This is a genomic window from Kitasatospora sp. NPDC043949, assembly GCF_056435365.1.
Window position 1 is genome coordinate 211682 of sequence record NZ_JBWKEQ010000003.1, and the last position, 56637, is coordinate 268318.

A 56637-nucleotide genomic window follows, 5' to 3' on the forward strand; every position below is an offset into this window, starting at 1 on the left:
CGCCCCCCCCCCCCCCCCCCCCCCCCCCCCCCCCCCCCCGCCCCCCCCCCCCCCCCCTCCCCCCCCCCCCCCCCCCCCCCCCCCCCCCCCCAACCCACCCCCCCCCCCCCCCCCCCCCCCCCCCCCCCCCCCCCCTCTGCGGGGCTCTCGGGGTTGCTCCGGGCTACCCCGTACTGCTCGGTGCTACTCCGCGCGGAGCATCGCGTCGACCACCCGGGCGGAGGCCTTGCCGTCGTCCAGGTCGCAGTACGCCGTGCGGAACGCGGCGGCCTTGTCGGCGTACTCGGCCGCGACCTCGCCGACCCGGCCGAGCGCGTCGACCAGTTCCTCGGAGGTGGCCAGCAGCGGGCCGGGCGCCTCAGCCTCGAAGTTCAGGCTGAAGCCGCGCAGGTTGTCGCGGTAGTGCTCCAGGTCGTAGGTGAAGAACAGGATCGGCTTGCCGGTCGCGGCGAAGTCGAACACGCTGGCGGAGTAGTCGGTGATCAGCACGTCGGCGATCAGCAGCAGCTCCGCCATGTCGGGGTAGCTGCCGACGTCCCAGATGTAGCCGTTGCCGGCGCCCGGGATCTGACCGCACATCATGCTGTGCCGGCGCACCAGCAGTACCTGGTCGTCGCCGAGCGCGGCCTTGGCCGCCGCCAGGTCGAGCCGCAGGTCCAGCTGGTACCCGCCGTTCGGCCGGCGCCGGTCCTCGCGCCAGGTCGGCGCGTAGAGCACGACCTTCTTGCCCTCGGGCAGGCCGAGCCTTTCGCGCACCTGTTCGGCGGTCTTCTCCCGGTCGGCCGCGAAGAGCAGGTCATTCTTGGGCGAACCGCTTTCGAGAATCTCGCCCTTGTAATCGAACGCGCGTCGCAGGATCGGGGCCGACCAGCTGTTGCCGGCCGCCAGCAGACTCCAGCTCGGCACCTCCCGGGCGAGGCCCTTCAGGTAGTTCGCATCCGTGAACCAGACCTTCTCGAAATCGAGGCCGATCTGCTTCAGCGGGCTGCCGTGCCAGGTCTGCAGGACCACCTGTCCGGGGCGGCGGACGAAGAAGTCGGGCAGGTGGGTGCTGGTGACGATGTACTTGGCGGTCGCCAGCGCCTCGAACCACTCCGGGCTCCACAGCCGGATCGCGCTCGCCGACTGCGGCAGATCGGCCTGGAGGTCGTCACTGCCCCACAGGTGCTCCAGCGGCAGGCCGCGGCGGACCAGCTCCTCGTGGACCGCCCGCGGCGAGTCGGCGTACAGGCCGCCGAGGCCGACGTTGTACAGCACGGTGTCGCGCACCGGGTGCCGGCGGGCGTTCGGGTAGTCGACGAACCGCAGCTGGCGCAGCCGGTAGCCGCTGCGCTCCTCCGGCAGCAGCGCCGAGTGCGACTCCAGGGAGAGGCCGTCGTGGTGGCGGCGCTCCAGCACGATGCGCTTGCCCCGGGACTCCACCTCCAGCGGCATCGCGCCGAAGCAGTCCGGCGAGATCAGCGCGTACGAGCTCGGAAGCTCCTCGGCCGGGGCACCGACCGGGCGGAAGAAGACGTTCCAGGTGCCCTGGGCGAGCGGCACCCGGCCGGCGAAGGAAGCCGTCGGCACGGCGGGCAGCGCGGTCCGGAACCGTCCGTCCGCGATCTCCACCGGGTAGACGTGCTCCTCCTCGCGCCAGTCGTGGCGGACCACCAGCTCCCAGCGGTGCGCGCCGGACAGCGGGAACGAACCGCTGAGCAGGAAGCCGTCCGCGCCGCGGGTGGAGACCTCGTCCACCACCGGCTGGAGCAGCTGGTCGGAGAACTGCAGGTACCCGCTGGGGGAGGGCTTGGAGTAGAGCGCCCGGCGCTGGTCGGCCGGGGCGTCCGGGTTGAGCGGCAGGTGCAGCTGCGCCGGGGCGTTGCGGTCGTCCCAGGTCACCGGGACGGTGCTGCCGTCGGCCAGCAGCAGCGCGGTGTCCCAGCGGTCACGGCCTCGCTCGGCGGCCACCGGGTCCAGCTCGGCCCAGGCCTCGCGGACGGCGGTCAGCTCGGCCGCCGGGAAGGACACGCTGAACGGCTGCAGGCTGCCGACCGGCGCGCCCAGCTCCAGCGGGAAGGCCAGCTCGCGGTCGGACTCGACGTGGGTGAGCCGCAGCCGGGCCCCGGCGAAGCTGGAGCCGGAGCGGGCCGCGCCCGACACCTCGACCCGGCCGCCGTGCGAAGCCAGGCCGGTCACCCGGGCCTTGACCGTCTCCACCCGCAGGTAGACGGAGCCGTCCCGGACCCACGGCACGATCCGCACGTCCGGCTCGACCCAGTGCGCCGGGATGTAGTGCGCGGTGTCGCTCCAGCCGGCCCAGACCCGGCCCTTGTAGACGCCGCCCTTGCCCGCGCCGGCCACCAGGACGCGCCAGTTGCCGTCCTTCCACTGGCCGCGGTGCTTGAGCTTCTTCGGGTCGACGCCGACGGTGAAGCCGGCCCAGTCGCAGCTGTACAGGTCGTGGTGGCAGCTGGCGGTGGCCTCGGGGCTGTACTGGGTCTTCATCGGCACCGCGATCACCCGGCGGCCCTTGGCCTCGCGCAGCACCAGGGTGCGGACCATGTCGTGCTTGCCGGCCGCGCCCAGCTGCTCCGGGTACGCGTGCCCGGTCAGCTGCAGCCGCCCGCCGACCCAGGCCGTCTCGTACAGCCGGCTGCGCATGACCAGTGAGTTGTCCAGCTTGAGCACGCCGGACGGCACGCTCTTGCGCCCGCCGCGCAGGAACGGGTAGTCGGCGTACGGGCGCAGCAGACCGCGGGCCTGGACGCCGCCGTTGCTCTCGCCCTCGTACTTGATCTGCTCGACGAACTCGTCGATCCGGCCCTGGAGGGTCAGGTGGTACTTGAGCCGCAGCGGCGCCCGCAGCTTGCGGACCTGCTCGGGGCCGATCGCCCGCAGCAGCCGGCTGACGTTCTTGACGTAGGCGTCCCGGTACTCCTTGTCGCCGTCCACGACGGACCAGAAGAACATCGGGATCTCCTCGACGAGGGTGTTCTCGTCGTAGGAGCGCAGGTACTGGGCGAAGCGCGGATCGGTCTGCTTGCGCAGCCAGCCGCGGACCAGCTCGACCGAGGTGACGCGGTCGATCAGGCCCTTGGGGTTGGTGCGCATCTGGGTGATCGACATCTCGCCGACCTCGCGCTCGCGCCAGTGGTAGATCGGCTCGCAGAGCACGTCCACGCTCTTGGCGAGGTAGTGGTGCGGCACGCTGACCGGCGCGTCCTCGTACAGGATGCCCTCGGGGTAGAGGATGCCGGCCGCGTCGAAGAAGGAGCGGCGGTACACCTTGTTCCACGCGGTGCGGTCGGTGACCAGCGCCGGGATCTCGGTGATGTGCGTCTTGAGCTTGGTCTCCCTGAACGGCTTCGAGTGCCCGCCGGACTGGTAGTAGCCCACCGCGCGGAACCGCAGCACGTTGCCGGTGGCGAAGTCCGAGCCGGTCTCGTCCAGGGTGTTGATCATCAGCTCGTACGCGCTCGGCGGCATCGAGTCGTCACTGTCGACGAAGCACAGGAACTCGGCGTCCGGGTCGATGTGCCGGATGCCGGTGTTGCGGGCCGCGCCGAGGCCCTTGTTCACCTGGCGGACCAGCCGGAACCGCGAGTCCTTGGCCGCGTACGCCTCGGCGAGGGCCGCGCTGTCGTCCTTCGAACCGTCGTCGACCATGACGCACTCGAAGTCCGTGAAGGTCTGGGCGGCGATCGAGTCGAGGCATTCGACCAGGTAACGCTCGACGTTGTAGATCGGAACGACGATGGAGAGGCGGGGAGCCATCGGCTACGCAGGCCTTTCTCGGGAAGGAGCGTGGCAGCCCGGTGAGGGCCTGACCGCACTTTGGATCGGTGCGTACGTGCGCACCGATCCTACCTCCGGGCCATGGGGCCCTTCGGGGCCACTACGCTGGGCCCGTGCCCCGCTTCAGCGTGATCGTCCCCGTGTACCAGGTTGAGGACTACCTCGCCGAGTGTCTCGACTCGGTGCTCGGCCAGGGCGGCCCCGACCTCGAACTGATCGCGGTGGACGACCGCTCCCCGGACGGCTGCGGCCCGATGCTCGACGAGGCCGCCGCCGCCGACCCGCGGATCCGGGTGCTGCACCTGCCCGAGAACGTCGGCCTCGGCCGGGCCCGCAACGCCGGCCTGGAGGTCGCCACCGGGGACTACGTGATCTTCCTCGACAGCGACGACACGCTCACCCCCCAACTGCTCAAGAGCGTCGACGACCGGCTCGCCGCCACCGGCGACCCGGACGTCCTGGTCTACGACTACGCCCGCACCTACGCCGACGGCCGGATCACCCGGGCCGCCTCCGCCCACGTGTTCGGCGCCGCCTCCCCGGACGTCTTCGACCTCGCCGCCCGTCCCGACCTGCTCGACCTGCTCCAGGTGGTCTGGAACAAGGCCTACCGCCGCGACTTCGTCACCGCCCAGCAGCTGGTCTTCCCGGCCGGCTACTACGAGGACACCCCCTGGACGTACCCGGTGCTGCTCGCCGCGGCCCGGATCACCCTGCTCGACGAGGTCGGCGTGCACTACCGCCAGCGCCAGGAGGGCGGCAACATCCTGGCCACTGCCAGCCGCAAGCACTTCGACGTCTTCGCCCAGTACGACCTGGTCTTCGCCTTCCTGGACCACCGCCCCGACCTCGACCACTGGCGCCCGGTCGTCTACGGCCGGATGCTGCACCACCTGAACACCGTCGTCTCCAAGCCCGGCCGGATCCCGCCCGGCGACCGCCGCGAGTACTTCCGCCGCGCCGCCGCCCACTGCGCCCGGCTCCGGCCGGCCGGCTACCGCCCGCCGCCCGGCGTGGACGGCGTGCGCACCGAACTGCTCAGCCACGGCCGCTACGGCGCCTACCAGGCCGTCCGCGCCCTCGCCCGGGCCCGCCGCCTGGTGAAACGCTAGAATCTGCGCCGAGCCTGACGGCCATTCGGAGGACGGGCCGGTATAACCGGTCGGGTGGACTTCCTGACCCGCCTCCCGGTCATCGGCCCGCTCGTCACGTGGGTGCTGCGCAGCCGCCCGTACCGGGTGTACGAGCACTTCTCCGCGGCCCGGGGCAACCGGCTGGCCGGTGCGGTCACCTTCTTCGGCTTCCTCGCCCTGTTCCCGCTGCTCACGGTGGGCCTGGCGATCGCCGTCTCGACGCTCAGCAGCAGCCAGGTCGCGGACCTGCAGAAGCACATCTCCGACCAGCTGCCGGGCATCTCGGAGGCGCTCAACCTGCCGTCCCTGGTGGCCAACGCGGGCGCCGTCGGACTGGTCAGCGGGGCGCTGCTGCTGGTCTCCGGCCTCGGCTGGGTGGACACCATGCGCACCTCGATCCGGGACGTCTGGCAGCTGCCCGACGACGACACCAACGTGGTGCTGCGCAAGGGCTGGGACTGCGCGGTGCTGGGCGGCCTCGGCGTGGTGTCGCTGATCTCGGTGGGCGTCTCCACCGCCGGGACGACGCTGGCCGGGCGGATCGCCGACTGGACCGGCCTGCCCAGCGGCTACCTGCTGACCGGGGTCGGCGTGCTCGTCGCCATAGCGTGCGACACGCTGCTCTTCGCCTACCTGCTGGCGCCGTTCCCCGGGATCGGCGGCCAGCGCCGGCGCGACGTGCTGCAGGGCGCGCTGATCGGCGCGGTCGGCTTCGAGCTGCTGAAGGTCCTGCTCGCCTCCTACCTCGGCTCCGTCGCCGGGAAGAGCCTGTACGGGGCCTTCGGCGTGCCGGTGGCGCTGCTGCTGTGGATCAACTTCGTCTCACGGCTGCTGATGTACTGCGTGGCCTGGACGGCGATGGCCGATCCGGTGGCCGCCCGGGAGCGCACCCGGGAGCACGCCCGGGCGCTGCTGGCGGCGGCCGACGAGGCGGAGGCGGCCGCGGACACGACGGCGGCCCGGCCCCGGGAGGAACCCTGAGGCCGGGCCGTCCGTCCGGCCGTCACCAGCCGGAGGCCCCGCGGCGGCCGCGCCGCAGGACCAGCACCCCGTAGCCGGCCGCGGCCGTCACCAGCACGACGGCCAGCCAGCCGCCGAGGCCGAGCCCGTCGTCCTCGGCGGCGGCCGGGGCGGCAGTGGGGGCGGTGCCGGGCCGGGTGGCGGGGGTGGAGTGCGGCGGGGGCGCGCCGGCGGTGCCGCCGGCCTGGCCGGAGGGCTCGCCGTCCGGCGGGAGCTCGTCGACCAGCTTGCCGACCGGCTGCACCTTGCCGGCCGCCGCGAAGCCCCAGTCCAGCAGGGCCGCGGTCTCGTCGTAGACCTTCTGGTAGCTGTCCGGGTGCATCACGGTCACCAGCAGGGTGCGGCCGTTGCGTTCGGCGGCGCCGACGAAGGTCGAGCCGGCGTTGGTGGTGAAACCGTTCTTCACCCCGATCAGGCCGGGGTACTTGCCCAGCAGGCGGTCCGTGTTGGCGATCCCGAAACTGCCGCGCTGGCCGGTGTTCTTGTCCACCGCGCCCGGGAACATCGCCTGCCGGGTGGCGCAGTACATCCGGAAGTCGGGGTTGCGCAGGCCGGCCCGGGCGAACAGCGACAGGTCGTAGGCCGAGGAGAGCTGCCCGTCCATGTCGTAGCCGTCCGGGGAGATCACCCGGGTGTCCCGGGCCTGGAGGGCGTCGGCGCGGGACTGCATCTCGGTGACGGTCTGCTCCACGCCGCCGTTCATGTGCGCCAGGACGTGCACGGCGTCGTTGCCCGAGCTCAGGAACACCCCGCGCCACAGGTCCTCGACCCGGTAGTCCAGGTTCTCCTTGATGCCGACCAGGCTGCTGCCCTCACCGATCCCGAGGATCTCCTCGTCGGCGACCTTGTGCACCGTGTTGCGGTCGAACTTGGGCAGCACGGTGTCGGCGAAGAGGATCTTCAGGGTGCTGGCCGGGGCGAGCCGCAGATGCGGGTTGCTGGCCGCCAGCACGTCGCCCGACGTGGCGTCGGAGACTATCCAGGACTGGCCGGTGAGGTCCCTCGGCAGGGCCGGGGCTCCGGCCAGCGGCGAGACCTGGACCCCGGAGCGCCCGAGCCGCTCGCCGCCGACCGCGGAAGCGGCCGGGGGCGGCTCCTGCGGGGCAGCGACCGCCCCCGGGGCGGCGAGCAGGGCCGGGAGGACCGCGGCGGTCGTGACGAACAGATGCGCGAATTTCTGACGACGTGTGGACACGCGCAGACCGTACCCACTCCGGGGCATCCGCTGTGCGCCACACCGGGCCGGTCCTCCGTACGAGGGGCCCGCCCTACGCCGATCGGCGGTCCGCGCATACTGGGGGACGCACCCCGCCCCCACACCCCCGACGAGGACCCCCATGAAGCTCAGCCGCCGCACCTCCTGGTTCCTGACCGCCTTCGGCGTCTGGTCGATCATCATCTGGACCACCTTCGTCAAGAACCTCTGGAAGGACTCCGGCGGCCAGGCCTTCACCAACGGCGACCACTCCCAGCCCACCGCCTTCTTCTGGATCCACCTCCTCCTCGCCGTCACCTCCTTCCTCCTCGGCATCGCCGTCGGCGCCATCGGCCTGCGCGGCCTCCGCGCCACCCGCCGCACCCCGGCCACCGACTGAATCTCCGTTGCCGCTGTCGGTCCCCACTGGAAAGATCCTCACCGCTCGTACACGTAACGAGATCTCTCGATCAAAGGGGTGGGGTACTTCCATGACACTTCGGCATGCCCGCAGACTCGGCGGGGTCACCGCAGCGGCGCTCGCGGCCGGTCTGCTGGTTGCACCGGGGGCGGCTGCGGTACCGGGAACGGCAGTCACTGACCCGAAGGCACTGCCCGCACCGGGCTTCGCCGCCACGGGCCTGCACACCGACGCCTGTGACGACACCACCGCCCCCGGCTGGCTGGGGGTCGCGAACCCTGCGCTGACCGTCACCGCCACCTCCGCACAGGTGCGCTTCGCGGTTTGGGACGACTCGACCCCGGGCCACGACCAGATCGTCGACACCACCACCGACACCAGCGCCGGCACGGCCAAGCTCCCCACCAGCGGCCTGGCGGACGGCCACAGCTACTCGTGGAAGGCCTGGTCCGCGGACTCCTCGGGTACCGGAGAGCCGACCGCGACCTGCCACTTCCGGGTCGACCTCACCCGTCCGGGCCTGTCCGTCTCCTCCACCGACTTCCCGGAGAGCGGCTCGGGCACCGCGCCCGGCAAGTACGCGGGCGAGAACGGCATCTTCACCCTCAAGGGCACCGACGCCGCGCCGGCCGGCGGCGCGGCCTCCGGGGTGGCCTGCTACCAGTACGTGCTGAACGGCACCCTGGGCGTCGGCTGGGACTGCGCCTCCGCGCACACCGTGAAGGCGGGCGCCGACGGCAGTGCCGCGCTCACCCTCAAGCCCAAGGACTGGGGCACCAACGTCCTCACCGTCCAGGCGATGGACAACGCCGGAAACGTCGGCCAGCCGACCACCTACACCTTCTACGCTCCTTGGGACTCGCGCCCCAAGCCGGCCGCCCCGGGTGACGTCAACGGCGACGGTGTGCCCGACATCCTGCTCCCGGACGCCCAGGGCAACCTGCAGATCATCAGCGCCGGTGCGACGGACGCCACTCCGAGCTCCACCATCCCGGGCGCGCTCGCTCCGCTGCGGGCCGGCTGGCAGGACGACCTGGTGCTGCACCGGGGCTGGGCCAACACCCACGGCCCCGGTGATGACCTGCTGGTGCGTCCCAAGGGCAACCCGCAGTTCCTGTACGTCTACGCCAACGGGCACCAGGGCGACTTCAGCGGCCAGAACCCCACCCTGGCGGGGAAGCCGTCCCAGTGCATCGACTCGGCCGGGGAGTCGATCACCTGCCCCGGCGACTACGCCGCGGACTGGTCGGGCGCCGACCAGCTCGTCCCGGTCGGCGGTCGCTTCGGTGCCGCCCGGCCGTCCCTGCCGGTTCTCGTCTCGGTCGAGCACGGCAAGCTCTACGCCTATGTCGACAGCTCCCGCAGCTACGTCGCCGCCCAGCCCATCGCCACCACCGGCGACTGGAGCGGCTACGACCTGATCGCCCCCGGCGCGGACGCAGCCGGCAACCTCATCCTGTGGGCGCGCGACCGGGCCACCGGCGACCTGCATGCCTACCCGGTCTCGAAGAAGTCGAACGGACTGCTCGACTTCTCCGCGCTCGCGGACCCGAAGGCGAACGTGGTCGCCACCGGCTTCACCACCGCCGCCTATCCGACCCTCGGCAGCTCGGGCGACGGTGACGGGGACGGCACGCCGGACCTGTGGGCTGTGACCGCCGACCGGCACCTGGTGACCTTCAGCGGCTGGTCCGCCCCGAAGGACCTCGGCGCGCTGCGCTGAGCCCACGGCGAAGGCCCCCGTCCGATCATCCGATCGGACGGGGGCCTTCGCCGTGTCAGGTGGGGATCAGAAGCGGCGGGTGACCAGCGCCCGCTTCACTTCCTGGATCGCCTTGGTGACCTCGATGCCGCGCGGGCAGGCCTCGGAGCAGTTGAAGGTGGTGCGGCAGCGCCACACGCCCTCACGGTCGTTGAGGATCTCCAGGCGCTGCTCGGCGCCCTCGTCGCGCGAGTCGAAGATGAAGCGGTGCGCGTTCACGATCGCGGCCGGGCCGAAGTACTGGCCGTCGTTCCAGAACACCGGGCAGGACGACGTGCACGCGGCGCACAGGATGCACTTGGTGGTGTCGTCGAAGCGCTCGCGCTCCTCGGCGGACTGCAGGCGCTCGCGGGTCGGGTCGTTCCCCTCGGTGATGAGGAACGGCATGACGTCCTTGTACGCCTGGAAGAACGGGTCCATGTCCACGACCAGGTCCTTGAGGACCGTGAGGCCCTTGATGGCCTCGATCGTGATCGGCTTCTCCGGGTTGACGTCCTTGATCAGGGTCTTGCACGCCAGCCGGTTGCGGCCGTTGATCCGCATGGCGTCGGAGCCGCAGATGCCGTGCGCGCAGGAACGGCGGTAGGTGAGGGTGCCGTCCTGCTCCCACTTGATCTTGTTGAGCGCGTCCAGAACGCGCTCCTTCGGGTCCAGCGTCAGCTGGTAGTCGACCCACACCGGGTCCGGGTGCTCCTCCGGGTTGAACCGGCGGATCCGGAAGGTGACGGTGATCAGCTCGACGCCGCCCGCCTCGACCGCGTCCAGAGCGGCCGAGTGCTTCTCCACGGTAGGAGTGCTCATCAGTACTTACGCTCCATCGGCTGGTAGCGGGTCGTGACGACCGGCTTGTAGTCGAGGCGGATGGAGGTGCTGCCGTCGGCGGCCACCTCCTGGTACGCCATGGTGTGCTGCATGAACTTCACGTCGTCACGGGTCGGGAAGTCCTCGCGGTAGTGGCCGCCGCGCGACTCCTCGCGGGCCAGCGCGGAGACGGCCAGCACCTCGGCCAGGTCGAGCAGGTTGCCCAGCTCGACGGCCTCCAGGAGGTCCGTGTTGTACCGGAAGCCCTTGTCCTGGATCGAGACGTTCTTGTAGCGCTCCTTCAGCGCGGCGATGTCCTCGACCGCCTGCTTCAGGGTGGCGCCGGTGCGGTACACCATCGCGTTGGCGTCCATGGTCTCCTGCAGCTCCTTGCGGATCTGCGCCACGGACTCGGTGCCGGCGGCCTCGCGCAGGCCGTCGACCAGGGCCTGGACCTTCTCGGCCGGGTTCTCGGGCAGCTCGACGAACTCGTGCACGTTGGCGTAGTCGGCGGCGGCGATGCCCGCGCGACGGCCGAACACGTTGATGTCCAGCAGCGAGTTGGTGCCCAGGCGGTTGGCGCCGTGCACGGACACGCAGGCGACCTCGCCGGCCGCGTACAGGCCCGGGACGACGTCGGTGTTGTTGCGCAGCACCTCACCCTCGACGTTGGTCGGGATGCCGCCCATGGCGTAGTGCGCGGTGGGCTGGATCGGGATCGGGTCCGTGTAGGGCTCGATGCCGAGGTAGGTGCGGGCGAACTCGGTGATGTCCGGGAGCTTGGCGTCCAGCTGCTCCGGCGGCAGGTGGGTCAGGTCCAGGTAGACGTGGTCGCCGTCCGGACCGCAGCCGCGGCCTTCGCGGATCTCGGTGTAGATCGCGCGGGAGCAGACGTCACGGGACGCGAGGTCCTTCATGACGGGGGCGTAGCGCTCCATGAAGCGCTCGCCGTCCTTGTTGCGCAGGATGCCGCCCTCGCCGCGGGCGCCCTCGGTGAGCAGGATGCCCATGCGCCAGATGCCCGTCGGGTGGAACTGGAAGAACTCCATGTCCTCCAGCGGCAGGCCGCGGCGGTACACCAGGGCCTGGCCGTCACCGGTGAGGGTGTGGGCGTTGGAGGAGACCTTGAAGAACTTGCCGGTGCCGCCGGAGGCGAACACGACGGACTTGGCCTGGAAGACGTGGATCTCGCCGGTGGCCAGCTCGTAGGCGACGACGCCGGCCGTCTTGCCCTCGTTGATCAGCAGGTCGAGGACGTAGAACTCGTTGAAGAACTCGACGCCGTGCTTGACGCAGTTCTGGAACAGCGTCTGGAGGATCATGTGACCGGTGCGGTCGGCCGCGTAGCAGGAGCGGCGGACGGGGGCCTCACCGTGGTTGCGGGAGTGCCCGCCGAAGCGGCGCTGGTCGATCCGGCCCTGCTCGGTGCGGGAGAAGGGCAGGCCCATCTTCTCCAGGTCGAGGACGGCGTCGATGGCCTCCTTGCACATGATCTCGGCGGCGTCCTGGTCGACCAGGTAGTCACCACCCTTGACCGTGTCGAAGGTGTGCCACTCCCAGTTGTCCTCCTCGACGTTGGCGAGGGCGGCGCACATGCCGCCCTGGGCCGCGCCGGTGTGGGACCGGGTGGGGTAGAGCTTGGTCAGGACGGCGGTGCGGGTGCGCTGCGTCGACTCGATGGCCGCGCGCATGCCGGCGCCGCCGGCGCCGACGATGACGGTGTCGTACTGGTGAATCTGCATGGGGGTTCTAACTCGCCTCTGGCCTCTGCCGATTGCCGATTAGATGCTTTGTCGTCAGATGTTGGGGTCGAAGGTGAAGATCACCAGGGTGCCGAGCAGCACGGTGAAGACCGTGGCGGTACCCATGAGCCCCTTCAGCCAGAGCCGGGTCGAGTCCTTCTCGGCGTAGTCGTTGATGACCTGCCGCATGCCGTTGGCGCCGTGGAGCATGGCGAGCCAGAGCATCGTGAGGTCCCAGACCTGCCAGAACGGCGAGGCCCAGCGGCCGGCCACGAAGGCGAAGCCGATCTTGGAGACGCCGCCGTCGAGCACCAGCATGATCAGCAGGTGGCCGAGGATCAGGACCACGAGGACGATGCCGGACAGGCGCATGAAGAGCCAGGCCAGCATCTCGAAGTTGGTGCGGGTGCGGCGCGGGGTCTTCGGGGTCCGCTTGCGCGGCGGCTCGATGACGAACGCGTCGGCCGGGTTGCCGGTGCCGAGGCCCTTGCCGGTGTGCGCCTGCGCGGAGGGGACGACCAGCGCGTCGGAGTATTCCGTGGACATGTGTCAGCTCACTTCCCGAACCAGGAGATCAGCGTGTGCTGCAGGATCCCGTAGAAGGAACCGGCCATCAGCACGACCCAGACCGCCACGACGGTCCAGAGCATCTGCTTCTGGTACTTCGGGCCCTTGGACCAGAAGTCCACGGCGACGACCCGCAGGCCGTTGAGGGCGTGGAACAGGATGGCGGCCACCAGGCCGTACTCCATCAGGTTCACGAGAGGAGTCTTGTACGTCTGAATGACGGTGTCGTACGCCTCGGGCGACACTCGCACCAGAGCGGTGTCCAGGACATGGGCGAACAGGAAGAAAAAGATGAGGACGCCGGTGACTCGATGAGCCACCCAGCTCCACATGCCTTCCCGGCCGCGGTACAGCGTTCCAGCCGGCACGGAAAAACCCTCCGGAAGCGATTGGGGGCTCGGCCGGCTTCGGTGTCGGTCAGCCCGGCCAGGTACGGTCCACCGGCCGCCAGCATCCTATCGACGCCGCGTCGCGAACCGCCTCCGGGGGTCTCAGGTGTGATCAATCAGGCACGACTGGCCTAGCCGGACGGGAACCGGCGGCGCTTTGGTCGCTCTGGGTGACTGCTCGGCTGCGTTACGGTGGCGGCCCGCTCCGCCGCCGACACCCTGCCGAGGCCCCCGTGCCGCTTCGCCCCGTCCGACCGCCCGCCGCCGCCCTCGCGGCCCTGCTGATGCTCGCCACGGGCTGCACCGCGGTCGGCGGCTCCTCCGCGGACCGGGCCGGGCCCGGCCGCGAGCTGTCCGCGGCCGAGCTGCGGGCGGCCGCGGTGGCCGACTCCGACCTCGGGGCGGGCTACACGGTGACGGTGATGACGCCCGGCCACGGCGACACCGGGGCGGGCGCGGGGCGGGAGGTCGCGGACGTCCCGGCCTGCCAGCCGCTGCTGGACGCGGTGACCCCGGCCACCCCGGCCGCCTCTGCCTCGCCAGCCGCCCAGGCCCCGGGCTACCCGTACGCGGAGACGGACCTGAGCGTGGCCCGGGCCGCCGACCCCAGGGGCGGCGTGTACGGCGGGCTGCTCGGCTACCGGACGGGGCGGGCGGCCGTGCTCCAGGCGGAGCTGGAGAAGCTGTTCGGCCCGTGTGCCGCGTTCACCTCGATGGCCCCGGCGCCGCCGGCCGAGAAGCCGGGGAAGAAGGCGCCGATCCGGACCAGGCACCGGCTGAACCGTGAGGACACGCCCACCCCCGGGGGAGCGGACGCCGCGCTCGGATTCACCCTGACGAATGAATCGGGGAGCGCGGTGCTCTCGCAGCGTGCGGTGCTGGCCCGGATCGGGCCGGCGCTCGCGGTGTTCACCACCTTCGGGGTCGCCGCCGAGCCGGCCACCGCGCCGGACGAGGTGATCGTCCGGCAGCAGGTGGCCAAGCTGCGGGCCGCGCAGGCGAAGAAGAAGTAGCGGGCGGAGAGGGAGTGGGCGGGATGGGGGAGGAGTCGGCGGCTCAGCGCGCCCCGGCCTCCGAATGGGTGGCGACCAGGTGCTCCAGCCGGGTGAGGGAGATCCGGCGGAGCTCGTCCGCCGAGATCAGCCGCTCCTCGTCGGGGTCGTTGGCCAGCCGGGTGCGGATCGAGGAGAGCACGGTGTCGAGCATCTCCTCCGGGGCCACGCCCTCCAGGCAGACCACGAAGACGTGGCCGAACCTGGCCTCGTACGCGGCGTGGGCGGCCCGCAGCGCGGTGTGCGCGGCCTGGCTGCCCGGTGCCCGCATGCCGAGCAGCGGTTGCGGCATCCAGCTCTCGTCGGCGAGCGCCTCGGCCAGGTCGGCCGGGCGGAGGTCGTAGGAGGCCTCGCTGGCGGCGGCCAGCAGGGACTCTATGTCGGGGTAGGGCCGGTGCGCGGTGAGCCGCAGGGCCCAGCGGTGGCTGCCGCAGCAGGCCAGGAGGGCCTCCTCGGCGGCGCCGGCATCGGCTTCGTTGAAGCGGTGCAGCCCGAGGAGGGTCGGCTCGGAGCTTGGATCGAGCCGCTGTGGTGGGACGTCGCTGGCCAGCGGGTCCTCCTCGTGAGGGCGGGAAGGTGCCGGTGAAGTGGGGTGGGGTGAAGCAGCTGAAGTATGGGGGCTGCGGGCGGCGTCGCGGCGCCGGTCGGGCAGCTCCTCAAAGGTAGTTGAGCGGTCATCAGTTGGGGAGGGCGCGCGCGGAATTCATCCGGACGAGCTATCAAGTTGTGACGTTGACATCTTTGTGTCAGCGCCCTCCCCACATTCATCCGTTAATCCGGCATCTGTTGACCCGGCACCCCCGCCTCAGGAGGGTGGCTCTGGCGAGGCTCGCCAGAGGCGTACGGGGTGGCCGGGTCGCCGGTGGATCCGACCGCCGTCAGCCGCGGTGGACCTTGTGGTTGGCGGCCTGGGCGCGGGGGCGGACGACCAGGAGGTCGATGTTGACGTGCGGGGGGCGGGTGACCGCCCAGGCCACGGTGTCGGCGATGTCCTCCGAGGTCAGCGGCTCGGCCACGCCGGCGTACACGGCCGCGGCCTTCTCCTCGTCGCCGCGGAAGCGGGTGACCGCGAAGCCCTCGGACTTCACCATGCCGGGGGCGATCTCGATCACCCGGATCGGCTCCCCGCACAGCTCCAGGCGCAGCGTCGCCGCGATGGTGTGCGCGGCGTGCTTGGCCGCGACGTACCCGCCGCCGCCCTCGTACGCGGCCAGCGCGGCGGTCGAGGAGAGCACCAGCACGGTGCCGTCGCCGGTGGCCCGCAGGGCCGGCAGCAGCGCCTGCGTCACGTGCAGCACGCCGAGCACGTTCACCTCGTACATGGCCCGCCAGTCGGCCGGGTCGCCGTGCTCGACCGTCTCGGCGCCGATCGCCCCGCCGGCGTTGTTCACCAGCACGTCGACCCGGCCCACCTCGGCCGCGAAGGCGTCCACGGCGGCCCGGTCGGTGACGTCGAGCGTGACCGCCCTGGCCGAACCGCCCCCGTCGCCGATCTCCTTGGCCAGCGCCTCGATCCGCTCGGTCCGCCGGGCGGTCAGCACCACGTCGAAGCCCTCGGCCGCCAGCCGGCGGGCGGTCGCCGCGCCGATTCCGCTGCTGGCACCGGTGACCACGGCCACCTTCTGCTCGGTCATTGCCACTCCCTGGGGCTCATCCGGTCGTTCACCCGATCATCTCAACCGCGTCCGCGCCCGCGCCGACCGGTCCCGCTCCGGGTCCTGTCCTACATTGCGAGGACCGACCGATGCCCCCGCCGATCCCGTGGAGGGACCTCATGGCAGCCGAGCCGCGCCGCGCCGAGTCAGGCTTCCCGATCGAGCCGCTGTACGGCCCGGAGGCGCTGGCCGACTGGGATCCGGCGAGCAGACTCGGCCGGCCGGGGGAGTACCCGTACACCCGGGGCGTCTACCCGACGATGTACGCCGGGCGGCCGTGGACGATGCGCCAGTACGCGGGCTTCGGCACCGCCGCCGAGTCCAACGCCCGCTACCGGCAGCTGATCGCGGGCGGCGGCACCGGCCTGTCGGTGGCCTTCGACCTGCCCACCCAGATGGGCTACGACTCGGACGCGCCGCTCGCCGCCGGGGAGGTGGGCAAGGTGGGCGTGGCCGTTGACAGCGTCGAGGACCTGGCCGTCCTGTTCGACGGCATCCCGCTGGGCGGGGTGTCCACCTCCATGACCATCAACGCGCCCGCCGCCCTGCTCCTGCTGCTCTACCAACTGGTCGGCGAGGCCCAGGGGGTGGCGCCGGCCCGGCTGACCGGCACGGTCCAGAACGACGTGCTGAAGGAGTACATCGCCCGGGGCACGTACATCTTCCCGCCGCAGCCCTCGCTGCGGCTGGTCGCGGACGTCTTCCGGTACTGCCGGGCGGAGATCCCGCGCTGGAACACCATCTCCATCTCCGGCTACCACATGGCCGAGGCCGGGGCGGATCCGGCGCAGGAGATCGCCTTCACGCTGGCCAACGGCATCGCCTACGTCCGTACCGCGATCGCCGCCGGGATGGCGGTGGACGACTTCGCCCCCCGGCTCTCGTTCTTCTTCGTGGCCCGGGTCACGCTGCTGGAGGAGGTGGCCAAGTTCCGTGCCGCCCGCCGGATCTGGGCCAGGGTGATGCGGGAGGAGTTCGGCGCGAAGGACCCGCGCTCGTGGATGCTGCGCTTCCACACCCAGACCGCCGGGGTGCAGCTCACCGCCCAGCAGCCCGAGCTGAACCTGGTCCGGGTCTCGGTGCAGGCGCTCGCCGCGGTGTTCGGCGGCACCCAGTCGCTGCACACCAACGGCTTCGACGAGGCGATCGCGCTGCCCACCGAGAAGGCCGCCCGGCTCGCCCTGCGTACCCAGCAGGTGCTCGCCCACGAGACCGACGTGACCGCCACCGCCGACCCGTTCGCCGGCTCGTACGCGGTCGAGTCGCTGACCGACGAGGTGGAGGCCGCCGTGCTGGCGCTGATGGCCCGGGTCGAGGAGCTGGGCGGCGCGGTGGCCGCGATCGAGCGGGGCTTCCAGAAGGCCGCGATCGAGCGCACCGCCTACCGGCTCCAGCAGGAGACCGACTCCGGCGAGCGGACGGTGGTCGGCGTCAACCGCTTCCGGCTGGACGCCGAGGAGCCGTACCGGCCGCTGCGGGTGGATCCGGCGGTCGAGCGGCAGCAGGTCGAGCGGCTGTCCCGGCTGCGCGCCGGGCGGGACCGCGTGGCCGTCGCCCGGGCGCTGGACGGGCTGCGCCGCACCGCGGAGGGGACGGGGAACGTGCTGTACCCGATGAAGGAGGCGCTGGCCGCGCGGGCCACCGTCGGCGAGGTCTGCGACGCCCTGCGGGAGGTGTGGGGCGTGTACGCCCCGGTGGAGCGCTTCTGACGTCATGTCAAGATTGGGGCGGCCGTGACCGCCGCTCCGGGTGATCGTTGCACAGGGCAAGCAACCGGGGAAGGCGGCTGAAACGAGATGTCATACCCACCTGTTCGGCCGGTATGCGCCCATCCGGGGACTAGTTTTCCAGAAGTCGGGCCAAATCCCCCCAACAGGCCTACCCTTGTTGAGATGAACCGTCCTGAGCCCGCTCAGCCGGGCGCCACTCTGGCCACCGCCCGCCCCGCCGCCGAACTGCGCGCCCGGGTCCGGGGGCTGGAGTCCGAGCTGATCGCCTTCCGCCGTGACCTGCACCGGCACCCGGAGCTCGGCCGCCAGGAGTTCCGCACCACCGGCCTGCTCCGCGACCGGCTGGTGGCGGCCGGCCTGAGCCCCCGGGTGCTGCCCGGCGGCACCGGCCTGATCGTCGACGTCGTCCCGGCCGGCACCGCCCCCGGCACCGAGTTCCTGGCCTTCCGCGCCGACATCGACGCGCTGCCGATCGACGACGCCAAGACCGACGTGCCGTACCGCTCGACCGTCCCCGGCCGGGCCCACGCCTGCGGCCACGACGTGCACACCGCGGTGGTGCTCGGCACCGCCCTGGTGCTGGCCGAGGCCGTCCGCACCGGCGAACTGCGCCGCCCCGTCCGGCTGGTGTTCCAGCCGGCCGAGGAGGTCTTGCCGGGCGGTGCGCTGGACGTGATCAAGGCCGGGGGGATGGACGGCGTCGGCCGGATCTTCGCGGTGCACTGCGACCCCAAGGTGGAGGTGGGCCGGATCGCCCTGCGCACCGGGGCGATCACCTCGGCCTGCGACCGCCTGGTGCTGCACCTGGACGGCCCCGGCGGGCACACCGCCCGCCCGCACCTGACCACCGATCTGGTGACCGCGGTCGCCCGGATGGCCGCCGACCTGCCGGGCGCGCTGGCCCGTCGGATGGACCCGCGCTGGGGCGTGAGCCTGGTCTGGGGCCGGATCGCCTCCGGCTCCGCGTCCAACGTCATCCCGCAGCACGCCGAACTGGAGGGCACCGTCCGCTGCCTGGAGCTGGACGGCTGGCGCGAGGCGCCCGACCTGCTGCACGAGCTGATCGCCAAGCTGGCCGAGACCTACCGGGCGAAGTGGACGCTGGACTACCACCGGGGGGTGCCGCCGGTGGTCAACGAGGCGGTCTCGGTCGCCCTGCTGGACGCGGCGATGACCGACCGGTTCGGCCGGGAGGGCGCGCAGGTGGTGGAGAGCACCGAGCAGAGCCTGGGCGGCGAGGACTTCTCCTGGTACCTGGAGCACGCCCCGGGCGCGCTGGCCCGGCTCGGCGTCCGCGCCCCCGGTGACACCACCGTCCGCGACCTGCACCAGGGCCGCTTCGACGCCGACGAGCGCGCGATCGGGATCGGCGTGGAGCTGTTCGCGGCGCTCGCCCTGGACGAGCCGCGGGACTGAGCCGCGGGACTGAGCTGCGGAAACCGAACGGCAGGACCCCGCCGCAGGACCGAGCCGCGGAAACCGAACAGCAGGACTGGGCCGCGGGATTGAGCGGCGCACGCCGTCCCCGGACATCTCCTCGGGCACCGTGTGAACGCCCCCTCGGGCGACCCCCCGGACGACCGGTCGGCACCCCATCGGGGTGACCGGCCGGTTTACCGCCATCCGAGCTAATCGAACGGTTCCGTAGACTGAGCCGCAAAACCAGCTTTGGATCACCGTCGCGCACGGGAAATAGGGCCTCGGGAAGACCGTGAGACCACGGTTTGATAACAACCCGAATGCTCCGGCACCCCGTAACCCAACCGTGTTCTACGCGCGTTACGGTGGCGTCCGACCACGCTAATCAGGTGCGTGTGAGAAGGAGATACTCCCTTGCGCCGTTCAATGAAGCTCGCTGCGGTTGTGCTCTCGGGTTCCCTGGGCATGGCCTCGCTCGCCGCTTGCGGCGCAAAGAGCACTGACAGCAACACCTCCTCCGGTTCGGGCGACGGCTCGATCAAGGTCGGTATGGCCTACGACATCGGCGGCCGTGGCGACCAGTCGTTCAACGACTCCGCCGCCCGCGGTCTCGACAAGGCCAAGGCCGAGCTCGGCGTCGCGGTCACCGAGGCCGACGCCAAGACCGGTGAGGCCGAGGCTGACAAGGAGACCCGCCTCAAGAACCTGATCGACGGCGGTTACAAGACGATCATCGCGGTCGGCTTCGTCTACCAGCAGGCGGTCGACAAGGTCGCCAAGGACAACCCGAACGTCAAGTTCGCGATCATCGACTCGAACGACAAGGACCAGCCGTCCAACGTCACTTCGCTGGTCTTCGCCGAGCAGGAGGGTTCGTACCTCGCCGGCGTCGCCGCCGCGAACAAGTCGAAGTCCAAGCACGTCGGCTTCATCGGCGGTGTGCAGACCGAGCTGATCAAGAAGTTCGAGGCCGGTTACAAGGCGGGTGTGAAGTCCGTCGACGCGAACATCCAGGTCGAGACCACCTACCTGACCACGCCTCCGGACTTCACCGGCTTCAACTCGCCCGACAAGGGCAAGGAGGCCGCGCAGGGCCAGCTCGACAAGGGCGCGGACGTCATCTACGCCGCCGCCGGCTCCTCCGGCAACGGCGCCATCGAGGCCGTCGCCAACAAGCCGGGCGCCTACGCCATCGGCGTCGACTCCGACCAGGCCGCCCAGCCGGCCCTGGCGAAGTACAAGAACAGCATCCTCACCTCGATGGTGAAGAACGTCGACAACGCCGTCTTCTCCTACATCGAGTCGATCAAGAAGGGCCAGCCGTTCACCGGCATCAAGCTCTTCGACCTGAAGGCCGAGGGCGTCTCGCTCGCCACCACCGGCGGCAAGCTCGACGACATCCAGGACAAGCTGAAGGCCGCCGCCACGGCGATCACCTCCGGCGCCACCACCGTCCCGACCGCGCCGGCCCAGTAAGGCCCGCGCGTCCCGGACGCACCAGCGACTGCCGCCTGCCCGGCAGCGCGATGAACGGCAAAGCATCACGGGAGGGGCCCGGCAGGGTGCGCTCAACGCGTACCCCCGGGCCCCGTCCCGTCCCCCCGTCTTCCCCTTGGCCCTCCCAGCGCAACGACGCGCCTCCAGACCACCAGGAGATCGCCATCACCGCATCCGACCCCGTCCCCCCGCGCGAGGACGGTACCCCCAGCGCGGGGACGGCGACATCGGCCGTCGAACTGCGCGGCATCACCAAGCGCTTCCCCGGTGTCGTGGCCAACCACGACATCAACCTCACCGTCCGCAGCGGTACCGTGCACGCCCTGATGGGTGAGAACGGCGCCGGCAAGTCGACGCTGATGAAGATCCTCTACGGCATGCAGAAGCCGGACGAGGGCACCATCGCGATCAACGGCGAGCCGTGCGAGTTCAATACCCCGGGCGACGCCATCTCCCGCGGCATCGGTATGGTCCACCAGCACTTCATGCTGGCCGACAACCTCACCGTGTGGGAGAACGTCGTCCTCGGCGGCGAGAAGCTCCACGGCATCGGCGCCAAGGCGAAGGCGAAGATCAAGGAGATCTCCGACCAGTACGGCCTGGGCGTGCGCCCGGACGCCCTGGTCGAGGACCTCGGCGTCGCCGACCGCCAGCGCGTCGAGATCCTCAAGGTGCTCTACCGCGGCGCCAAGATCCTGATCCTCGACGAGCCGACGGCCGTGCTCGTCCCGCAGGAGGTCGACGCGCTGTTCGACAACCTGCGCGAGCTCAAGTCCGAGGGCGTCACCGTCATCTTCATCTCGCACAAGCTGCACGAGGTGCTGGCGGTGGCCGACGCGATCAGCGTGATCCGGCGCGGTACCACGGTCGGCGACGCCGACCCGAAGGCCGTCACCGCCCGTCAGCTGGCCGAGATGATGGTCGGCGCCGAGCTGCCCTCCCCGGAGAGCCGCGAGTCGACCGTCACCACGACCGAGATGCTCGACGTCAAGGACCTGCGGATCGCCAAGACCGACGCCGAGGGCATCGAGCGCGTCGTCCTCGACGACATCTCGTTGCGCATCCACAAGGGCGAGATCCTCGGCATCGCCGGCGTCGAGGGCAACGGCCAGGCCGAACTGGTCGAGGCCATCATGGGCATGCTGCCGCTGGACGGCGGCACCGTCACCCTGGACGGCAAGGACCTCTCCGGCTCGCTCACCCGGGCCCGCCGCGAGGCCGGCATCGGCTACATCCCCGAGGACCGCCACAAGCACGGCCTGCTGCTGGAGGCCCCGCTCTGGGAGAACCGGATCCTCGGTCACGTCACCGAGGCGCCCAACTCCAAGGGCGTCCTGCTCGACCCGGGCGCCGCCCGCAAGGACACCTGGCGGATCGTCGAGGACTACGACGTCCGCACCCCGGGCATCGAGGTCACCGCGGCCTCCCTCTCCGGCGGCAACCAGCAGAAGCTGATCATCGGCCGCGAGATGAGCCACCAGCCCAAGCTGCTGATCGCCGCGCACCCCACCCGTGGTGTGGACGTCGGCGCGCAGGCGCAGATCTGGGAGCACATCCGGGTCGCCCAGCGGGCCGGTCTGGCCGTCCTGCTGATCTCCGCCGACCTGGACGAGCTGATCGGCCTGTCCGACACCATCCGGGTCATCTACCGCGGGCGCCTGGTCGCCGACGCCGACCCGGCCACCGTCACCGCCGAGGACCTCGGTACCGCCATGACGGGTGCCGCCAGCGGCCACCTCGAGTCCGATCCGGAGGCCGTCGAGCAGTTCCACGAGATCCTCGTGGAGGGCACCGAGGCCGAGTCCGACGCCGGCCCCACCGACACCGCCGACGACCCGCAGGCGGGGGAGTAACCCACATGACCAGTCCCAACACCGCCGCCAAGCGCAGCCTGGCGCAGCGGATCAGCGGTGAGCGGATCGTGCTCGCACTGGCGGCGCCGGTGCTCGCGGTCGTGCTCTCCATCGTGATCTGTTCCGTCCTGCTGGCGACTTCGGGCAAGAACCCGTTCGACGCGTGGAACGTGATGCTCACGTACGCCGGCAAGTCGGACGGCCAAGTGGGGATCCTCAACCGGTCCACCACGTACTACCTGGCCGCCGCTGCCGCCGCCTTCGGGTTCCGGATGAACCTGTTCAACATCGGCGTCGAGGGCCAGTACAAGGTCGCGGCGCTGTTCGCGGCCTTCGTCGGTGCCAAGGTCGACCTGCCGGCGATCATCCAGATCCCGCTGCTGCTGGTCACCGCCATGCTGGTCGGCGGCCTGTACGCGAGCATCGCCGGTCTGCTGAAGGTCTACCGCGGGGTCAGCGAGGTCATCTCGACCATCATGCTGAACTCGATCTCGATCGCGGTCGTCGGCCTGCTGCTCGTCCCCGGCATCTTCGCGCCGAAGACGAGCGCCACCAGCAACTCGATCCAGACCGACCCGATCTCGCAGTCCAGCCACTTCTTCACGATGGAGACGGCGGGTGGCCCGCTCTGGGGCTTCATCTTCATCGCCGCCCTGGTCGGCGTGGTGTTCCAGTTCGCGCTGACCCGCACCCGCTTCGGCTTCGACCTGCGCGCCACCGGCCGCTCGGAGTCGGCCGCGACCGCGTCCGGCGTGAACGTCAAGCGCATGGTGATCATCTCGATGGCGGTCTCCGGCGCGATCGCCGGTCTGATCGGCATGCCCGAGCTGGTGCAGAACTCGTTCTACTACGGCCAGAGCTTCCAGCCCGGTCTGGGCTTCCTCGGCATCTCGATCGCCCTGCTGGGCCGCAACAGCCCGATCGGCATGGCCTTCGCGGCCCTGCTGTTCGCGTTCCTGGACACCACCGGCTCCCAGCTGCCGCTCCAGGGCGGCTTCCCCTTCGAGATCGTCGACGTCATGAAGGGCACCATCGTCATCTGCGTCGTCGTCGCCTACGAGCTGGTGCGCCGCTACGGCCTGAAGCGCCAGCAGCAGAAGGTCGGCGCCCAGCTCGCCGCCCAGCTCGCGGCTCAGCTCGCGGCCACTGAGAAGAAGGAGGTGTCCGCATGAGCACGGCTACCGCCGCGCGTCCGAAGGCGCCGGGCGCGCCCACCAAGAAGCGCAAGATGTCCTGGCCGGTGGTGCTGCTGCTGATCGCGGGCGCCCTGGTCCTGTTCTCCGCCGTGGGCATGGCCACCGGCAACCACGCGCTGACCTCCTCCGGTCAGATCACCGCCGCGCTCAGCGCCGCCGTGCCGATCGGCATGGCCGGTCTGGGTGGTCTGTGGTCCGAGCGGGCCGGCGTGGTCAACATCGGCCTCGAAGGCATGATGGTCGCCGGCACCTTCTGCGGTGCCTGGGCCGGCTACCTGGTCAACCCGTGGGTCGGCCTGCTGGCCGGCATGCTCGGCGGCGCGCTCGGCGGTCTGCTGCACGCGCTCGTGACCGTCACCTTCGGCGTCGACCACATCGTCTCCGGCGTCGGCATCAACCTGCTGATCCCCGGCATCTGCGCGTACGTCAACCGGATCTACTACAAGGACTACATCGCGGTCGGCGCGGGTGCGAACCAGTCGCCGCCGGCGGATCCGCTGCCGTACATCACCGTCCCCGGGCTGTCCTCGTGGCTGTCCGACATCGAGAAGCACCACTGGTTCCTGGTCTCGGACGTGGCCGGCGTGGTCGGCGGCCTGGTCACCAACATCTCGGTGGTCGTGCTGGTGGCCGGCGCGATGATCGTGGTCAGCTACTTCGTGCTCTGGCGCACGGTGTTCGGCCTGCGGCTGCGCTCCTGCGGTGAGAACCCGACCGCCGCCGAGTCGCTGGGCGTCAACGTCTACAAGTACAAGTACCTCGCGGTCATCGCCTCCGGCGCCTTCGCCGGTCTCGGCGGTGCGTACCTCTCGCTGGTCGCGGCGCACTTCTACAAGGACGGGCAGACCCTCGGCCGCGGCTTCATCGGCCTCGCCGCGATGATCTTCGGCAACTGGATGCCGGGCGGCCTCGCCATGGGCGCCGGCCTGTTCGGCTTCACCGACAGCCTCCAGCTGCGCGACCCGGAGTCGGTGCACGTGCTGATCCTGACCGTCGCCATCGCGATGGCGCTGCTCGCGCTCTGGCAGCTGTACCGGCGCAAGTTCACCGGTGCGGCGATCTCCTTCGTGGTCGCCGGCGGTCTCGGCGCCTGGTACGCGCTCACCGACGAGGTGCAGCGCCCGCTGATCGTCGCCACGCCGTACGTGATCACCCTGGTGGTGCTCTCGCTGGCCTCCCAGCGGCTGCGGATGCCGAAGGCCGACGGCCAGATCTACCGCAAGGGCCAGGGCAAGTGACGGCGCCTGCGGTGTCGGCCGCGATCGACTGGGAGCGGCTGCGCGCCGCCGCGCGCGAGGCGATGACCCACGCGTACGCCCCGTACAGCAAGTTCCCGGTCGGCGCGGCCGCGCTGGTGGACGACGGGCGGCTGGTCACCGGCTGCAACGTCGAGAACGCCTCGTACGGGCTCGGGCTGTGCGCCGAGTGCGGGCTGGTGTCCGCGCTGCACGCCACCGGCGGCGGCCGGCTGACGGCCTTCACCTGCGTCGACGGCGCGGGCGAACTGCTGATGCCGTGCGGGCGCTGCCGCCAGCTGCTCTACGAGCACGGCGGGCCGGAACTGCTGATCGAGCTGCCCTCGGGGATCTGCCCGATGAGTGAGGTCCTGCCCGACGCGTTCGGGCCGGAGCGGCTCTAGCTTCGACAATTGTTACGCGCGTAGAGTGTCGCGAGTGGGCCGGAACCCGGTCATCTCGCGACACTCTTCGCTTTTGAAACCCCTCTTGGAGCACGCATGGACGCCATCTCCGTCATCAGGACCAAGCGCGACAGCGGAGAGCTGAGCGACGCTCAGATCGACTGGGTCATCGACGCCTACACCCGCGGCGAGGTCGCCGACGAGCAGATGTCCGCCCTGGCCATGGCGATCCTGCTGAACGGCATGAAGCCGCACGAGATCAGCCGCTGGACCGACGCCATGATCCGCTCCGGCGTCCGGATGGACTTCTCCTCGCTGCCGCTGCCCACCAGTGACAAGCACTCCACCGGCGGCGTCGGTGACAAGATCACCCTCCCGCTCGCCCCGCTCGTCGCCGCCTGCGGCGCCGCCGTCCCGCAGCTCTCCGGCCGCGGCCTCGGCCACACCGGCGGCACCCTCGACAAGCTGGAGTCCATCCCCGGCTGGCGCGCCCTGCTCTCCAACGAGGAGATGCTCGACGTCCTGCGCTCCACCGGCGCGGTCATCTGCGCCGCCGGTGACGGTCTCGCGCCCGCCGACAAGAAGCTCTACGCGCTGCGCGACGTCACCGGCACCGTCGAGGCCATCCCGCTGATCGCCTCCTCGATCATGTCCAAGAAGATCGCCGAAGGCACCGGCGCCCTGGTCCTGGACGTCAAGGTCGGCTCCGGCGCCTTCATGAAGAACCTCGGCGACGCCCGCGAACTCGCCCGCACCATGGTCGGTCTGGGCACCAGCGCCGGCGTGAACACCGTCGCCCTGCTCACCGACATGTCCACCCCGCTCGGCCTCACCGCCGGCAACGCGCTGGAGGTCCGCGAGTCGATCGAGGTGCTGGCCGGCGGCGGCCCCGCCGACGTCGTCGAGCTCACCCTCGCCCTCGCCCGCGAGATGCTCGCCGCGGCCGGCGTGCACGGCAAGGACCCGGCCGACGCGCTGCGCGACGGCTCCGCGATGGACCACTGGCGCCGCATGATCGCCGCCCAGGGCGGCGACGTCGACGCCCCGCTCCCGGTCGCCCGCGAGCAGCACGTCATCCCGGCGCCCGCCTCCGGCGTCCTCACCGAGCTCGACGCCTACGCCGTCGGCGTCTGCGCCTGGCGCCTCGGCGCCGGCCGCGCCCGCAAGGAGGACCCGGTCCAGGCCGGCGCCGGCGTCGAGATGCACGCCAAGCCCGGCGACACCGTTGTGGCCGGCCAGCCCCTGCTGACCCTGCACACCGACACCCCCGAGCGCTACGACTACGCCATCGAGGCGCTGGCGGGCGGCATCGCGGTCTCCCCGGCCGGCACGGCCTTCACCCCGAACCCGATCGTCCTCGACCGCATCGCGTAGTCATGTGATTACCTTTGTGCGGCAGCGTGCCGGCTGTATGAGGGACCGACGAGGAGCCCGCACCCGGGTTGCCGGGTGCGGGCTCCTTCCGTGTGCTCGGGCCCGGTCGGCCGGTGTCCTGCGGGTGCGGGTTCAGGCGTAAGTCCGCAGGAAGCTGGTGTCGAGCGTCCAGGGACCGACGGTGATCTCGTCGCCGAAGACGAAGTCCTTGCGGCGGGTGTAGCCGGGCTCGTCGTGCACGATGCCGGTGCCCTTGCGGGGATCGACCAGGAGGTACAACGGGATGCCCATCGCCGCGTAGTCGCGGACCTTGTCGCGGTGGTCGTTCTCGGGGTTGGACTCGGAGACGACCTCCACGACCAGGACCACCTCGTGGGGGAGCAACGCTGCTCTCTCGCTCTCAAGGGTCGCTTCGGCGAACACCATCAGATCCGGATTCCGCAGCCTGCCCAGGCCGACTTCTTCCAGGTCCGCGCCGCCGTGGGCGATGTAGCCGGGGTGGGTCTGGGGTAGCTGGGCATTGAGCTGTTGAGCGATCCGCAGTACCGCGAGCTCGTGCCGTTTGACCGGCGACAGCATCAGGACGACCGCTCCGTCGGCGATCTCGACCTTCCCCAGTCCCGGCAGCCGGGGAAGCTGTTCGGCGATCTTCCGCAATCGGGCGTACGCCGCCGGATCGACGCTCATGTCCCGGAGTGTATCCGCGGTGACTGTCAGGGGCGGTTGAAGACGTCGTGGGTGCCGATCCGGCGCCAGACGATGCGTGGTTCCCCGCCCTGGACGGGGTGGCCGTGGTGGAAGGTGGCCCGGCCGTCCGGGGCCCAGGTCAGCTCCCAGATGTCCGGGTGGCCCTGCATCTTCCTCACGCGCAGGCCGCGTCGGAAGCCCTGACCGGCCCGCAGGTCGGTGACGAACTGGGCGACGGCGACGAGGAATTCGGCCTTCTGCGCGGGAGTCAGGCCCTTCCAGTCGCGGAGGAAGTGGGCCGGCGACTCATGCGTCGGCACGGCGCTTGATCTCCTCCAGGTCCAGGCCGCCCTCGTCGGCGAGGGACTGCAGGAAGGCGTCGCCGTCCTGGAAGACCTCGCCACGGTCGCCCTCGGCGATCGCCTCGTCGACCTCCTGCTCCTGCCAGGCGGCGCCCCAGAACCACGCCTGGTCGTCGGGGATCACGGAGGCGGGGGTCAGCACGATGCGGCCGTCCTCGACGGCGACCACCAGTTGGTCGCCCTCCTGGAGGTCCAGTTGCTCCCTTATCTCCTGCGGGATGGTGACCACGCCCTTCTTCCGCACGGGCGTGGACACCAGGTGGGGGCGGCGGCGGCGCTTGAGGTCTACCTGGCGGAAAGTCTGCCCAGTCGGTCCTCTCGCCGGGCCGCGTGGGCCCGGCGGGTGGCGTAGAGGGTGACGGCGGCGGCGAGGGTCATGGCGGTGAGGCCGACGGTGGCGGCGCCCGGCCAGCCGGTGGCGTGGTAGGCGTCGGCGCCCAGGGTGCCGCCGAGGCTGTTGCCGAGGTAGTAGGCGATCAGGTAGAGGGCGGAGGCCTGGGCGCGGCCCTCGGTGGCGGTGCGGCCGACCGCGGAGGAGGCGGTGGCGTGGCCGGCGAAGAAACCGGCGGTGATCAGGACCAGGCCGAGCAGGGCGCAGACCAGGGACTCGGTGAGGGAGAGCAGCAGCCCGGCGGCGGTCACGCCGATGGAGACGTAGAGCGCGCCGCGGCGGCCGAGCCGGGCGGCGAGGCGGCCGGCGGCGGCGGAGGTGCCGGTGCCGACCAGGTAGACGACGAAGATCGAGGCGGCGATGGACTCGGGCAGGTGGAACGGCGCCGAGATCAGCCGGTAGCCGACGGTGTTGTAGACCGCGCCGAACACGGCCATGAACAGCAGTCCGAGCGCGTACAGCCGCACCAGCAGCGGGTTGCGCAGGTGCCGGCCGACGGTGCGGGCCAGGGCGCGGGCGTCCACCGGGGCCGGGGTGAAGTGCCGGGCGGCGGGGATCATCAGCCGGAAGGCGAGCGCGGCGAGCAGGGCGAGGGCGGCGGAGGCGGCGAGGCCCCAGCGCCAGCCGAAGGCCGCGGCGGTCCAGCCGGAGAGCAGTCGGCCGCCCATGCCGCCGATGCTGTTGCCGGCCACGTACAGGCCCATCGCGGAGGCCAGGGCACTGGGGTGGACCTCCTCGGCGAGGTAGGCCATGGCGGTGGCGGGCAGCCCGGCCAGCGCGGCGCCCTGGAGGACGCGCAGTACGACGAGGGTGGTGAGGTCGGGCGCGAACGGCAGGGCGAGGGCGAGGGTGGCGGCGGCGAGGGTGGAGGCCGTCATCACGGCGGTGCGGCCGTACCGGTCGGACAGGGCGCTGGCGGGGAGCAGGGCGAGCGCGAGTCCGAGGGTGGCGGCGGAGGCCGTCCAGCTGGCCTGGCCGGGGGTGAGGTCGAGGTCGGCCGAGAGGATCGGCAGCAGGCCCTGGGTGGAGTAGAGCAGGACGAAGGTCGCGACTCCGGCGGCGAACAGGGCGAGGTTGGCGCGGCGGAAGGCGCGCTGGCCGGGGCGGTGGCGGTCGTCGTGCGAGGGGGCGGGGGCGGGGGCATCCGGGGTGGTCACGGATGCCCTGGTATCGGCGGGCTGCATGTCGTCGACGGTAGGCGCGCCGCGGTTGATGCGTCCAATGCATGAACGGTGGATGATCGATGCGTTGTCGTATGAGTCGAGGTGGTGGCGGGATGGCCGGGGTGGACCGGGCGGACGTGACGGACGGCACGGAGCCGCGGTACCGGGTGGCGGAGTTGGGGCCGGACGAGCCGGCGGTGCTGCTGGCGCCCCGGCTGGCCCAGTTCGCGGCGGTGGCCCGGCTGGAGCACGTGACGCGGGCGGCCGCGCTGCTCGGGGTGCCGCAGCCGACGCTGTCGCGGGCGGTGGCCCGGCTGGAGGAGGAGCTGGGCGTGGACCTGCTGGCCCGTCAGGGCCGGACGGTCCGGCTGACCAGGGCCGGCCGGCTGCTGTTGGCCTCGGTGGAGCGGGCGCTGGCGGAGGTCGAGCGGGGGGCGGAGGCGGCCCGGGCGGAGGCCGATCCGGCGGCCGGGCGGGTGGCGTTCGGCTTCCTGCACACGATGGGGACGGACGCGGTGCCGGCGCTGCTGCGCGGGTTCCGGGCGGGGCATCCGCAGGTCCGGTTCCAGCTGGTGCAGGACTACGTCGGGGCGATGCTGGAGCGGTTGCGGGCGGGGGAGTTGGACCTCTGCCTGGTCGCGCCGCTGCCGGACGATCCGGCCTTCACGGCCCACCCGCTGGACGAGCAGCGGCTGCACCTGGTCGTCCCGGCGGACCACCGGCTGGCGGGCCGGCGGCGGATCCGACTGGCGGAGGTGGCCGAGGAGCCGTTCGTCGGGCTGGAGCAGGGGTACGGGCTGCGCGCGATCACGGACGGCTTCTGCGCGCAGGCCGGGTTCGTGCCGCGGCTGGCCTTCGAGGGGGAGGAGGCGGAGACGCTGCGCGGGCTGGTCGCGGCCGGGCTGGGGGTGGCGCTGCTGCCGCCGGCGCTGGTGCCGCGGCCGGGGGTGGTGGAGCTGGAGGTGACGGCGCCGCGCACCCGGCGGGCGATCGGGCTGGCCTGGGCGGCGGGGCGGCCGCTGACCCCGCCGGTGGCGGCGTTCCGGGACTTCGTGCTGTCCCGGCGGGGCCGGTTGCTGCAGCACGACTGAGCCGCGACTGAGCCGCGACTGGGCCGTAACCGGGCCACAACCGGGCCGAATGTGTCGCGGATGGCCCGGGCGGTGGAATTCCCGGTGGACTTTCGCCGAACCGGCCGTGTCAACAGTGGTGGGTCTACGCGCGTAGGGGCTATATTTCCGCAATGGAGAAGCAGATCCCTGTCACCGCCGCGGGCGCCGGCCCGCGCATCCCCACCCCCGACCAGATCCGCCGCGCGCCGAAGGTGCTGCTGCACGACCACCTCGACGGCGGGCTGCGCCCGGAGACGGTCGTCGAGCTGGCCGCCGCGGTCGGCTACGAGGGCCTTCCGACCACCGACGCCAAGGAGCTCGGCGAGTGGTTCCGCGAGGCCGCCGACTCCGGCTCGCTGGTCCGCTACCTGGAGACCTTCGCGCACACCTGCGCCGTGATGCAGACCCGCGAGGCCCTGATCAAGGTCGCCGCCGACTGCGCCGAGGACCTGGCCGCCGACGGCGTCGTGTACGCCGAGGTCCGCTACGCCCCCGAGCAGCACCTGGAGGCCGGCCTGTCCCTGGACGAGGTCGTCCAGGCCGTGAACGAGGGCTTCCGCCTCGGCGAGGCCAACGCCCGCGCGGCCGGCCACCGGATCCGGGTCGGCACCCTGCTGACCGCGATGCGGCACGCCGCCCGCTCCACCGAGATCGCCGAACTGGCCAACCGCCACCGGGACCAGGGCGTCGTCGGCTTCGACATCGCCGGTGCCGAGGCGGGTCACCCGCCCACCCGCCACCAGGCCGCCTTCGACTACCTCAAGGGCGAGAACAACCACTTCACCATCCACGCGGGCGAGGCCTTCGGCCTGCCGTCGATCTGGGAGGCCCTGCAGTGCTGCGGCGCCGACCGGCTCGGCCACGGCGTGCGGATCGTCGACGACATCACGGTGGCCGAGGACGGCAGCGTCGAGCTCGGCCGGCTGGCCGCGTACGTGCGCGACAAGCGCATCCCGCTGGAGATGTGCCCGACCTCCAACCTCCAGACCGCGGCGGCCACTTCGTACGCCGAGCACCCGATCGGGCTGCTCAGCCGGCTGAAGTTCCGGGTCACCGTGAACACCGACAACCGGCTGATGAGCGGCACCAGCATGAGCCGCGAGTTCGGGCACCTGGTGGAGGCCTTCGGCTACACGCTGGGGGACATGGAGTGGTTCACGGTGAACGCGATGAAGTCCGCGTTCCTGCCATTCGACGAGCGGCTGGCGATGATCAACGACGTGATCAAGCCGGGGTACGCCGAACTGAAGGCGGAGTGGCTGTTCAGCTCGGGCACCGGCGACAGCTGAGCGGCCCGGCCCGTTCGAATGGTCGGGTGAACGCCCATGTCCCGAAAGGGAGTTGGCGTTCATCCGACTACTCACTCGGGTGAGTGAACGCCCTTTGGTCCTCGCGCGGCCCACTCACTACGGTGTGCCCGTCCATGCTGACAGGCCGTGGCGGCGGTAGCCCGTCCGCCCCGTCCCGATGTCGGCCACCGACGACGACCCAAGGGACGAACCATGAAGCAGGCTCTCAAGGCCGCCGGCACCGCGGCGCTCGGCATCGCCATCGCGGCGGTGGGCGCCGGTACCGCCGCCGCCGCCCCCGCGCCCGGCGGCCTCGGGCTGCCCACCGGCGCGGTCACGAACCCCGCGGTGACCGGTGCGGTCACCGACACCGCCGCCAAGCTGCCCGGCGGCGACAAGGTCACCGGCACGCTCGGCACCCTCACCCCGGCCGCCGGCCAGGCGGCGCCCGCCCCGGCCGCCGAGGCCGGTGCCACCACGCGTGGCGCCATCCCGACCATCCCCGGCATCGACAAGACCCCCATCGGCGGGCTGACCCACACCCTGCCGCTGCCGGGCCTGGCCGGCTGACCTGGCCGCCGGCACGGCGACGGGCCGTCCGCCCCGGTGATCCCGGGAGCGGGCGGCCCGCCGTCGTACCGGGCCCGGCGCGACGGCGCCGGGCGTACGGCTCCCGGGCTTACGGCTCCTGGGGGAGCAGCACCCAGAGGACCAGGTAGACCAGGCACTGGAGCCCGGGCAGGATGATCGAGATCAGGAAGATCAGTCGCACGGTCCACGGCGTCACGCCGTAGCGCTCGGCAAGCCCGGCGCAGACGCCGGCGATGACGCGGTTGTGACGGGGACGGGCGAGACGGGCGCTCATGGGTCAACTCCGTGTCGTGGCACCCGATCCGGCCGATCCGGCGGGCTTAATTTCCACTCTCCGCCACCGCGCTCCCGGAAACGTCCACCTGGCAGTCGATTCGCCACCCCGCCGACTCGCCGGTGAGGCGTAGCCGGGTGTCGGGGTCCGTCTCAGGGTCGCCCGGAGTGCGGATGCCCCAGGTGGCGCCCGCCCGGCGGCGGGAAAGCCCGTTGCGGGCCGGTGGCGGGCCGGTCTAGCCTCTCCGGCAACACGTCGAGGGAGACGAGTACCTCCGGGCCCCGTGGGCCGAGAGAGCCGCCGGCAGCTGTGAAGGCGGCCCCGCGCCCCGGAGCGAAGACACTCCCGAGTGCGGGGAGGAAATGCCCCGCCGGCCGGCCCCCGTCAACGGGCCGCAATGAGGCCGCCGCCCGCGCGGGCGGCGGCGAAAGTGCGGTGGCACCGCGAGTTGCCCTTCTCGCCCGCATTCCGAAGGGATCACCACGACGCCCCTGGAGGGCCGCGATGATCCACCCGACGACCCGTGTCCTGGCCGCCGAACTACCCGGCCACGTCGGCGAATCCGTAGAGATCAGCGGCTGGCTGCACCGCCGCCGCGCACTCAAGTCCGTCACCTTCCTGGTGATCCGGGACCGCTCCGGACCGGCCCAGGTGGTCGCCCCCGGCGCCGGTCCCGACCTGCCGGAGGAGACCGTCCTGCGGATCCGTGGCACCGTCACCGCCAACCCGCAGGCGCCGGCCGGCGTCGAGCTGACCTCGCCCACCGTCGAGGTCCTGTCCAGCCTCGCCGAGGCGCCCCCGTTCAGCCTGTTCCGGCCGACCGTCGAGGCCGCCCTCCCGGTGATCCTCGACGGCGCTCCCGTCACCCTCCGCCACCCGCGCCTGTCCGCCCTGCACCGGATCGCGGCGGCCTCGGTGGGCGGGTTCCGGGCCACCCTCGACGGCCTGGGCTTCACCGAGATCCAGACCCCGAAGGTGGTCTCCTCGGCCACCGAGTCCGGGGCGGACGTCTTCGCGCTGGACTGGTTCGGCCGCCCCGCCTACCTCGCGCAGTCGCCGCAGTTCTTCAAGCAGGCGATGGTCGGGGTGTTCGAGCGGGTCTACGAGACCGGGCCGGTGTTCCGGGCCGAACCGCACGACACCGCGCGGCACTTGGCGCAGTACACCAGCCTCGACGCGGAGCTCGGCTTCATCACCGACCACCGCGAGGTGATGGCCGTGCTGCGCGAGGTGGTCGCCGGGATGGTCGCCTCGGTGGCCGAGCGGGCCGGCGCCGCCGTCGACCTGCTGGAGGTGAAGCCGCCCGAGGTCCCGGCGGAGATCCCGCAACTCCACTTCGCCGAGGCGATCCGGCTGTTGGGCGTCGACGAGCCGGACCTCGCCCCGGCGCACGAGCGGTGGCTCAGCGAGTGGGCGCTGCGCGAGCACGGCAGCGAGTTCCTGTTCGTGGTCGGCTACCCGATGCGCAAGCGGCCCTTCTACACCCACCCGGAACCGGGCCGCCCGGAGTACTCCAACAGCTTCGACCTGCTCTTCCGCGGGCTCGAACTGGTCACCGGAGGCCAGCGGCTGCACCGGTACGAGGACTACCTGGCCGCGCTGGCGGCCCGGGGCGAGCCGGTCCAGCCGTACGAGGGCTACCTGCGCTCCTTCGCGCACGGGATGCCGCCGCACGGCGGGTTCGCGCTGGGGCTGGAGCGCTGGACGGCGCGGCTCACCGGCACCGACAACATCCGCCGGACCACGCTCTTCCCGCGCGACCTGCACCGCCTGACGCCCTGACCCCTGACGCCCTGACACCCTGACACCGACGGGCGGGGGACACCGGACGGACCGGAGCCCCCCGCCCGTCGGCGGCGGATCAACAGGCGGTTACTGCGCCTGCCCGGACTGCCCGGCCGGCGGCACCGGCTGCGCGTACGGGTTGTTCGGCACGGGCTGCGCCGGCGGAGCGTACGGCGCGGCCTGCGGCGCGGCGCCCTGCGGCGGGACGGGCTGGCCGTACGGCGCCTGCGGGGCGTTGGGGTCGTACGGCGCCGCCTGCGGGGCCGACTGCTGGTTCTTGGCGTTGCCGCGTTCGACGATCGCCTTCACGGAGTTGGCGATCAGCGCGATCGGCAGGATGAACGCCTTGAAGAAGATCTCGTACCGGCCGCCTTCGAAGACGAACGCGAGGTAGTAGGCGTACCCCAGGAATCCGAGGCCGGCGAGGACGTTGATGATTCGCCAGCCGACCTTCAGGCCGCTACCGGGATTGACCGCTCCGAGGACCAGCATGGCGGCACCGCTGATCGCCAGCGCGACGACGTACCAGGAGAAAAGCGGCTCGGCGCTGAAATCGAGATTGTTCAAGGGGGATTCCTGTGGGACGGGGGATAGGGCGGTGAGGCCTTTGGGGCGACAGCGCAGATTACCGGAGGCGGCCGACATTCGGCGTCGCCTTTTCATCACGGAGTCGTCGCACCCCGACGGAACGGCAATGGACGAGGTGGGAAATGACTGACTATGAGGTGCCGCGGGTCTTTTGCGGCCTCGACGGCGAGTGCGGGAACGCACTCGCCGTGGTGCGGGAGGACGGGCCTCAGCGAGCGGGGGGCGTGGGCTCGGCGTAGGCGCGGGCGCGCGCGACCGGCGGGCCGACCAGGGCGGTCACCTTCGGCGCAGGCGCAGGCGCAGGCGCAGGCGCGGGCGCAGGCGCGGCCCCGGGCGCGGGCACCGGCACCCGGACCCGCGGCCGCCGGTCGCGCAGCAGCCGCCGCAGGCCGGGGACGAGGGCCAGGTGGGTGATGGCCACGCCGATCACGGCGAGCAGTATGTGGTCGACGTTGAGGACGTGCCCGGGCGTCCAGGAGGAGAGGAACTCCAGGCCGGTCGCCAGCAGGGCGGAGGCGCCGGTGGTGCGCAGGAAGGACGGCAGCCAGGGGGCCCGCAGCCGGCCGCCGGCCAGCGGGAGCAGCACGCCGAGCGGGGCCAGCAGGAGGAACTCGCCGACGACCTGCCAGCCGGTGGAGGAGCGGAGGGAGGCCAGCGGCGTCAGGTTGGTGTCGTACACCCAGGGAACCGGCAGCGGCCTCAGCACCACCAGCCAGAGGACGAGGGCCAGGTGACAGGTCAGGCCCGCCAGTCCGGCTGTTCGAAGGGGACGGTGGACGGCCGTCGCCGGCCGGTTCCTGGTCCGTGCGCCGGAACGCTCGTCGCGTGTCCTGGTGCCATCTCGCTGCACGGGGGGAAGGACGTGGGCCGGTGGCGCGGTGGTTCCACCCCGGGCGTGAACATTCCGGGGCGCGCCCCCGGCCTCCCGCCGCCCCGGGGCCGAGCGGTGGAACGGCGGGGCGGCGGACGAGGGGCAGGCGGGACTACCGGCAGGGCGCTGCGGTCGGCACCGCGCCGAACACGTTGTCGGCCGGCGGGGTGGCGGGCACCACCGTGGGCGACGGGCTCGGGCTCACACCGGCCTTGGCGGCGCCGCGGGCCGGCGGGGTCGGCGTGGGCGCCGGCGGTGTGGCCAGGGCGGTCGGTATGTGCGGGGCGGTCGGGCAGGCCGTCCGGCTGGCCGGGGCGCCCGCGTCCACCGGGACGGCGGTCGGCCGGATGCCGCAGCCGGAGGCGAGCGCGAGCAGCAGCAGGGCGCCGGCGGTGCGGCGCAGGGCGGTGCGGGTGGGGGCGGTCACGTGGCGTCCTTGTCCTGGGCGGCGTCGCCGAGGGGGCCGTCACCGGTCTCGCCCTCGTTCGGCGGAGGCGTCGGGGCCAGCGGCAGCGTCAGCGTGAACACCGCCCCGACCTCCCCGTTCGCTGCCGTGATCGTGCCCCCGTGGATCTGTGCGTTGGCCATCGCGATCGACAGCCCCAGGCCGCTGCCCTCCGAGCGGGCCCGCCCCCGGTCCGCCTTGTAGAACCGGTCGAAGACGTGCGGCAGCACGTCCTCGGGGATGCCCGGGCCGCTGTCGGAGACCTCGAGGACGACCGAGCCCGCGGTCTGCCGGACCTTGACCCGCACCGGGGAGCCGCCGTGCTTGAGCGCGTTGCCGATCAGGTTGGCGAAGACCACGTCGAGCCGGCGCGGGTCGACCACGGCCAGGATGCCGCGCGGGGCGTCCAGTTCGACGGCGTCGTACCAGGCCCGGCCGTCGATGCAGGACATGATCAGGTCGGCCATGTCCACCTCGTCGGCGACCAGCTTGGCGGTGCCGGCGTCGAAGCGGGTCACCTCCATCAGGTTCTCCACCAGGTCGGACAGCCGCCGCGTCTCGCTGACGACGAGCCGTACGGCCGGCGCGATCATCGGGTCCAGCGACTCGGCCTCGTCCTCCAGGATGTCGGTGACGGCGGTCATCGCGGTCAGCGGTGTGCGCAGCTCGTGCGACATGTCGGCGACGAACCGCCGGCTCTGCGCCTCGCGCGCGCTCAACTCCTCGACCTGCTCGTGCAGCGACTCCGCGGCCCGGTTGAACGTCCTCGCCAGGTCCGCGAGTTCGTCCCCGCCCTCGACCTCCAGCCGGGTGTCCAGGTGTCCCTCGCCGAGCCGTCGGGCGGCGTCGCCGAGCCGCTTGACCGGCCGCAGCACGGTCGACGAGGCCGCCTGGGCGAGCAGCGCCGAGCCGATCAGCGCGAGCAGCGTGGCGATGGCCAGCGACCAGCCCAGCGTGTTGAGGTCTTTGCGTTCGTTCTCCAGCGACTTGAACATGTACGCCGTCGGGCCGGTCGGCACCACCTTGGTGCCGCCGATCAGGAACGGCTGGCCCGCCAGGTTCTGCCGCTGCCAGTACAGGTGGTACGGGTACGGGTTGCTCTCGGTGACCTCGCGCTGTCTGGCGACGGTGGACTGCAGCGCCGCCGGGACGTCGGCCAGCGTGAACTGCCCCGGGTCGGAGGAGGCCGTGCACTCCGGGTGCGCCGGGTCGGCCACCACCACGTCGTAACTCAGTCCGGAGCTGGCGACGGTGGACGCGAGCGTGGTCAGGTCCGGGCAGCTCGCGTTCAGCGGCAGCTCGGAGACGTTGCGGCTGAGCGAGACCCGGAAGTCGTTGAGGGCGGTGTCCTGGGCGCGCTTGAGCACCGCGTCGCGGTTGAGCCAGTAGGCGATGCCGGAGGCCGAGACGGCGGCGAGCAGCGCGACCGCCGCGAACACCGCGATCAGCCGTACGCGCAGGGAACGCAGCCTGCGCCACGGGCCCGCGGTGAAGCGGCGGGCCGTCGTCTGATGATCAGTCACAAGAGCCTGTCGTCGTACGGAAGTTCAGGGAGTTCAGGAATTTCGGGCAGCCCAGGCGGATCAGGAGGGCGGCGACCAGGAGGACGGGAAGCAGGAGGAGGGGGAAACAGGAGGACGGGAGAGGCGCTCAGGCCGGCGGGTCCAGCCGGTAGCCCACGCCGCGGACGGTGCGGATCAGGGTCGGCGCGGACGGGACGTCCTCGACCTTCGCCCGCAGCCGCTGCACGCAGGCGTCCACCAGGCGGGAGTCACCCAGGTAGTCGTGCTCCCAGACCAGCCGAAGCAGCTGCTGGCGGGAGAGCGCCTGGCCGGGGCGGCGGCTGAGCTCCAGGAGCAGCCGCAGCTCGGTCGGGGTGAGCTGGAGGTCCTGCCCGTCCTTGGTGACGGTCATCGCCGCCCGGTCGATCACCACGGTGCCGTACGCGGAGGAGTCGGAGCTCTCCCGCTCGCCGCGCCGCAGCACGGCCCGGATCCGGGCGTCCAGCACCCGTGGCTGCACCGGCTTGACCACGTAGTCGTCGGCGCCGGACTCCAGGCCGACGACCACGTCGATGTCATCCGAACGGGCGGTCAGCAGGATGATCGGCAGCTGGTCGGTGCGGCGGATGCGGCGGCAGACCTCGAAGCCGTCGATTCCGGGCAGCATGACGTCCAGCACGATCAGGTCGGGCCGCTGCTCCTTGAAGAGCCTCAGACCGTCCTCGCCGGAGGCGGCGGTGGCCACACGGTGGCCCTGGCGGGTGAGGGCGAGTTCGAGGCCGGTCCGGATGGCGTCGTCGTCCTCGATCAGAAGGAGGAAAGGCACGGCCCCATTTTGGCCCACTCGAAGCGTCGAATCACCCCCAGGACCGGTCACCGCCCGTACGGGAACCGGAAGGAGCACCACCGGCGTCCGGTACGGAGGGAGGCGGACCGGGACGAAAGGCCCGCCCCTGTGACACCCCTGTGACAGTCGGCGGACAGCGCCATCACAACCGGCGGGCAAGATTTTCCATGTCGCCGCAGGACAGCGGGCCAACCCGGCCGGCTGGAAGGCGGCAACAGGAACCGCTCGTACCGACCCAGGGGGCGCACGATGAACGCCATGCTTCAGACCCGGACCAACCCGGCTGTCCGCACCGCGCGCTCGTCAGCCACCGCCCCGCGGACCCGGTACGAGGTCAGGACCGACGAGAACTCCGGTGCCGTGACCGTACGGGGGTGCGCGCACAGCACCGGTGGAAACCCTGTCGCCCGCCGGGTGAGCGGCGGCGCCAGGACGGGGGAGCTGTACGGGATCGGCCGGGTGGGGAACGCGGCCGACTCCGGCAACACCCTCACGCTGCGGGGGATCCTCCCCGTCCGCGTCGAGGGCAAGGACGCTCCGGCGGGGAACCGGGGCGTCGGCGGGAACGGCCTGCGGACGGTCGGCTCGGGGGAGTCGGCCGGCCGCGAGGCCGCCGGTGCGACGCTGCTGCAGCTGAACCCGGCGGCGGCCCGCACCACCGAGGCGGGACGGGCGGACGCGCAGGGGGAGCACCCGGCCGTCGCGGAGGACCACATCACGGAGTTCACCGCGTACGTGCGCGAGCGCCGCGCCTCCCTGTACGCCACGGCGTACCACCTCACCGGTGACCGCTACGAGGCCGAGGACCTGCTGCAGAGCGCGCTCTTCAGCACCTACCGGGCCTGGGGCCGGATCACCGACAAGGCCGCGGTCGGCGGGTACCTCCGCCGCACCATGACCAACCTGCACATCTCCGCCTGGCGGCGCCGCAAGGTCAACGAGTACCCGACCGAGGAGCTGCCGGAGACGGCCGGCGACACCGACGCGATGGGCGGCACCGAGCTGCGCACCGTGCTCTGGCAGGCGCTGGCGAAGCTTCCGGAGAACCAGCGCACCATGCTGGTGCTGCGGTACTACGAGGGCAAGACCGACCCGGAGATCGCCGACGTGCTGGGGATCAGCGTCGGCACGGTCAAGAGCAGCATCTGGCGGGCGCTGCGCCGGCTGCGCGAGGACGAGCACCTGAACAAGTCGGGCGACACCGTCCGGGCGTTCGGCGAGCTGGTCGCCTGACGCGGGCGCGGGTGACGCGCAGGAGTGGAACTCCCGTCGGGGGACGGGTAGCGGACGGTCGCGGTGCGTGGACGCCGGCTCGGGGGAGCGGTGAACACGGGGAGCCCGACGGCCGTTCGGGGAAGGCGACGGGCCCGGTGCGGGGGAGACGCACCGGGCCCGTCGTTCTTCGTGTCTTCGTCCCGCGTCGATCCCTCGTCCGGAGACGGCCCGCCCGAACGGAGCACGGCCCGCCCGAACGGAGCACGGCCCGCCCCAACGGAGGGCGGCTCAGACGGAGGACAGCTCCCGCCGCCCGGCCGCGGCGCGGATCCGGCGCTCGGCCTCGGCCCCGGCGCACGGGTGGGAGCCCAGGGTGACCTGCCGCCCGACGATGGAGCGCTCGGCCCGCATCAGCCGCCAGCCGCGGCGCAGCAGCACCGGCAGCGACTTGCGGCCCTCCCGGACGTCCCGGCGCAGCCGGCGCCAGGCCGTGGTGAGCGCGCCGTTGCGCAGGCACAGGGCATCGCCGAGCAGGCCCTCGGCGGCGCACTCGGCGGTGATCTCGGCGGCGAAGATGCCCTCGGCGATGAACGCGGGGGCGCCGTCCAGGTCCAGGGCGCGGGTGGCGATCCGGCCGTTGTCCGGGATCGAGTACACCGGGACGTCGGCGCGGCCGGTCGCGTACAGGCTGCGGATCGCGGCGACCGCCTGGTCGCGGTGCCAGGCGAGCGGGGAGTCCCAGTCGACCGCGCCGTCGGGCAGCAGCGGCAGGGTGGGGTCGTCCCCGTCCTTGTAGAAGTCGTCCAGTTGCAGGACCGGCAGCCCGCTGCGCTCGGCGAGCGAGGACTTCCCGGAGCCGGAGGGGCCGGACAGCAGGACGACCCGGGCGTGGGTCATCGGCACAGGATTCAGCGGGTCGTCACTCACGGGACACCAGTCTGACGCATCCGGGCCCGATGCCGAAACCCGTCGGATCGCACCTTCTGAGAGCTCCGGGGATCGGCGAGCCGGAGGACGGCGTCGAAACGGCACGGAAAGGCGACGGACCCGCGCCAGGGGGGGAGAGGCGCGGGTCCGTCCAATGACCGTCCGGGCCCTGGGGGGGAGAGGGCACTGGGGACGGCCAGTCTGTGGAGTTGTTACTCGATGGTCGACGGGGCGGTCAGATCCCCATCGGGTGCCAGACCGTCTTCGTCTCCAGGAACGAGAGTAGCCGGTCGGTACCGGGCGCATTGGTCCAGTCCTGGGCGAACGGGTCCAGCTCCGGACGGACCACCCTCTTCAGGGTATCCGCGGCGGCCGCTTCCAGCGCCTGCGCCGCGCCGGGGCCGTCGGCGGCGATCGCGCCGGTGAGGTCCACCGCGTTGACGTCCTGGTGCGAGGCCAGGGTGGGCGCGATGTCGGCGGTCTTGCCCGAGATGATGTTGACCACGCCGCCGGGGACGTCCGAGGTGGCGAGCACCTCGCCCAGCGACAGGGCCGGCAGCGGGGCGTCCGCGGCGGCCGCGACCACGACCGTGTTGCCGGTGGCGATCGCCGGGGCGATCACCGAGACCAGGCCGAGCAGCGAGTGCCCGTACCCGGCCTGCGGGGCGACGATCCCGACCACGCCGGTCGGCTCCGGGGTGGAGAGGTTGAAGAAGGGGCCGGCGACCGGGTTGGCGCCGCCCGCGATCTGGGCGACCTTGTCCGTCCAGCCCGCGTACCAGATCCAGCGGTCGATCGCGGCGTCCACCAGCGCGGCGGCCTTCTTCGGGCCGATGCCCTCGGCGGCGGAGACCTCGGCGGCGAACTGCTCGCGGCGGCCCTGCAGCATCTCGGCCACCCGGTACAGCACCTGGCCGCGGTTGTACGCGGTGGTGCCGGCCCAGCCCTTGACCGCCGCGCGGGCGGCCAGGACGGCGTCGCGGGCGTCCTTGCGGGTGCCCAGCGGAGCGTTGGCGAGCCACTGGCCCTTGGCGTCCGTCACCTCGTACACCCGCCCGCTCTCGGAGCGCGGGAACTTCCCGCCGACGTACAGCTTGTAGGTCTTGAAGACGTCAAGACGCGTCGCGACATCAGACATCGAGGTAGGCCTCCAGACCGTGGCGGCCACCCTCGCGGCCGTGGCCCGACTCCTTGTAGCCGCCGAACGGCGAGGTCGGGTCGAACTTGTTGAAGGTGTTGGCCCAGACCACGCCGGCCTTGAGCCGGCTCGCCGTCCACAGGATGCGCGAGCCCTTCTCCGTCCAGATGCCGGCGGAGAGGCCGTACGGGGTGTTGTTGGCCTTCGCGACCGCCTCGTCGGGGGTGCGGAAGGTCAGCACCGACAGGACCGGGCCGAAGATCTCCTCCTGGGCGATCCGGTGGGCCTGGCTGACGCCGGTGAACAGGGTCGGCTTGAACCAGAAGCCGGTGCCCGGGAGTTCGCACTCGGGCGACCAGCGGTCCGCGCCCTCGGCCTCGCCGGCGTCGGTCAGCTCGGTGATCCGGGCCAGCTGGGCGGCCGAGTTGATGGCGCCGATGTCGGTGTTCTTGTCCAGCGGGTCGCCGACCCGCAGGGTGGACATCCGGCGCTTCAGGGCGTCCAGCAGCTCGTCCTGGATCGACTCCTGGACCAGCAGGCGCGAGCCCGCGCAGCAGACGTGGCCCTGGTTGAAGAAGATGCCGTTGACGATGCCCTCGACCGCCTGGTCGATCGGCGCGTCGTCGAAGACGATGTTCGCGGCCTTGCCGCCCAGCTCCAGCGACAGCTTCTTGCGGCTGCCGGCCAGCTGCCTGGCGATCGCCTTGCCGACCGGGGTGGAGCCGGTGAAGGCGACCTTGTTGACGTCCGGGTGCGCGGTGAGCGCGGCGCCGGTGCGGCCGTCGCCGGTGACGATGTTGACGACGCCCTTCGGCAGACCGGCCTGGCGGCAGATCTCGGCGAAACGCAGGGCCGTCAGCGGGGTGGTCTCGGCCGGCTTGAGGACGACGGTGTTGCCGGTCGCCAGGGCGGGCGCGATCTTCCACGCCAGCATCATCAGCGGGAAGTTCCACGGGATGACCTGGCCGGCCACGCCCAGCGGGCGCGGGTTCGGGCCGAAGCCCGCGTAGTCCAGCTTGTCCGCCCAGCCGGCGTAGTAGAAGAACCACGCGGCGACGGTCGGGATGTCGAAGTCGCGGGTCTCGCGGATCGGCTTGCCGTTGTCGATCGACTCCAGCACGGCCAGCTCGCGGCTGCGCTCCTGGATGATCCGGGCGATCCGGAACAGGTACTTGCCGCGCTCGCTGCCCGGCAGCGCCGACCAGTCGGCGAAGGCCTTGCGGGCGGCGGCGACCGCGCGGTCCACGTCCTCGTCGGTGCCCTGGGCGAACTCGGCGAGCACCTGCTCGGTGGCCGGGTTGACCGTCTTCAGGGCCTCGCTGCCGGAGGAGTCGACGAACTCGCCGCCGATGAAGTGGCCGTAGGAGGTGGCGATGTCGCCCGCGGCGGCGGGGGACTCGGGGGCCGGGGCGTAGGCGAAGAGGCCGGAGGCCTTCACGGGCTCCTCGATGTTCTTCTTCTTGGCCATGGTGATCAGTCCACCGTCACGTAGTCGGGGCCGGAGTAACGTCCGGTGGTGAGCTTCTGGCGCTGCATCAGCAGGTCGTTGAGCAGGCTGGAGGCGCCGAAGCGGAACCAGTGCGGGCTCAGCCAGTCGTCGCCGAGGGTCTCGTTGACCATCACCAGGTACTTCATGGCGTCCTTGGTGGTCTTGATCCCACCGGCGGGCTTCACGCCGACCTGGACGCCGGTCTGCGCCTTGAAGTCGCGGACCGCCTCCAGCATCAGCAGGGTGACCGGCGGGGTCGCGTTGACGGCGACCTTGCCGGTGGAGGTCTTGATGAAGTCGGCGCCGGCCAGCATCGCCAGCCAGGAGACGCGGCGCACGTTGTCGTACGTCTGCAGCTCGCCGGTCTCGAAGATCACCTTGAGGTGGGCGCTGGTGCCGTCCGGGCGCTTGCACGCCTCCTTGACGGCGACGATCTCGTTGAAGACGTCGTAGTAGCGGCCGGAGAGGAAGGCTCCCCGGTCGATCACCATGTCGATCTCGTCGGCGCCCGCGGCGACCGCGTCGGCGGTGTCGGCGAGCTTCACCGGGAGGGCGGCGCGGCCGGCCGGGAAGGCGGTGGCCACCGAGGCGACCTGGATGTCGGTGCCCCGCAGGGCGTCCTTCGCGGTGGCGACCATGTCCGGGTAGACGCAGATGGCGGCGACGCGGGGGGTGGTCGGGTCGGTCGGGTCGGGGGTCCTGCCCTTGGCGCACAGGGCGCGCACCTTGCCGACCGTGTCCGCGCCTTCCAGCGTGGTCAGGTCGATCATCGAGATCGCCAGGTCGATGGCGTAGGCCTTCGCCGTGGTCTTGATCGAGCGGGTACCGAGGGCGGCGGCACGCGCCTCGAGGCCGACCTGGTCGACGCCGGGCAGGCCGTGCAGGAAGCGGCGGAGCGAGGCCTCGGACGCCGCAACGTCCTGAAGGCCGCTGCCCGCAACGCCGAGGGCATTGGCTGCAACAGTGGACATAGTCACCAGAGCAGCATATCTACGCGCGTAGTCGACCGCTAGGGGGCCTGCCTTTCGTGGCCGGACCGAGACCTCGGAGAAGGCGGAGGGGCGGCAGGGGGCGTGTACGGCCGGGCCGCGCGGCGACCGGCGACCGGGTGGTCCGGGGGCGGCATTCGATGCCGGACCGAGACCTCTCGGTGGGGGGCATGGGGCAGAATCGACGGCATGACCGATTCCGACGGCAAGCCCCGACAGGGTTCCTTCGCCCCCGACGGGGATCCCGCGTACGCGGACCGCGTGTACCGCTCTGTCCCCGGTGTGATCTCCGGAGTGCTGCTGCTGGCCGTCGCCGGCTGGTTGATCGGCGACGCGGTGCTGAACGGGACGGGGAAGACGCCGTACGTCTCGCTCGCGGCGGTACCGGTGTTCGCCTTCCCGGTGATCGCCTACACGCTGCGCCCGGCGGTGCTGGCGGACCGCAGCCGGCTGCTGGTGCGCAACCCGTGGCGGACCATCACCGCGCCGTGGGCCTCGGTGGACGCGCTGCGCGCGGGGTACTCGGTCGAGCTGCTGGCCGGGGGCAAGAAGTACCAGGTGTGGGCGGTGCCGGTGTCACTGCGGCAGCGCAAGCGGGCGACCCGGGCCCAGCAGCGCGGCGGCGCCGAGCACGCCTCCCGGATGGGGATGGTGTTCGGCCGCCAGGCCAACCCGGTGGTGCAGGGCTCGCCCGACCCGACCCGCGCCTGGTCCGACCAGGTGACCAACGTGCTCCAGGAGATGGCCGAGCGCAACGCCCGCCGCCCCGACGCGGCCGGCCCGGTCGAGGTGGCGTGGTGCTGGTGGGTGATCGCGCCGACGCTGGCCGGCCTGGCCGCGCTGATCACGGTGATCGCGGTCTGAGCCGAAGCACGCGAGGGGCCCGCCGGTACGCGACCGGCGGGCCCCTTCTCGTACGGGCGGGCGTCAGACGGCGATGCCCGCGGCCTCGGCCAGGTCGCGCTTGACGGCTTCGAGCAGTTCGGCGGCCCGCTCGCGGGTGGCGGCGAGGTCGGCGGCGGTGGCGACCGGGAGGACGACCTCCAGGTAGCACTTGAGCTTGGGCTCGGTGCCGGACGGGCGGACCACGATGCGGGCCGAGCGGACGGCCTCGCCGGCCAGGTAGTAGCGCAGGCCGTCGGTGGGCGGCAGCTCGGCGGAGCCGGCCGACAGGTCGTCCGCGCGGGTGACCCGGAGGCCGGCCAGGACGGTCGGCGGCTGCTCGCGCAGCCGGCGCATGGCGTCGGCGATCAGCGAGAGGTCCTGCACGCGGACGGACAGCTGGTCGGTGGCGTGCAGGCCGTGCTCCAGCGCCAGGTCGTCCAGCAGGTCGGTCAGGGTGCGGCCGGAGGTCTTGAGGGTGGCGGCCAGTTCGGCGACCAGTAGGGCGGCGGTGATGCCGTCCTTGTCCCGGACGCCCTGCGGGTCGACGCAGTAGCCGAGCGCCTCCTCGTAGCCGTAGCGCAGGCCCTCGGCGCGGGAGAGCCACTTGAAGCCGGTCAGCGTCTCGGCGTAGCCCAGGCCGGCGGCCTCGGCGATCCGGCCCAGCAGGGTGGCGGAGACGATGGTGGTGGCGAAGACGCCCTCGGCCTTCTTGGCGACCAGGGCCGCGCCGAGCAGCGCGCCGACCTCGTCGCCGCGCAGCATCCGCCAGCCGGAGGTGCCGTTGCCGCTGCCGGCCGCGTTGGCGAGGGCCGGGACGGCCACCGCGCAGCGGTCGGCGTCCGGGTCGTTGGCGATCACGATGTCGGGGCCGACCGAGGCGGCGGTGCGGAAGGCGAGGTCCATCGCCCCCGGCTCCTCCGGATTGGGGAAGGCCACGGTCGGGAAGTCCGGGTCGGGCTCGGCCTGCTCGGCGACGACGGTGGGCGCCGGGAAGCCGGCCCGGCGGAAGGCGGCGACCAGGGTGTCGCGGCCGACGCCGTGCATCGGGGTGTAGACGACGTCGAGGTTGCGCGGGCTGTGCTCGTCGACGATCGAGACGGCCCGGGCCAGGTAGGCCTCGATGACGTCCTCGCCGAGCACCTCCCAGCCGTCCTCGGCGCGCGGGACGTCGTGGAGCGAGCTGATGGCGTCGATCTCGGCGGCGATCCCGGCGTCGGCCGGCGGGACGATCTGCGAGCCGTCGCCCAGGTAGACCTTGTAGCCGTTGTCCTGCGGCGGGTTGTGGCTGGCGGTCACGGTGACGCCGGCGGCCGCGCCCAGGTGGCGGACGGCGAAGGCGAGCACCGGGGTCGGCAGCGGGCGCGGCAGCAGCGCGGCGCGCAGGCCGGCGCCGACCACCACGGCGGCGGTGTCCCGGGCGAAGTCGTAGGACTTGTGGCGGGCGTCGTAGCCGATCACGACCAGGTCGCCCAGGTTCTGCTGCTTGACGTAGGCGACCAGGCCGGCGGCGGCCCGGATCACCACGGCGCGGTTCATCCGCATCGGGCCCGCGCCCAGTTCGCCGCGCAGGCCGGCGGTGCCGAACTGGAGCCGGTCGGCGAAGCGCTCGGCGAGGTCCGACCAGGCGAGCTTGCCGTCCGTCTCGGCCGCCGGGTCCTCGGCCCGGGCGAGCAGGGCCGTCAGCTCCTCGCGGGTCTGCGAGTCGGGGTCCTCGGCCAGCCAGGTTCGGGCCCGGGCGAGGAGGTCGGTGGTGGTTGCCTGCGTCATGGCTGCCTGCTCCATCGGGAAGTGCGTCGGTTGGTCGGCCGGAGGGTTCCGCAAAGAAGGGGGGTGCACATGCGGACGGGGCCCGCGGGGCGTGATCAACGGATCACGGCCGCCCGAGGGCCCCGTCGCTCATGATTGTGCGCCTAGGCCTGTCAGATCCGCTCAAGGACCTTCGCGAGCAGCTCGCCCATGCGCTCGGCGGAGGCCTTGCCGGCCTCCAGCACCTCGGCGTGGTTGAGCGGCTCGCCGGTGATGCCGGCGGCCAGGTTGGTGACCAGCGAGATGCCGAGCACCTCGGAGCCGGCCTCGCGGGCGGCGATGGCCTCCAGGGTGGTGGACATGCCGACCAGCTCGCCGCCGATCACCCGGGCCATGTTGACCTCGGCCGGGGTCTCGTAGTGCGGGCCGCGGAACTGGACGTAGACGGCCTCGTCCAGGCTCGGGTCCACCTCGCGGCAGAGCGCGCGCAGGCGCTTGGAGTACAGGTCGGTGAGGTCGACGAAGTTGGCGCCGACGATCGGGGAGTCCGCGGTCAGGTTGATGTGGTCGCTGATCAGGACCGGCTGGCCGGGGACCCAGCCCTCGCGCAGACCGCCGCAGCCGTTGGTCAGCACGATGATGCCGCAGCCGGCCGCGGCGGCGGTGCGCACGCCGTGGACGACGGTGGCCACGCCGTGGCCCTCGTAGTAGTGGTTGCGGCCGAGGAAGATCAGGGCGCGCTTGTCGCCGATCTTCACCGAGCGGATCGTGCCGGCGTGGCCGGCGACGGCGGGGGCGGGGAAGCCCGGGAGCTCGGTGACCGGGAACTCGGCCACGGTCTCGCCCAGGGCGTCGGCGGCCGGCACCCAGCCGGAGCCCATCACCAGGGCGACGTCGTGCCGCTCGGCACCGGTCAGCTCGCGCAGGCGCTCGGCGGCGGCCTGGGCGGCGGCGTAGGGGTCGGCGGAGACGACCGACTGAGGAGATGCGTTCACGGCTCCGAGGATAGACGGGTTTCGACTACGCGCGTAGAAAATCCGGCGCGGCATGCCGGATCGTTACCCGGTTGACCCGAAAGCACAGCTCGGTGGCGTCTTTCGGGTGACGCCGCTCGTCGGTACGTACAAATCGGTGCGAGGCCGGTGCGAGGCCGGTGCGAGGTCGAACCGCAGTCGGCCCGCGGGCGGTGCGGGCCGGGAGCCGGGCCCGGGTTCAGAGCCGCTTCGCGCTGCGCAGCCCCTTCGCGTACAGGCCGTTGTCGTCCAGTCGCGCGGTGCCGCCCTTGTCGCCGAAGGTCGGGCCGTCCGCCTCCTCCCGGCTGGAGATGTACCGGGGGTGGCCGTCGGTGTCCAGGCCCAGGTAGATGCCGGTGTGGTCGAGCCGGGCGCCGGTGCGGGCGTCGATCTCGAAGAACACCAGGTCGCCGGGCTGGAGCGGGTCGATCGAGGCCGGTCGCAGGGTGGTGTCGGAGCCCGGCGCGGTGGTCAGCGGCAGCACCGGGACGCCCGGGCCGACCCTGGCCAGGCCGTTGGCGCTGCGCGGCAGGCCGGGGCCGGCCACGTCCTTGGAGAGCAGCGGGTAACCGGAGCGGTAGCCGTAGACCATCCGGACGTACCCGGAGCAGTCGAAGGCGCCGTACCGCGTCCTGTCCGGCTGCTTGGCCACCTTGTCGGCGAACGTGTACGGAACGCCGAGGTAGTCGAGGAAGTCGGTCTGCTCCAGCCGCAGGTCGTTGCCCACCGAACCGTTCGGGTTGAGCGGGCCGAAGGAGGCATCGCCCTTGAACCGCACGCCCTTGGCGTCCTTCTCCGGCGCCGCGCCGGCCAGGTACTGGGTGGCCACCGCCAGCACGTCGTCCGCGGTGGAGCCGAGCGACTGCTGGAACCAGGCGCGGAACCAGCCCTCCTGCTCGGCGCCCGGTCGCCACGGCTGCGGCATCAGCCGGACCCAGGTGTCGGTCACCACGGTGGCCGTGGTGGTGCCCGGCTCGGCGAAGGTGCGGCTCGGGCCGGCCAGGACGGCGGTGCGGGCGCTGTCGGTCAGGGTGGCGACCACGCCGCCGCGGGCGTCCCGGACCACCGTGCGGTCGGGTCCGCCCAGCCGCTCGTAGCGGTACTCGGCGGCGGTGCCCTGGGCGGGGCCGGGCACGGCGGTGGTGGTGATCAGCGGTGCGCCGCCGCCCGGGTCCGACGGCCGGTCGTGGTCGCGGTCGCGCAGCTGGACGGTGAGGTAGCCGCTGGCGGCCAGCAGGGCCACGGCGAGGCCGCCGCTGAGCAGGGACTTGCGGGTGACGGGCATCGGGGTCTTCCTGGGGGTTCCTGCGGGATTCCGGGCGAGGGTTCCTGAACGGGGGATCAGGTGCCGGGCAGGGCGCCGAGCAGGACGCCGGCGGTGAGCACCACGTAGTTGGCGAGCGTCACCGTGCTGGTGGCCATCAGGGTGGCCGCCCGGGGCTGGCGGACCAGCTGGTAGGCGATCAGGCCGGGGACGATGAACCCGAGCGTCTGGTTGGCGTACAGGGTGGGCAGTTCGCGCTGGAGGACCAGCATCACGGTGGCCTGCAGCAGCACGCCGATCAGCACCACGGCGGCGAGCAGCCGCTTGCCGTACAGGATCACCAGCTTCTGGACCACCCGGGTGGCGAGGTAGGTCAGCACCGTCACGCCGATCACGATGGCCACCCGCTGGAGGTCCTCGACCAGGGTGAGGGCCAGCCAGCCGGGGGTGATCATGCCGCCGGGGGAGAGGTTGGTGGTCAGGTAGCAGACGAGCGAGAAGACCAGGCCGAGCGCGATGCCGATGGCGGCGATCTCGGGGGTGAGCTCGGTGGGGATCACTGCTGGTCTCCGTGGTGGGGGGTGTGGTGGTGGGGCTCGAACCAGGAGTCGGGGAGCGGTTCGGGGCGGTGGACGGGCCGGTACGCGGAGTCGTACACCGGCTCGGGGTAGAGCGGTTCGGGCTCGTGGTACGGGAGTTCGGGGGCGTCGGGCGCGTCCGGGGCCTCGTCGGGGGCGAGCCGGGCCAGCTCCTCCAGGAACAGTTCGCCCTGGCCGTGGATGTTGCCGACGGCCACCAGCGAGGAGTCCGGCCCGAGTTCGGCCAGCAGTTCGGCGGTGAGCCGGGCCGGGTCGCGCTTGTCGCCGCCGAGGTCGACCACCCGGCCGGACCACCCGGCCGGGATGCCGTCCCGGGCGCTCCTGGTGGGGTGGCCGATCAGGAACACGGCGTCCGGGTCGAGGTCGGGCACGATCTGGCCCATCTGGCCGTTGCGCTCCACCCGGTCCGGGCGGCAGTTGATCACCACGTTGAGCGGGCGGTGGATCGCGCCCAGGCCCTCCAGCTGGCGGACGTTCATCAGCGTGGACTCGGGGTCGTTGGCGGCGAAGACATTGGCGAAGCGCAGCCGCTTGCCGTCCTCGGTGCGGTAGCGCTCGACCGACAGCACGCCCGGGTCCGGCGGGGCCGCCCACATGCCCCGTAGCGCGGTCCGCCGCTCCACGCCGAGGAGTTCGGCGACGGCCAGGGCGATCGCCACGTTCTCCTTGAAGGTGAACCAGCTGAACCCGCGCAGCTCCTCGTCGGTGACCGACTCCGGGTCCACCACGATCAGCTCGCAGTCGCGCCGGGCCGCCTCCGCGCGCAGGATGTGCGCGCGCTCCCGCTCGGCGGTGACGCACACCCCACCGACCGGCATCGAGCGGGACAGCGAGCGGGCGACGTCGTCCAGGGTCGGGCCCATCTCGGCGAGGTGGTCCTCGCGGACGTTGCACAGCACGCCGATGGTGGAGCGGATCAGCTTGGTCTGGTTGACCTCCTGGAGCGCCGGCATGACGGCCATGCACTCGATCACCAGGGCGTCCGGCCGGTAGGTGGCGGCGCGGCGGACGATGCCGATCTGCTCGACCACGTTGGCGATGCCGAACTTGCGGTAGACCGGCTCCTCGGTGGCGTCCGGGTGGATGAACCGGGCCGCCGTGCCGGTGGTCTTGGCGACCGTCACCAGCCCGCCGCCGCGCAGCGCGCCCGCGCAGAGCCGGGTGATCGAGCTCTTGCCGCGGATGCCGTTGACCAGCACCCGGGTCGGGATCTGTTCCAGCGCGGCGAAGTGCCGGCGCTGCTCGACGATGCCGGCCACCAGCAGCACGGCGCAGCACACCAGCAGCACGACGTAGAGGAAGAGCACGGGAGGTCCTTCGGGCGGGGCTCAGCGGGCGTGCGCGGGCACGGGGACGGACTCGGGGGCGGCGGTGCGGCGGGGGCGGGCCGGCTCCTGACGGACGAGTTCCTGGCGGATCAGCTCCAGGCTCCGGGCGACGGCGCCGACCTCGTCGTGGTGGACGGGGTAGAGGACCGTCCGGCGGTCCCCGGCGGCCAGCGCCTCGGCGCTCGCCGCGAGCCGGCGCAGCGGCAGGCCGACCGCGATGAACAGCCAGCCGAGGCAGAGCGCGGCCGCGGCCAGGCCGAGCATGCCGGCCAGTACGGTCCGCCGGTCGGCCCGGTTCTCGTCCAGGTGCAGCCACGCCACCGGGTGGGCGGTGACCACCGACCAGCCCAGCTTGGCCACGCTGCCGTTGCCGCCGAGCGGGGCGGCGGCGAACAGCGCCGGGTCGCCGCCGCCGCGCAGCACCTCGGCGGCGGCCGACTTCTTCGCCTGGGCCAGCAGGGCCCTGGCACGGCCCTCGGGCAGCTCGCCGAAGGAGCTGTAGCCCTCGTTGGCGGCGAGTACCCGCTGCCGTTCGTCGACCAGCCAGACCCGGCCGAGGCCGGGGCGGACCAGCAGCCCGCTGAGGAAGTCCGTCTTGAACTCGCCGATCAGCACGGGCCCCGGCGGCTCGGCGGCGCCCTCCGCCTCCGCGTCGGCGGGGGCGGCGGTGAGGGCCGCGCGGGCGGCGATCCTGGGTTCCCGGCCGGAACTGTTGAGCAGCAGCACGCCGCTCGCGCCGAGGGCCTGCGGGCCGGTGCGGTGCGGGGTGTCGCCGGCGTGCGCGAGGACCTCGCCGTTCGCGCCGAGGACGTACAGCGCGCGGTAGCGGTCGTGCTCGGCGAGGGTGGCGCGCAGCAGGGCGTCGGCCTTGCCGACGGAGGCGCCGGCGAGTTCGGGGGCGAGCGAACGCAGGTCCGCGTAACCCTCGTTGAGCGCCTGGCGGATCCGGTCGGCGGCGGTGTCGGTGCGGTCGCGCTGGCCCGCCACCACCTGGGTGGGGACCCGTACGGTCGGGTCGTTGCCGCCCAGGAACAGCAGCGGGCCGGACCAGCCGAGCACCAGGACGGCGCACAGCGCCAGCGGCAGCGCGGTGCCGGGGCGGCGCTTCGGCGCGGCGGGGGCCGGCGGGCGGGCCGGGTCGAGGAGTTGCAGCCGCAGCTCCTCCAGGGCGCGGGCGATCCGGCCGGCCTCCCCCCGTTTCGGGCCGCGGACCGGCAGGTCGAGCCGTTCGCCGCGGGTGAGCCGGCGGGACTCCAGGAACAGCCGCAGCAGCGGCCGCTGGAGGCTGCGGCTGAGGTACCACGCGAGCAGCAGGGCCAGGGCGAGCAGCGCGCCGGCGGCGGCCAGGCCGAGCGCGGGGTGGCGCAGGCTGCCGGGCTTGCCGTCGACGGTGCTGGTGGAGACCACGGTCAGGCCGAGCGGGGCGGCCGGGTCGTGCCCGCCCGCGGTGCCGACGGCGGCGTAGCCGGCGACCCGGCGCACGCCCTTGGCGTCCGGGCTGCCGGACAGGCTGCCGGCGGCCGTCCCGCCGGGCGCCGGGCGTTCGCGGGCGGCGCGCTCCCGGGCACCGGTGACCACGGCGCGGTCGGCCTCGGCGCCGAGTTCGGCGCCGGTGCTGTCCAGGACGGCGCCGGCGGCGTCGAGGACCTGGATGGTCTGTTCCTTGCGGGTCGCGATGCCGGGCAGCCGCAGGTTGTCGGAGGCGACCAGCAGGGCGCGGCCGTCGGCCTTGGTGGCGACCAGGGCGAAGGTGAGCAGCCGGGTGCCGGCGGCGGAGGGCACCAGGACGGGCGCGGGCGCGGTGTCGGTGACCCGGCTGAGGTCGAGGCCGGCCAGCGGCACGGTCTCGCCGCGGGCGGCGAGCAGCCGGCCGGTGTCGGGGCGGACCACCACCGTGCCGCGCCACTTGTGGTACGCCTGGCCGAGTGCGGACAGCACCGCGGTCGGCTCGGCGGGCGCGGCGTCGTAGCGGGCGGCGGCCCGGCGCAGGTCGGTGGCGCTCTCGTGCAGCCCGGCGCGCAGCGAGGCCGCGGTGTCCTCGGCGGCGTACTGGTGGGACTCCCGGACGGCCTGCGGGGTGTCGTCGACGCGCAGCCCGCCGACGGCGAGCGCGGTGATGGCGGCGACGGCGAGCAGCAGCACCAGCAGCAGCGCGATGGGCGGGCGGATGCCTCCCAGCAGCGGCATGTCGGCCCGGCGGCGATAGCGGTGCTGTCGCGGCGGGTTGGGTGCCGTGCTCACGGGGCCTCGTTCTTCTCGGGGCTCGGCGCACCTGTCCCCGGGAGGTCCGCCGGCCTTCTCGTCGGTCAAGCGCTGATCAAGAGTCGGTCAAGCCGGAACAGCGTACGAAGGAGATTTCGAAAAGTTGTCACGTTCCGGTGTCGATCGGATGCCGCTTCGGGATCTCTTTCCGTGGACCGGGCGTGGTGCGCGGCCCCAGGTGGCCCCCGGCGGTCCTCGGCGGGCGGCACGGTAGGTTCGACGGCCATGGAGACTCGGGGTTCGCGACGCCCGTTGCTGCTGTCGGCGGCGGTGCTGCTGGTGCTGGCGGCGCTCGCGGCGGTGCTGACGCTGGCCGTGCGCGGCTCCGACGGGCGGCCGTCGGCGGCGGGCGCCGCGGCGGGCCGGAGCGGACCGACCGGGCCCGCCCCGGTGGACCTGGCGGCCCTGGTCGACGGGTACACCGCCGGGTTCACCCCGGGCGGCCCGTACACCGCGCCGGACGCCGGGCAGCGCCGGGCGATCGCCGACGGTGTGCTCGGCGCGCTGGACGGGCAGGCCGAGCAGGCCGGGCGCTCACTGGCGCGGGTCGGCTACCGGCTCACCGAGTTCACCGAGGCGGCGACCGGCCGCCGGGTGGCGGAGATCGCCGACGGCGCGGACGCCGACGGCACGGACGCCGGGAGCCGCGGCTGGGGCCGGGTCTACCTGGACCTCTCGGCCCGGGCGGGCTGGTCCGTGCAGGTGCCCCACCCGGTCTCGGACGCCCGTACCGAGGCGCTCGGGGTGGACCTCTTCCGGGCCGAGCCGGGCGGGGTGCTGGTGCTCGCCGGGGCGCACCGCCGGGCCGGGGCGGACGGCGCCTCGGACGTCGCGCACCGCGCCGACACGGTCTTCGCGGCGGTGGTCGAGGCGCTCACCGGGCGCGGCCTGCCCGGCATCCAGGTGCACGGCTTCGACGAGGGCAGCCTGCCCGGGCAGGACGCGGTGGTCTCCAGCGGCGCCGGCCAGCCGGGCCCGGCCGCCGAGCTGACCGCCACCGGGCTGGGCAGGGCCGGGTACGCGGCCTGTCGGGCCTGGCGGGAGAAGTGCGGGCAGCTCGGGGGCACCACCAACGTCGAGGGCCGGTTCGCGGCCGGGCTCGGCGTGCCGTGGCTGCACGTCGAGCTGGGCAACGGGCTGCGCACCGAGCCGGCCCGCCGTGCGGAGGTGGCCGGGGTGCTGGCGCAGACGGTCCGCGGCTGGGCTGCGGGCCGGAGCTAGTGGGGCCAGGGGCTAGCAGGGGCGGCGGCGCAGGTCCATCACGTAGTCGTGCGGGGCGCCGGCGCTCTCCGCGGCGTCGGCGACCAGGCCGAGGTAGCGGGCCGCGGGCAGGCCGCCCTCGTAGTCGTTGAGCACGTACGTCCAGACCGGGGTGTCGCCGTCCAGGGTCTGCGCGCGCAGTTTGATCTTGCGGTAGATGCCGAGCTGGACGCCCTCCCAGCGGTCCAGGCCCTCCTCGTCCATCGGCGCGACGTCGTACAACGAGACGAAGACCCGGTCCTTGCCGTCCTCGACGACGGTGGCCAACGAGCCCTCCCAGCCGAGCTGTTCACCGCCGAAGGTGAGCCGCCAGCCGTCCAGCCACCCGGTGCCGCGCAGTGGTGAGTGCGGGGCGCGGCGGGTCATCTGCCGTGCATCGAGGTTGGTGGCATACGCGGCGTAAAGGGGCATGAGGGGAAGACTAGCCCGGCCGGTGGACGGTCCGTGGCGACTGGGCGATCGCACAGAAGCCCGGACCCCGGCGTGGCGGCGCTCCCGGCGTGCGGGACAATGGTGCACGTGACTCGGATCGTGATCATCGGTGGCGGACCCGGCGGCTACGAGGCTGCGCTGGTGGCCGCGCAGCTCGGCGCGGAGGTGACCGTCGTCGACCGCGACGGTCTGGGCGGATCGGCGGTGCTCACCGACTGCGTGCCGTCGAAGACCCTGATCGCGACCGCGGAGGTGATGACCACCTTCGACAGCTCGTACGAGGAGCTGGGCATCACCGTCGCGCAGGACGAGGCCGCGGACGCGGCCAAGGTCATCGGCGTGGACCTGGGCAAGGTCAACCGCCGTGTGAAGCGACTGGCGATCGCGCAGTCCCACGACATCACCCAGTCGGTCACCCGGGCCGGGGTCACCGTGCTGCGCGGCCGCGGCCGGCTCGGCGGCGGCGGGCAGGCGGTGGACGGCTCCCGCGAGGTGCTGGTGGACGCGCCGGACGGCACCGTCCAGTCGCTGCGCGCCGACGCGGTGCTGATCGCCACCGGCGCCCACCCCCGCGAGCTGCCGGACGCCCAGCCGGACGGCGAGCGGATCCTCACCTGGACCCAGGTGTACGACCTGGAGGAGCTGCCCCGCGAGCTGATCGTGGTCGGCTCCGGTGTGACCGGCGCGGAGTTCGCGGGTGCCTACCAGGCGCTCGGCTCCAAGGTCACCCTGGTCTCCAGCCGTGACCGGGTGCTGCCGGGCGAGGACCCGGACGCCGCCGAGGTGCTGGAGGACGTCTTCCGCCGCCGCGGCATGAACGTGATGGGCCGCTCGCGCGCCGAGAGCGTCAAGCGGATCGGCGACCGGGTCGAGGTGGCCCTCGCCGACGGCAAGGTGATCGAGGGCACGCACTGCCTGATGGCGGTCGGCTCGATCCCCAACACCGCGGAGATGGGCCTGGAGGAGGCCGGGGTCAAGCTCAACGACTGGGGCCAGATCCAGGTCGACCGGGTCTCCCGCACCAGCGCCCCGGGCGTCTACGCGGCCGGCGACTGCACCGGCGTCTTCATGCTCGCCTCGGTGGCGGCCATGCAGGGCCGGATCGCGATGTACCACGCGCTCGGCGACGCGGTGCAGCCGCTGAACCTGAAGACCGTCGCCTCCAACGTCTTCACCGACCCGGAGATCGCCACCGTCGGCTACACCGCGGCCGATGTGGAGTGCGGCAAGATGGACGCGGTCGTGGTCAAGCTGCCGCTGCGCGGCAACCCGCGGGCGAAGATGCAGGGCATCCGGGACGGCTTCGTGAAGCTGTTCTGCCGCCCGGGCACCGGCATCGTGGTGGGCGGCGTGGTCGTCGCCCCGCGGGCCAGCGAGCTCATCCACCCGATCGCGCTCGCGGTGGACGCCAATCTGACCGTCGAACAGGTGGCCAGCGCCTTCACCGTCTACCCGTCGGTCTCCGGCTCGACCGCCGAGGCCGCCCGGCAGCTGCACATCCGCAAGCGGGTCGAGGGCGAATCCTGAACCTCCGGCGCACAGTTGAGGGCGGCTGCCGATCGGCGGCCGCCCTTCGCGCAGGAGTGATCGTCACCCGGACGGCGGGCGCGGTCCCGGGCTGCTGACGGCGCGTATTGTACGGTCACGCGCCGCTCTTGCGTGAGCAATTCCAGCTACTAGCTGCAAACGCCTGAAAGCAGACGGTCACGCACGTTACCGTCGGTTCTGTGTTTGCAGCAGAACGTCGCCAGTTGATCCTCGAAATGGTGCGCGCCAACGGAGCGGTCTCGCTCCGGGAGTTGGCCCGCGTCGTCCAGACCTCCGAAGTGACCGTGCGCCGCGACGTACGGGCCCTGGAGGCAGAAGGGCTCCTCGACCGCCGGCACGGCGGCGCGGTGCTCCCCGGCGGCTTCAGCCGCGAACCCGGCTACCCGCAGAAGACCCACCTCTCCGCGGCGGAG

51 protein-coding genes (1 of these 51 running past the window's edge) are annotated in these 56637 nt (G+C 72.4%); 22 read left to right on the forward strand and 29 right to left on the reverse strand.

Translation table 11 applies throughout. The features are described 5' to 3' along the window. Positions 1 to 183: 183 nt before the first annotated feature. Positions 184 to 3756 (reverse strand): bifunctional glycosyltransferase/CDP-glycerol:glycerophosphate glycerophosphotransferase, encoded by a 3573-nt coding sequence (locus tag AC07AL_RS04615; protein WP_363580208.1) that lies wholly within the window; start codon positions 3754 to 3756, stop codon positions 184 to 186. Positions 3757 to 3890: 134 nt separating this feature from the next. Between AC07AL_RS04615 and AC07AL_RS04620 the strand changes: the two genes are divergently transcribed. Both AC07AL_RS04620 and AC07AL_RS04625 read left to right on the forward strand, forming a co-directional pair. Further along, positions 3891 to 4889, forward strand: coding sequence for a glycosyltransferase family 2 protein (locus tag AC07AL_RS04620; protein WP_363580210.1), 999 nt, complete (start codon positions 3891 to 3893; stop codon positions 4887 to 4889). Between the two features lie 54 nt (positions 4890 to 4943). Next, the gene (locus AC07AL_RS04625) at positions 4944 to 5891 is read left to right on the forward strand and encodes a YihY/virulence factor BrkB family protein (protein WP_363580212.1); all 948 of its coding nucleotides are present in this window, start codon (positions 4944 to 4946) and stop codon (positions 5889 to 5891) included. A gap of 22 nt (positions 5892 to 5913) precedes the next feature. Here the strand turns inward: AC07AL_RS04625 and AC07AL_RS04630 are convergent, their stop codons facing one another. Next, on the reverse strand, positions 5914 to 7125 hold the full coding sequence (locus tag AC07AL_RS04630) for a D-alanyl-D-alanine carboxypeptidase family protein (protein ID WP_363580214.1): 1212 nt from the start codon (positions 7123 to 7125) through the stop codon (positions 5914 to 5916). Between the two features lie 142 nt (positions 7126 to 7267). On the opposite strand from AC07AL_RS04630, the gene AC07AL_RS04635 reads away from it, so the two are divergent. Beyond that, entirely contained in the window at positions 7268 to 7525 is a 258-nt protein-coding gene (locus tag AC07AL_RS04635) for an SCO4848 family membrane protein (RefSeq protein ID WP_063349038.1), read from the forward strand. Between the two features lie 91 nt (positions 7526 to 7616). After that, entirely contained in the window at positions 7617 to 9269 is a 1653-nt protein-coding gene (locus tag AC07AL_RS04640) for a hypothetical protein (protein WP_363580216.1), read from the forward strand. Positions 9270 to 9335: 66 nt separating this feature from the next. On the opposite strand, the gene AC07AL_RS04645 is transcribed toward AC07AL_RS04640, so the two are convergent. From AC07AL_RS04645 to sdhC, 4 genes are read right to left on the reverse strand one after another with little or no spacing between them, the layout of a single operon-like run. Next, positions 9336 to 10109 carry a succinate dehydrogenase iron-sulfur subunit gene (locus AC07AL_RS04645; RefSeq protein WP_350877240.1) on the reverse strand — a complete coding sequence of 258 codons (774 nt, stop codon included), beginning with the start codon at positions 10107 to 10109 and terminating at the stop codon, positions 9336 to 9338. Beyond that, complete coding sequence (gene sdhA / locus AC07AL_RS04650) at positions 10109 to 11851, reverse strand: succinate dehydrogenase flavoprotein subunit (RefSeq protein WP_063349041.1); 1743 nt, start codon at positions 11849 to 11851, stop codon at positions 10109 to 10111. Before sdhA ends, AC07AL_RS04645 begins: the two co-directional genes overlap by 1 nt. Before the next feature lie 54 nt (positions 11852 to 11905). Then, on the reverse strand, positions 11906 to 12397 hold the full coding sequence (locus AC07AL_RS04655; protein ID WP_350877244.1) for a succinate dehydrogenase hydrophobic membrane anchor subunit: 492 nt from the start codon (positions 12395 to 12397) through the stop codon (positions 11906 to 11908). 8 nt (positions 12398 to 12405) lie between these two features. Further along, on the reverse strand, positions 12406 to 12786 hold the full coding sequence (sdhC, locus tag AC07AL_RS04660) for a succinate dehydrogenase, cytochrome b556 subunit (RefSeq protein ID WP_063349043.1): 381 nt from the start codon (positions 12784 to 12786) through the stop codon (positions 12406 to 12408). Between the two features lie 254 nt (positions 12787 to 13040). Between sdhC and AC07AL_RS04665 the strand changes: the two genes are divergently transcribed. Further along, on the forward strand, positions 13041 to 13820 hold the full coding sequence (locus AC07AL_RS04665; protein ID WP_478316818.1) for a hypothetical protein: 780 nt from the start codon (positions 13041 to 13043) through the stop codon (positions 13818 to 13820). A 43-nt stretch (positions 13821 to 13863) separates the two neighbouring features. Here the strand turns inward: AC07AL_RS04665 and AC07AL_RS04670 are convergent, their stop codons facing one another. Then, a complete protein-coding gene (locus AC07AL_RS04670; protein WP_400330519.1) occupies positions 13864 to 14562 on the reverse strand; it encodes a 2-oxo-4-hydroxy-4-carboxy-5-ureidoimidazoline decarboxylase in 699 nt (232 codons plus the stop codon). Between the two features lie 175 nt (positions 14563 to 14737). After that, the gene (locus tag AC07AL_RS04675) at positions 14738 to 15493 is read right to left on the reverse strand and encodes an SDR family oxidoreductase (RefSeq protein ID WP_363580220.1); all 756 of its coding nucleotides are present in this window, start codon (positions 15491 to 15493) and stop codon (positions 14738 to 14740) included. Positions 15494 to 15633: 140 nt separating this feature from the next. Between AC07AL_RS04675 and AC07AL_RS04680 the strand changes: the two genes are divergently transcribed. The 8 genes from AC07AL_RS04680 (at position 15634) to AC07AL_RS04715 (ending at position 26222) form a co-directional block, all read left to right on the forward strand. Continuing rightward, complete coding sequence (locus AC07AL_RS04680) at positions 15634 to 17223, forward strand: acyl-CoA mutase large subunit family protein (protein WP_400811301.1); 1590 nt, start codon at positions 15634 to 15636, stop codon at positions 17221 to 17223. 183 nt (positions 17224 to 17406) lie between these two features. Next, positions 17407 to 18660: an amidohydrolase gene (locus AC07AL_RS04685; RefSeq protein ID WP_478316821.1), complete on the forward strand. Its 1254-nt coding sequence runs from the start codon at positions 17407 to 17409 to the stop codon at positions 18658 to 18660. A 417-nt stretch (positions 18661 to 19077) separates the two neighbouring features. Continuing rightward, on the forward strand, positions 19078 to 20139 hold the full coding sequence (locus tag AC07AL_RS04690; protein ID WP_363580226.1) for a BMP family lipoprotein: 1062 nt from the start codon (positions 19078 to 19080) through the stop codon (positions 20137 to 20139). Between the two features lie 50 nt (positions 20140 to 20189). Continuing rightward, positions 20190 to 22013, forward strand: coding sequence for an ABC transporter ATP-binding protein (locus AC07AL_RS04695; RefSeq protein ID WP_478316823.1), 1824 nt, complete (start codon positions 20190 to 20192; stop codon positions 22011 to 22013). Positions 22014 to 22018: 5 nt separating this feature from the next. Further along, entirely contained in the window at positions 22019 to 23185 is a 1167-nt protein-coding gene (locus AC07AL_RS04700) for an ABC transporter permease (protein WP_363580228.1), read from the forward strand. After that, a complete protein-coding gene (locus tag AC07AL_RS04705) occupies positions 23182 to 24447 on the forward strand; it encodes an ABC transporter permease (RefSeq protein ID WP_350877261.1) in 1266 nt (421 codons plus the stop codon). The genes AC07AL_RS04700 and AC07AL_RS04705 overlap by 4 nt, the downstream gene beginning before the upstream one ends. Beyond that, a complete protein-coding gene (locus AC07AL_RS04710) occupies positions 24444 to 24848 on the forward strand; it encodes a cytidine deaminase (RefSeq protein ID WP_478316825.1) in 405 nt (134 codons plus the stop codon). Before AC07AL_RS04705 ends, AC07AL_RS04710 begins: the two co-directional genes overlap by 4 nt. A 96-nt stretch (positions 24849 to 24944) precedes the next feature. Continuing rightward, positions 24945 to 26222 (forward strand): thymidine phosphorylase, encoded by a 1278-nt coding sequence (locus AC07AL_RS04715; protein WP_363580233.1) that lies wholly within the window; start codon positions 24945 to 24947, stop codon positions 26220 to 26222. Positions 26223 to 26354: 132 nt separating this feature from the next. Here AC07AL_RS04715 and AC07AL_RS04720 read toward each other — a convergent pair whose 3' ends face one another. From AC07AL_RS04720 to AC07AL_RS04735, 4 genes are read right to left on the reverse strand one after another with little or no spacing between them, the layout of a single operon-like run. Next, a complete protein-coding gene (locus AC07AL_RS04720; RefSeq protein ID WP_363580234.1) occupies positions 26355 to 26909 on the reverse strand; it encodes a Uma2 family endonuclease in 555 nt (184 codons plus the stop codon). A gap of 26 nt (positions 26910 to 26935) precedes the next feature. Further along, complete coding sequence (locus AC07AL_RS04725) at positions 26936 to 27229, reverse strand: hypothetical protein (RefSeq protein WP_400986046.1); 294 nt, start codon at positions 27227 to 27229, stop codon at positions 26936 to 26938. Continuing rightward, a complete protein-coding gene (locus AC07AL_RS04730; RefSeq protein ID WP_478316828.1) occupies positions 27216 to 27515 on the reverse strand; it encodes an AbrB/MazE/SpoVT family DNA-binding domain-containing protein in 300 nt (99 codons plus the stop codon). The genes AC07AL_RS04725 and AC07AL_RS04730 overlap by 14 nt, the downstream gene beginning before the upstream one ends. Before the next feature lie 41 nt (positions 27516 to 27556). Continuing rightward, positions 27557 to 28846: an MFS transporter gene (locus AC07AL_RS04735; RefSeq protein ID WP_478316830.1), complete on the reverse strand. Its 1290-nt coding sequence runs from the start codon at positions 28844 to 28846 to the stop codon at positions 27557 to 27559. 92 nt (positions 28847 to 28938) lie between these two features. Here AC07AL_RS04735 and AC07AL_RS04740 point away from each other — a divergent pair, with 92 nt between their 5' ends. From AC07AL_RS04740 to AC07AL_RS04750, 3 genes are all read left to right on the forward strand, one after another. Then, positions 28939 to 29916, forward strand: a complete 978-nt coding sequence (locus AC07AL_RS04740) for a LysR family transcriptional regulator (RefSeq protein ID WP_478316832.1) — start codon at positions 28939 to 28941, stop codon at positions 29914 to 29916. A gap of 152 nt (positions 29917 to 30068) precedes the next feature. After that, positions 30069 to 31226 (forward strand): adenosine deaminase, encoded by a 1158-nt coding sequence (locus AC07AL_RS04745; RefSeq protein ID WP_063349058.1) that lies wholly within the window; start codon positions 30069 to 30071, stop codon positions 31224 to 31226. Positions 31227 to 31439: 213 nt separating this feature from the next. Next, positions 31440 to 31796 (forward strand): ATP-binding protein, encoded by a 357-nt coding sequence (locus AC07AL_RS04750; protein WP_363580244.1) that lies wholly within the window; start codon positions 31440 to 31442, stop codon positions 31794 to 31796. Between the two features lie 109 nt (positions 31797 to 31905). Here AC07AL_RS04750 and AC07AL_RS04755 read toward each other — a convergent pair whose 3' ends face one another. Continuing rightward, a complete protein-coding gene (locus AC07AL_RS04755) occupies positions 31906 to 32091 on the reverse strand; it encodes a PspC domain-containing protein (protein ID WP_363580246.1) in 186 nt (61 codons plus the stop codon). 504 nt (positions 32092 to 32595) lie between these two features. Between AC07AL_RS04755 and aspS the strand changes: the two genes are divergently transcribed. Next, positions 32596 to 33873, forward strand: a complete 1278-nt coding sequence (gene aspS, locus AC07AL_RS04760; protein WP_478316835.1) for an aspartate--tRNA(Asn) ligase — start codon at positions 32596 to 32598, stop codon at positions 33871 to 33873. Between the two features lie 90 nt (positions 33874 to 33963). Here the strand turns inward: aspS and AC07AL_RS04765 are convergent, their stop codons facing one another. The 5 genes from AC07AL_RS04765 to AC07AL_RS04785 all read right to left on the reverse strand — a co-directional run bounded on the left by AC07AL_RS04765 (position 33964) and on the right by AC07AL_RS04785 (position 38108). Further along, the gene (locus AC07AL_RS04765) at positions 33964 to 34443 is read right to left on the reverse strand and encodes a hypothetical protein (RefSeq protein WP_363580250.1); all 480 of its coding nucleotides are present in this window, start codon (positions 34441 to 34443) and stop codon (positions 33964 to 33966) included. A 229-nt stretch (positions 34444 to 34672) separates the two neighbouring features. Next, positions 34673 to 35314, reverse strand: coding sequence for a VanZ family protein (locus AC07AL_RS04770; RefSeq protein ID WP_478316837.1), 642 nt, complete (start codon positions 35312 to 35314; stop codon positions 34673 to 34675). A 133-nt stretch (positions 35315 to 35447) separates the two neighbouring features. Beyond that, complete coding sequence (locus AC07AL_RS04775; RefSeq protein WP_363580254.1) at positions 35448 to 35762, reverse strand: hypothetical protein; 315 nt, start codon at positions 35760 to 35762, stop codon at positions 35448 to 35450. Further along, positions 35759 to 37303, reverse strand: a complete 1545-nt coding sequence (locus AC07AL_RS04780; protein WP_478316839.1) for an ATP-binding protein — start codon at positions 37301 to 37303, stop codon at positions 35759 to 35761. The genes AC07AL_RS04775 and AC07AL_RS04780 overlap by 4 nt, the downstream gene beginning before the upstream one ends. Positions 37304 to 37430: 127 nt before the next feature. Then, positions 37431 to 38108: a response regulator transcription factor gene (locus tag AC07AL_RS04785; RefSeq protein WP_063349065.1), complete on the reverse strand. Its 678-nt coding sequence runs from the start codon at positions 38106 to 38108 to the stop codon at positions 37431 to 37433. A gap of 591 nt (positions 38109 to 38699) precedes the next feature. Here AC07AL_RS04785 and AC07AL_RS04790 point away from each other — a divergent pair. After that, entirely contained in the window at positions 38700 to 39362 is a 663-nt protein-coding gene (locus AC07AL_RS04790; protein ID WP_107453068.1) for a SigE family RNA polymerase sigma factor, read from the forward strand. A 270-nt stretch (positions 39363 to 39632) separates the two neighbouring features. On the opposite strand, the gene AC07AL_RS04795 is transcribed toward AC07AL_RS04790, so the two are convergent. The 4 genes from AC07AL_RS04795 to deoC all read right to left on the reverse strand — a co-directional run bounded on the left by AC07AL_RS04795 (position 39633) and on the right by deoC (position 43869). Continuing rightward, positions 39633 to 40241, reverse strand: coding sequence for an ATP-binding protein (locus AC07AL_RS04795; protein WP_363580258.1), 609 nt, complete (start codon positions 40239 to 40241; stop codon positions 39633 to 39635). 265 nt (positions 40242 to 40506) lie between these two features. Then, entirely contained in the window at positions 40507 to 41409 is a 903-nt protein-coding gene (locus tag AC07AL_RS04800) for an aldehyde dehydrogenase family protein (RefSeq protein ID WP_363624611.1), read from the reverse strand. After that, positions 41402 to 42877: an aldehyde dehydrogenase family protein gene (locus AC07AL_RS04805; protein WP_363580262.1), complete on the reverse strand. Its 1476-nt coding sequence runs from the start codon at positions 42875 to 42877 to the stop codon at positions 41402 to 41404. The genes AC07AL_RS04800 and AC07AL_RS04805 overlap by 8 nt, the downstream gene beginning before the upstream one ends. Positions 42878 to 42882: 5 nt before the next feature. Next, positions 42883 to 43869: a deoxyribose-phosphate aldolase gene (gene deoC / locus AC07AL_RS04810; RefSeq protein ID WP_363580264.1), complete on the reverse strand. Its 987-nt coding sequence runs from the start codon at positions 43867 to 43869 to the stop codon at positions 42883 to 42885. Positions 43870 to 44076: 207 nt separating this feature from the next. On the opposite strand from deoC, the gene AC07AL_RS04815 reads away from it, so the two are divergent. Then, positions 44077 to 44751 (forward strand): PH domain-containing protein, encoded by a 675-nt coding sequence (locus tag AC07AL_RS04815; protein WP_478316842.1) that lies wholly within the window; start codon positions 44077 to 44079, stop codon positions 44749 to 44751. 63 nt (positions 44752 to 44814) lie between these two features. Here AC07AL_RS04815 and AC07AL_RS04820 read toward each other — a convergent pair whose 3' ends face one another. From AC07AL_RS04820 to AC07AL_RS04845, 6 genes are all read right to left on the reverse strand, one after another. Then, on the reverse strand, positions 44815 to 46539 hold the full coding sequence (locus AC07AL_RS04820) for a phospho-sugar mutase (RefSeq protein WP_478316844.1): 1725 nt from the start codon (positions 46537 to 46539) through the stop codon (positions 44815 to 44817). Between the two features lie 152 nt (positions 46540 to 46691). After that, the gene (locus tag AC07AL_RS04825) at positions 46692 to 47513 is read right to left on the reverse strand and encodes a purine-nucleoside phosphorylase (RefSeq protein WP_350877297.1); all 822 of its coding nucleotides are present in this window, start codon (positions 47511 to 47513) and stop codon (positions 46692 to 46694) included. Positions 47514 to 47730: 217 nt separating this feature from the next. Beyond that, a complete protein-coding gene (locus tag AC07AL_RS04830) occupies positions 47731 to 48816 on the reverse strand; it encodes an NlpC/P60 family protein (protein WP_363580270.1) in 1086 nt (361 codons plus the stop codon). A gap of 56 nt (positions 48817 to 48872) precedes the next feature. Further along, on the reverse strand, positions 48873 to 49355 hold the full coding sequence (locus tag AC07AL_RS04835) for a poly-gamma-glutamate biosynthesis protein PgsC/CapC (RefSeq protein ID WP_478316846.1): 483 nt from the start codon (positions 49353 to 49355) through the stop codon (positions 48873 to 48875). Further along, entirely contained in the window at positions 49352 to 50701 is a 1350-nt protein-coding gene (pgsB, locus tag AC07AL_RS04840) for a poly-gamma-glutamate synthase PgsB (protein WP_363630738.1), read from the reverse strand. Before pgsB ends, AC07AL_RS04835 begins: the two co-directional genes overlap by 4 nt. A 21-nt stretch (positions 50702 to 50722) precedes the next feature. Continuing rightward, entirely contained in the window at positions 50723 to 52963 is a 2241-nt protein-coding gene (locus AC07AL_RS04845; protein ID WP_363630740.1) for a cache domain-containing protein, read from the reverse strand. Positions 52964 to 53209: 246 nt separating this feature from the next. On the opposite strand from AC07AL_RS04845, the gene AC07AL_RS04850 reads away from it, so the two are divergent. Then, positions 53210 to 54205 carry a hypothetical protein gene (locus AC07AL_RS04850; protein WP_363580276.1) on the forward strand — a complete coding sequence of 332 codons (996 nt, stop codon included), beginning with the start codon at positions 53210 to 53212 and terminating at the stop codon, positions 54203 to 54205. 12 nt (positions 54206 to 54217) lie between these two features. Here AC07AL_RS04850 and AC07AL_RS04855 read toward each other — a convergent pair whose 3' ends face one another. Continuing rightward, positions 54218 to 54655, reverse strand: coding sequence for a gamma-glutamylcyclotransferase family protein (locus AC07AL_RS04855; protein ID WP_363580278.1), 438 nt, complete (start codon positions 54653 to 54655; stop codon positions 54218 to 54220). A 99-nt stretch (positions 54656 to 54754) separates the two neighbouring features. On the opposite strand from AC07AL_RS04855, the gene AC07AL_RS04860 reads away from it, so the two are divergent. Next, positions 54755 to 56203, forward strand: coding sequence for an NAD(P)H-quinone dehydrogenase (locus AC07AL_RS04860; protein WP_350877308.1), 1449 nt, complete (start codon positions 54755 to 54757; stop codon positions 56201 to 56203). Between the two features lie 236 nt (positions 56204 to 56439). Next, positions 56440 to 56637, forward strand: the beginning of a protein-coding gene (locus AC07AL_RS04865) for a DeoR/GlpR family DNA-binding transcription regulator (RefSeq protein ID WP_400811353.1). 759 nt of this gene lie beyond the right edge of the window; 198 of the gene's 957 nt are visible here — the first part of the coding sequence; its start codon is at positions 56440 to 56442; its stop codon lies off the right edge, out of view.

Bases quoted from the DNA above. Each gene is read 5' to 3' on its own strand.
- AC07AL_RS04855 (WP_363580278.1), bottom strand. From the start codon at position 54,655: ATGCCCCTTTACGCCGCGTATGCCACCAACCTCGATGCACGGCAGATG.
- aspS (WP_478316835.1), top strand. From the start codon at position 32,596: ATGATCCACCCGACGACCCGTGTCCTGGCCGCCGAACTACCCGGCCAC.
- AC07AL_RS04860 (WP_350877308.1), top strand. From the start codon at position 54,755: ATGGTGCACGTGACTCGGATCGTGATCATCGGTGGCGGACCCGGCGGC.
- AC07AL_RS04820 (WP_478316844.1), bottom strand. From the start codon at position 46,539: ATGACGCAGGCAACCACCACCGACCTCCTCGCCCGGGCCCGAACCTGG.
- AC07AL_RS04615 (WP_363580208.1), bottom strand. From the start codon at position 3,756: ATGGCTCCCCGCCTCTCCATCGTCGTTCCGATCTACAACGTCGAGCGT.
- AC07AL_RS04695 (WP_478316823.1), top strand. From the start codon at position 20,190: ATGAACGGCAAAGCATCACGGGAGGGGCCCGGCAGGGTGCGCTCAACG.
- AC07AL_RS04830 (WP_363580270.1), bottom strand. From the start codon at position 48,816: ATGCCCGTCACCCGCAAGTCCCTGCTCAGCGGCGGCCTCGCCGTGGCC.
- AC07AL_RS04795 (WP_363580258.1), bottom strand. From the start codon at position 40,241: ATGACCCACGCCCGGGTCGTCCTGCTGTCCGGCCCCTCCGGCTCCGGG.
- AC07AL_RS04635 (WP_063349038.1), top strand. From the start codon at position 7,268: ATGAAGCTCAGCCGCCGCACCTCCTGGTTCCTGACCGCCTTCGGCGTC.
- AC07AL_RS04735 (WP_478316830.1), bottom strand. From the start codon at position 28,846: ATGCAGCCCGCCGATACCAGGGCATCCGTGACCACCCCGGATGCCCCC.
- AC07AL_RS04805 (WP_363580262.1), bottom strand. From the start codon at position 42,877: ATGGCCAAGAAGAAGAACATCGAGGAGCCCGTGAAGGCCTCCGGCCTC.
- AC07AL_RS04750 (WP_363580244.1), top strand. From the start codon at position 31,440: ATGAAGCAGGCTCTCAAGGCCGCCGGCACCGCGGCGCTCGGCATCGCC.
- AC07AL_RS04800 (WP_363624611.1), bottom strand. From the start codon at position 41,409: ATGTCTGATGTCGCGACGCGTCTTGACGTCTTCAAGACCTACAAGCTG.
- sdhA (WP_063349041.1), bottom strand. From the start codon at position 11,851: ATGCAGATTCACCAGTACGACACCGTCATCGTCGGCGCCGGCGGCGCC.
- AC07AL_RS04685 (WP_478316821.1), top strand. From the start codon at position 17,407: ATGAACCGTCCTGAGCCCGCTCAGCCGGGCGCCACTCTGGCCACCGCC.
- AC07AL_RS04755 (WP_363580246.1), bottom strand. From the start codon at position 32,091: ATGAGCGCCCGTCTCGCCCGTCCCCGTCACAACCGCGTCATCGCCGGC.
- AC07AL_RS04745 (WP_063349058.1), top strand. From the start codon at position 30,069: ATGGAGAAGCAGATCCCTGTCACCGCCGCGGGCGCCGGCCCGCGCATC.
- AC07AL_RS04655 (WP_350877244.1), bottom strand. From the start codon at position 12,397: ATGTCCACGGAATACTCCGACGCGCTGGTCGTCCCCTCCGCGCAGGCG.
- AC07AL_RS04720 (WP_363580234.1), bottom strand. From the start codon at position 26,909: ATGAGCGTCGATCCGGCGGCGTACGCCCGATTGCGGAAGATCGCCGAA.
- AC07AL_RS04645 (WP_350877240.1), bottom strand. From the start codon at position 10,109: ATGAGCACTCCTACCGTGGAGAAGCACTCGGCCGCTCTGGACGCGGTC.
- deoC (WP_363580264.1), bottom strand. From the start codon at position 43,869: ATGTCCACTGTTGCAGCCAATGCCCTCGGCGTTGCGGGCAGCGGCCTT.
- AC07AL_RS04640 (WP_363580216.1), top strand. From the start codon at position 7,617: ATGACACTTCGGCATGCCCGCAGACTCGGCGGGGTCACCGCAGCGGCG.
- AC07AL_RS04680 (WP_400811301.1), top strand. From the start codon at position 15,634: ATGGCAGCCGAGCCGCGCCGCGCCGAGTCAGGCTTCCCGATCGAGCCG.
- AC07AL_RS04740 (WP_478316832.1), top strand. From the start codon at position 28,939: ATGGCCGGGGTGGACCGGGCGGACGTGACGGACGGCACGGAGCCGCGG.
- AC07AL_RS04675 (WP_363580220.1), bottom strand. From the start codon at position 15,493: ATGACCGAGCAGAAGGTGGCCGTGGTCACCGGTGCCAGCAGCGGAATC.
- AC07AL_RS04850 (WP_363580276.1), top strand. From the start codon at position 53,210: ATGGAGACTCGGGGTTCGCGACGCCCGTTGCTGCTGTCGGCGGCGGTG.
- AC07AL_RS04700 (WP_363580228.1), top strand. From the start codon at position 22,019: ATGACCAGTCCCAACACCGCCGCCAAGCGCAGCCTGGCGCAGCGGATC.
- AC07AL_RS04705 (WP_350877261.1), top strand. From the start codon at position 23,182: ATGAGCACGGCTACCGCCGCGCGTCCGAAGGCGCCGGGCGCGCCCACC.
- AC07AL_RS04715 (WP_363580233.1), top strand. From the start codon at position 24,945: ATGGACGCCATCTCCGTCATCAGGACCAAGCGCGACAGCGGAGAGCTG.
- AC07AL_RS04815 (WP_478316842.1), top strand. From the start codon at position 44,077: ATGACCGATTCCGACGGCAAGCCCCGACAGGGTTCCTTCGCCCCCGAC.